Annotated in this window: 42 protein-coding genes and 1 tRNA gene (1 of these 43 cut by a window edge); 25 read left to right on the top strand and 18 right to left on the bottom strand. The window is 64.0% G+C overall.

The window, feature by feature from the left end; genetic code table 11:
- Window positions 1–321 precede the first annotated feature (321 nt).
- The 3 genes from ACZYGA_RS09960 (at window position 322) to ACZYGA_RS09970 (ending at window position 5585) form a co-directional block, all read left to right on the top strand.
- A complete protein-coding gene (locus ACZYGA_RS09960; protein WP_479399059.1) occupies window positions 322–2094 on the top strand; it encodes an NADH-ubiquinone oxidoreductase-F iron-sulfur binding region domain-containing protein in 1773 nt (590 codons plus the stop codon).
- The gene (locus ACZYGA_RS09965) at window positions 2091–5123 is read left to right on the top strand and encodes a molybdopterin-dependent oxidoreductase (protein WP_479399061.1); all 3033 of its coding nucleotides are present in this window, start codon (window positions 2091–2093) and stop codon (window positions 5121–5123) included. Before ACZYGA_RS09960 ends, ACZYGA_RS09965 begins: the two co-directional genes overlap by 4 nt.
- Before the next feature lie 222 nt (window positions 5124–5345).
- Window positions 5346–5585: a hypothetical protein gene (locus ACZYGA_RS09970; protein WP_077379069.1), complete on the top strand. Its 240-nt coding sequence runs from the start codon at window positions 5346–5348 to the stop codon at window positions 5583–5585.
- 131 nt (window positions 5586–5716) lie between these two features.
- On the opposite strand, the gene ACZYGA_RS09975 is transcribed toward ACZYGA_RS09970, so the two are convergent.
- On the bottom strand, window positions 5717–6355 hold the full coding sequence (locus tag ACZYGA_RS09975) for a flavin reductase family protein (RefSeq protein WP_271302393.1): 639 nt from the start codon (window positions 6353–6355) through the stop codon (window positions 5717–5719).
- Between the two features lie 1380 nt (window positions 6356–7735).
- Between ACZYGA_RS09975 and cyoA the strand changes: the two genes are divergently transcribed.
- Genes cyoA through cyoE form a run of 5 tightly spaced genes read left to right on the top strand, consistent with a single transcriptional unit; the run spans window position 7736 to window position 12555 of the window.
- Window positions 7736–8719, top strand: coding sequence for a ubiquinol oxidase subunit II (gene cyoA, locus ACZYGA_RS09980; protein ID WP_479399063.1), 984 nt, complete (start codon window positions 7736–7738; stop codon window positions 8717–8719).
- A gap of 3 nt (window positions 8720–8722) precedes the next feature.
- Window positions 8723–10732 carry a cytochrome o ubiquinol oxidase subunit I gene (gene cyoB, locus ACZYGA_RS09985; RefSeq protein WP_479399064.1) on the top strand — a complete coding sequence of 670 codons (2010 nt, stop codon included), beginning with the start codon at window positions 8723–8725 and terminating at the stop codon, window positions 10730–10732.
- 17 nt (window positions 10733–10749) lie between these two features.
- Window positions 10750–11361, top strand: coding sequence for a cytochrome o ubiquinol oxidase subunit III (gene cyoC, locus ACZYGA_RS09990; protein ID WP_378080002.1), 612 nt, complete (start codon window positions 10750–10752; stop codon window positions 11359–11361).
- On the top strand, window positions 11358–11687 hold the full coding sequence (gene cyoD, locus ACZYGA_RS09995; protein ID WP_043333144.1) for a cytochrome o ubiquinol oxidase subunit IV: 330 nt from the start codon (window positions 11358–11360) through the stop codon (window positions 11685–11687). The genes cyoC and cyoD overlap by 4 nt, the downstream gene beginning before the upstream one ends.
- Window positions 11688–11700: 13 nt before the next feature.
- Window positions 11701–12555 carry a heme o synthase gene (cyoE, locus tag ACZYGA_RS10000; protein WP_043333143.1) on the top strand — a complete coding sequence of 285 codons (855 nt, stop codon included), beginning with the start codon at window positions 11701–11703 and terminating at the stop codon, window positions 12553–12555.
- A 161-nt stretch (window positions 12556–12716) separates the two neighbouring features.
- Here the strand turns inward: cyoE and ACZYGA_RS10005 are convergent, their stop codons facing one another.
- Entirely contained in the window at window positions 12717–14000 is a 1284-nt protein-coding gene (locus tag ACZYGA_RS10005) for an aromatic ring-hydroxylating oxygenase subunit alpha (RefSeq protein ID WP_479399065.1), read from the bottom strand.
- Between the two features lie 640 nt (window positions 14001–14640).
- Here ACZYGA_RS10005 and ACZYGA_RS10010 point away from each other — a divergent pair.
- Both ACZYGA_RS10010 and nhaC read left to right on the top strand, forming a co-directional pair.
- Entirely contained in the window at window positions 14641–15750 is a 1110-nt protein-coding gene (locus tag ACZYGA_RS10010) for an FAD-binding oxidoreductase (RefSeq protein WP_077379384.1), read from the top strand.
- A gap of 199 nt (window positions 15751–15949) precedes the next feature.
- The gene (nhaC, locus tag ACZYGA_RS10015) at window positions 15950–17479 is read left to right on the top strand and encodes a Na+/H+ antiporter NhaC (protein ID WP_479399067.1); all 1530 of its coding nucleotides are present in this window, start codon (window positions 15950–15952) and stop codon (window positions 17477–17479) included.
- Window positions 17480–18023: 544 nt separating this feature from the next.
- Here the strand turns inward: nhaC and ACZYGA_RS10020 are convergent.
- Window positions 18024–18917 carry an AEC family transporter gene (locus tag ACZYGA_RS10020; protein ID WP_084209344.1) on the bottom strand — a complete coding sequence of 298 codons (894 nt, stop codon included), beginning with the start codon at window positions 18915–18917 and terminating at the stop codon, window positions 18024–18026.
- A gap of 280 nt (window positions 18918–19197) precedes the next feature.
- Here ACZYGA_RS10020 and glyA point away from each other — a divergent pair, with 280 nt between their 5' ends.
- From glyA to purU, 6 genes are all read left to right on the top strand, one after another.
- Window positions 19198–20508 (top strand): serine hydroxymethyltransferase, encoded by a 1311-nt coding sequence (glyA, locus tag ACZYGA_RS10025; RefSeq protein ID WP_077379135.1) that lies wholly within the window; start codon window positions 19198–19200, stop codon window positions 20506–20508.
- 141 nt (window positions 20509–20649) lie between these two features.
- The gene (locus tag ACZYGA_RS10030) at window positions 20650–21900 is read left to right on the top strand and encodes a sarcosine oxidase subunit beta family protein (protein WP_084209343.1); all 1251 of its coding nucleotides are present in this window, start codon (window positions 20650–20652) and stop codon (window positions 21898–21900) included.
- Between the two features lie 25 nt (window positions 21901–21925).
- On the top strand, window positions 21926–22252 hold the full coding sequence (locus tag ACZYGA_RS10035; protein ID WP_043333138.1) for a sarcosine oxidase subunit delta: 327 nt from the start codon (window positions 21926–21928) through the stop codon (window positions 22250–22252).
- Window positions 22249–25356, top strand: coding sequence for a sarcosine oxidase subunit alpha family protein (locus ACZYGA_RS10040; protein WP_479399068.1), 3108 nt, complete (start codon window positions 22249–22251; stop codon window positions 25354–25356). The genes ACZYGA_RS10035 and ACZYGA_RS10040 overlap by 4 nt, the downstream gene beginning before the upstream one ends.
- Window positions 25349–26050, top strand: coding sequence for a sarcosine oxidase subunit gamma (locus tag ACZYGA_RS10045; protein ID WP_479399070.1), 702 nt, complete (start codon window positions 25349–25351; stop codon window positions 26048–26050). The genes ACZYGA_RS10040 and ACZYGA_RS10045 overlap by 8 nt, the downstream gene beginning before the upstream one ends.
- Window positions 26051–26284: 234 nt before the next feature.
- Complete coding sequence (purU, locus tag ACZYGA_RS10050; protein WP_136939031.1) at window positions 26285–27160, top strand: formyltetrahydrofolate deformylase; 876 nt, start codon at window positions 26285–26287, stop codon at window positions 27158–27160.
- 100 nt (window positions 27161–27260) lie between these two features.
- Here purU and fhuB read toward each other — a convergent pair whose 3' ends face one another.
- The 9 genes from fhuB to ACZYGA_RS10095 all read right to left on the bottom strand — a co-directional run bounded on the left by fhuB (window position 27261) and on the right by ACZYGA_RS10095 (window position 41471).
- On the bottom strand, window positions 27261–29384 hold the full coding sequence (fhuB, locus tag ACZYGA_RS10055; protein WP_479399071.1) for a Fe(3+)-hydroxamate ABC transporter permease FhuB: 2124 nt from the start codon (window positions 29382–29384) through the stop codon (window positions 27261–27263).
- Entirely contained in the window at window positions 29371–30381 is a 1011-nt protein-coding gene (locus ACZYGA_RS10060; protein WP_479399072.1) for an ABC transporter substrate-binding protein, read from the bottom strand. Before ACZYGA_RS10060 ends, fhuB begins: the two co-directional genes overlap by 14 nt.
- Window positions 30378–31145, bottom strand: coding sequence for an ABC transporter ATP-binding protein (locus tag ACZYGA_RS10065; RefSeq protein WP_077379143.1), 768 nt, complete (start codon window positions 31143–31145; stop codon window positions 30378–30380). Before ACZYGA_RS10065 ends, ACZYGA_RS10060 begins: the two co-directional genes overlap by 4 nt.
- A gap of 46 nt (window positions 31146–31191) precedes the next feature.
- Window positions 31192–31791, bottom strand: a complete 600-nt coding sequence (locus ACZYGA_RS10070) for an RNA polymerase sigma factor (RefSeq protein WP_479399074.1) — start codon at window positions 31789–31791, stop codon at window positions 31192–31194.
- 317 nt (window positions 31792–32108) lie between these two features.
- Window positions 32109–34790 carry a GNAT family N-acetyltransferase gene (locus tag ACZYGA_RS10075; RefSeq protein WP_479399075.1) on the bottom strand — a complete coding sequence of 894 codons (2682 nt, stop codon included), beginning with the start codon at window positions 34788–34790 and terminating at the stop codon, window positions 32109–32111.
- Window positions 34787–36343 carry a lysine N(6)-hydroxylase/L-ornithine N(5)-oxygenase family protein gene (locus ACZYGA_RS10080; RefSeq protein WP_479399076.1) on the bottom strand — a complete coding sequence of 519 codons (1557 nt, stop codon included), beginning with the start codon at window positions 36341–36343 and terminating at the stop codon, window positions 34787–34789. The genes ACZYGA_RS10075 and ACZYGA_RS10080 overlap by 4 nt, the downstream gene beginning before the upstream one ends.
- On the bottom strand, window positions 36336–38024 hold the full coding sequence (locus tag ACZYGA_RS10085) for a pyridoxal phosphate-dependent decarboxylase family protein (RefSeq protein ID WP_077379149.1): 1689 nt from the start codon (window positions 38022–38024) through the stop codon (window positions 36336–36338). Before ACZYGA_RS10085 ends, ACZYGA_RS10080 begins: the two co-directional genes overlap by 8 nt.
- A gap of 373 nt (window positions 38025–38397) precedes the next feature.
- Complete coding sequence (locus tag ACZYGA_RS10090) at window positions 38398–40530, bottom strand: TonB-dependent siderophore receptor (RefSeq protein ID WP_136939027.1); 2133 nt, start codon at window positions 40528–40530, stop codon at window positions 38398–38400.
- A gap of 299 nt (window positions 40531–40829) precedes the next feature.
- Window positions 40830–41471 (bottom strand): hypothetical protein, encoded by a 642-nt coding sequence (locus ACZYGA_RS10095; RefSeq protein WP_136939026.1) that lies wholly within the window; start codon window positions 41469–41471, stop codon window positions 40830–40832.
- A gap of 215 nt (window positions 41472–41686) precedes the next feature.
- On the opposite strand from ACZYGA_RS10095, the gene ACZYGA_RS10100 reads away from it, so the two are divergent.
- Window positions 41687–41763, top strand: a tRNA-Ile gene (locus tag ACZYGA_RS10100).
- Window positions 41764–42103: 340 nt separating this feature from the next.
- Here the strand turns inward: ACZYGA_RS10100 and ACZYGA_RS10105 are convergent.
- Window positions 42104–42661: a PRC-barrel domain-containing protein gene (locus ACZYGA_RS10105; protein WP_084209333.1), complete on the bottom strand. Its 558-nt coding sequence runs from the start codon at window positions 42659–42661 to the stop codon at window positions 42104–42106.
- A 587-nt stretch (window positions 42662–43248) separates the two neighbouring features.
- Entirely contained in the window at window positions 43249–43383 is a 135-nt protein-coding gene (locus ACZYGA_RS10110; RefSeq protein ID WP_479399077.1) for a hypothetical protein, read from the bottom strand.
- Between ACZYGA_RS10110 and ACZYGA_RS10115 the strand changes: the two genes are divergently transcribed.
- From ACZYGA_RS10115 to ACZYGA_RS10125, 3 genes are all read left to right on the top strand, one after another.
- Window positions 43382–43654 (top strand): hypothetical protein, encoded by a 273-nt coding sequence (locus tag ACZYGA_RS10115; protein WP_139070543.1) that lies wholly within the window; start codon window positions 43382–43384, stop codon window positions 43652–43654. The two genes, ACZYGA_RS10110 and ACZYGA_RS10115, sit on opposite strands and share 2 nt — an antisense overlap.
- 601 nt (window positions 43655–44255) lie before the next feature.
- Window positions 44256–44549 (top strand): hypothetical protein, encoded by a 294-nt coding sequence (locus tag ACZYGA_RS10120; RefSeq protein WP_479399078.1) that lies wholly within the window; start codon window positions 44256–44258, stop codon window positions 44547–44549.
- Between the two features lie 285 nt (window positions 44550–44834).
- Window positions 44835–45062, top strand: a complete 228-nt coding sequence (locus ACZYGA_RS10125) for a hypothetical protein (RefSeq protein ID WP_077379159.1) — start codon at window positions 44835–44837, stop codon at window positions 45060–45062.
- A gap of 94 nt (window positions 45063–45156) precedes the next feature.
- On the opposite strand, the gene ACZYGA_RS10130 is transcribed toward ACZYGA_RS10125, so the two are convergent.
- Complete coding sequence (locus ACZYGA_RS10130) at window positions 45157–46770, bottom strand: peptidoglycan DD-metalloendopeptidase family protein (RefSeq protein ID WP_479399080.1); 1614 nt, start codon at window positions 46768–46770, stop codon at window positions 45157–45159.
- A 543-nt stretch (window positions 46771–47313) separates the two neighbouring features.
- Here ACZYGA_RS10130 and ACZYGA_RS10135 point away from each other — a divergent pair.
- On the top strand, window positions 47314–48201 hold the full coding sequence (locus ACZYGA_RS10135) for a LysR family transcriptional regulator (protein WP_077379163.1): 888 nt from the start codon (window positions 47314–47316) through the stop codon (window positions 48199–48201).
- A gap of 157 nt (window positions 48202–48358) precedes the next feature.
- Entirely contained in the window at window positions 48359–49369 is a 1011-nt protein-coding gene (locus ACZYGA_RS10140) for a glutathione S-transferase family protein (RefSeq protein WP_479399081.1), read from the top strand.
- Between the two features lie 31 nt (window positions 49370–49400).
- On the opposite strand, the gene ACZYGA_RS10145 is transcribed toward ACZYGA_RS10140, so the two are convergent.
- The gene (locus ACZYGA_RS10145) at window positions 49401–49907 is read right to left on the bottom strand and encodes a YaiI/YqxD family protein (RefSeq protein ID WP_077379167.1); all 507 of its coding nucleotides are present in this window, start codon (window positions 49905–49907) and stop codon (window positions 49401–49403) included.
- A gap of 577 nt (window positions 49908–50484) precedes the next feature.
- On the opposite strand from ACZYGA_RS10145, the gene ACZYGA_RS10150 reads away from it, so the two are divergent.
- The 3 genes from ACZYGA_RS10150 to nfi all read left to right on the top strand — a co-directional run bounded on the left by ACZYGA_RS10150 (window position 50485) and on the right by nfi (window position 53754).
- A complete protein-coding gene (locus ACZYGA_RS10150; protein ID WP_065392493.1) occupies window positions 50485–52182 on the top strand; it encodes a DEAD/DEAH box helicase in 1698 nt (565 codons plus the stop codon).
- Window positions 52183–52360: 178 nt separating this feature from the next.
- Window positions 52361–52933 (top strand): PRC-barrel domain-containing protein, encoded by a 573-nt coding sequence (locus tag ACZYGA_RS10155; RefSeq protein ID WP_479399082.1) that lies wholly within the window; start codon window positions 52361–52363, stop codon window positions 52931–52933.
- 53 nt (window positions 52934–52986) lie between these two features.
- Entirely contained in the window at window positions 52987–53754 is a 768-nt protein-coding gene (gene nfi, locus ACZYGA_RS10160; RefSeq protein WP_479399083.1) for a deoxyribonuclease V, read from the top strand.
- Between the two features lie 81 nt (window positions 53755–53835).
- Here nfi and ACZYGA_RS10165 read toward each other — a convergent pair whose 3' ends face one another.
- Window positions 53836–57366, bottom strand: a complete 3531-nt coding sequence (locus tag ACZYGA_RS10165) for an AAA family ATPase (RefSeq protein WP_479399084.1) — start codon at window positions 57364–57366, stop codon at window positions 53836–53838.
- Window positions 57363–57671 carry the 3' end of an exonuclease SbcCD subunit D C-terminal domain-containing protein gene (locus ACZYGA_RS10170; protein ID WP_479399085.1) on the bottom strand. It continues 1089 nt past the right edge of the window, so only the last 309 of its 1398 coding nucleotides appear in the window; the start codon falls outside the window, past its right edge; the stop codon is at window positions 57363–57365. The genes ACZYGA_RS10165 and ACZYGA_RS10170 overlap by 4 nt, the downstream gene beginning before the upstream one ends.

Genomic DNA, 57671 nt, shown 5'->3' on the forward strand with positions numbered 1-57671 from the left:
AATCCGGAGCGCGGTGGCGAGTCTGACTGCGGGACAGGTCGCCGCCGGGCCTCGGTGATTGTGTGAGGGCTGGGCGAGGGCGAGTTAGCTGGATACGACGCCGACATGTGCGTGACTGACATGCGAGGCGATTCGGCGGGGGAGGCGGTTGTCGCGGCTCTGCCCGCTTTGTAGATTGCGATCTACAGTGAAGGAACCTGCCCGGCGTGACGGACCTGCCGGACAGCGTCCACCTTCACGCAGACGCGTCCACGGTCCAGCCAGGCCGTTGTCTCGACCGCACGATCCGCCAGTTCATAACGATAACAATGTGGTGCCGCCATGACGCCTGAGACCCTGACCGAGCCGACCCCCGTCGCTCGTCGCCGTTCGCGCAGCCAGTTGCGCGGCCGCCCGCTGGATGCCGAAGCCTGGGCCGAGGTGCAGCGCCTGCTGGGTGATGCCCCGGCGCAGCGTGACCTTCTGCTCGAATATCTTCACGTGCTCAATGATGAGGTCGGCTACCTGACGCTGCCCCATCTGCGTGCGCTGGCCGAGTGGATGCGCCTGCCGATGGCCGAGGTCTACGAGACGGCCACCTTCTATGCCCATTTCACCGTGGTGCGCGATGGCGAGATGCCGCCTGCGGCACTGACCGTGCGCGTCTGTGATTCGCTGTCCTGTCAGCTGGCCGGCTCCGAGGCCCTGCGCGCAGGCCTCGCCTCGGGTCTGGACCCCGCACAGGTGCGCGTGCTGCGGGCACCCTGCATGGGGCGCTGCGACAGTGCGCCGGTGGCGGAGGTCGGGCATTGCCATCTCGGCCATGCCAGCGTGGAAGGCGTCACGGCGGCGATCGCCGAGGGCCATGTGCATGCCGCGCCGGCCGCGAGTCTCGACTATCCGCGGCTGGCGGAATATCGCGCCAGTGGCGGCTATGGGCTGCTCGCCGCGCTGGAGGGCGGTGAGGTCAGCATCGATGACCTGGCGCAGATGATCGAACAGGCCGGTCTGCGTGGCCTGGGCGGAGCGGGCTTCCCGACGTTTCGCAAGTGGGGCTTCGTGCGTGCCGAGGCAGGGCCGCGCTATTGCGTGATCAATGCCGATGAGGGCGAGCCCGGCACCTTCAAGGACCGTTGCTACCTGGAGCGTGAGCCGCATACCTTCCTCGAGGGCGCGCTGGCCAGTGCGCATGCCATCGAGGCCGAGGCGCTCTACCTTTACCTGCGCGACGAGTACCCGACCCTGAATGACGTGCTGCGCGAGTGCATCGCGGAGCTGGAAGCCGCAGGCCTCGTCGCGCCCGGCTTCATCCATCTGCGGCGTGGCGCCGGGGCCTATATCTGCGGCGAGGAATCGGCACTGATCGAGTCGCTGGAAGGCAAGCCCGGCAAGCCGCGCCAGCGTCCGCCCTTCGTGGCCCAGTGCGGGCTGTTCGGACGCCCGACCCTGGTCAACAACGTCGAGACGGTCTACTGGATCGCGCGGCTCCATCGCGAAGGGCACGCGCCATACGTGGCAGCCGGACGCCAGGGGCGTCAGGGGCTGCGCAGCTTCTCGCTCTCCGGGCGCGTCAGACGCCCGGGCATGTACCTGGCACCGGCCGGCATCACGCTCAATGAGCTGGTCGAGGAATACGGCGGCGGCATGGCCGAGGGCCATCGCCTGCGGGCCTATCTGCCCGGTGGGGCCTCCGGCGGCATTCTGCCGGCCAGCAAGGCGGACCTGCCGCTGGACTTCGACACCCTGCAGGCCCATGGCTGCTTCATCGGCTCGGCCGCGGTGGTGGTGCTGTCGGACCAGGATGACCTGGCGGCGGTGGCACGCAATCTGATGAGCTTCTTCATGGACGAGTCCTGCGGCCAGTGCACGCCGTGCCGCGTCGGCACGCGCCAGATGCTGGCGGCGCTGAGCGGCGATGAGTGGGATGAGACGCTGCTGACGCGCTTGTCGCAGGTGATGATGGACGCCTCGATCTGCGGGCTGGGTCAGGCCGCGCCCAATCCGGTACTCGGCCTGCTCAAGGACTTCCGGGAGACCCTCGCCAGCAGCGGGGTGCGCTTGATCGCCACGAGCCAGGCAAGCCATCCGGCTGACGCCACGGGAGGTGAGGCATGAACGCGTTGACAGGACTCGGCAACTCGGCTTCGGATGATCAGCCGCTGCGCGAGGATGGCTTCACCATCACGCTGGATGGTGCCGAGGTGACGGCCTATCCCGGCGAGACGCTATGGACGATCGCCAGGCGTGCCGGCGAGACGATTCCCCACCTCTGCTACAGCGAAGCGCCGGAGTATCGCGGCGATGGCAACTGTCGCGCCTGCATGGTCGAGATCGACGGCGAGCGCACCCTCGCTGCCAGCTGCATCCGCGAGGCGCGGGCGGGCATGGTGGTGCGCAGTGCCAGTTCTGAGCGGGCGGGTGCGGCGCGCGCGATGGTGGTGGAGCTGCTCGCCGCCGACATGCCAGCCGAGGCCCATAACCCCGATGTCAGCAGCCACTTCATGGCGATGGCCGAGCTGCTGGCGGTGGATGTCGGGCGTGCTCGCGAGACGCTGGGCGGCGCCCGCGAGACGGTCCGCGAGTGGCTGGGGGATACGGCTGAAGAGTGGCTGCCGACGCCGGCCAGCGCTCTCGATCACTCCCATGCCGCGATGGCGGTCAATCATGACGCCTGCATCAGCTGCGGCCTGTGCGTACGCGCCTGTCGCGAGGTGCAGGTCAATGACGTGATCGGGCTGGCGGGGCGTGGCAGCAATACGCGCATCGTGTTCGATCTCGAGGACCCGATGGGCGACAGCACCTGCGTCGCCTGCGGCGAGTGCGTGCAGGCCTGTCCGACCGGCGCCCTGATGCCCGCCGCCCAGGTGGATGAGCAAGGTCATGGCGACAGCGCCGCCGTCGATGCGCGCGTCGCCTCCGTCTGCCCGTACTGCGGCGTGGGCTGTCAGCTGGAGTATCAGGTCAGTCGGGGCAGCGGCGAGGCGTTGGTCGGCGAAGGCCAGCAGGCCGCAACGCTGGCGGATGTCCGACAGCTCAGTGCGCCCTCAGACGCGATCACTCGCGAAGCGACCAGCCACCGTCAGCCGGTCGCGGATGCGCGGCTCGACAACATCATCGCGGTCAGTGGTCGTGATGGCCCCTCCAATCACGGACGCCTGTGCGTGAAGGGACGCTTCGGCTTCGATTATCCGCGTCATCCGGAGCGCCTGATTCGCCCTCTGATCCGCCGTGACGGCGTGGCCAAGGGGCTGGATGCGAACTTTGACCCCGCCCACCCGCTGACCCACTTCCGTGAGGCCAGCTGGGACGAGGCCCTCGAGGTCGCGGCCGAGGGGCTCATGCGCCTCAAGCGAACGCATGGCCCCGATAGCCTGGCGGGCTTCGGCAGCGCCAAGTGCACCAACGAGGAGGCGTGGCTGTTCCAGAAGCTGGTGCGCACCGGCTTCGGCTCCAATCATGTCGATCACTGCACGCGGCTGTGTCATGCAAGTTCAGTGGCGGCGCTGATGGAAGGCGTTGGCTCGGGCGGCGTGAGCGCCTCCTTCATGCAGGCCGAGCAGTCCGACCTCATCGTGCTGACCGGCTGCAACCCGGGCGTCAATCATCCGGTGGCCGCCACCTTCTTCAAGCGCGCCGCCAGGCGAGGCACGCGCATCGTGGTGATCGACCCGCGCGCGCTGGCGCTGCGGCGTCATGCGCATCGCTCGATCCAGTTCACGCCGGGGGCGGACGTGGCGCTGTTCAATGCCATGCTCAACGTCATCATCACCGAAGGGCTGGCCAATCAGGCCTATATCGAGGCGCATACCGAGGACTTCGCCGCCCTGGCCGAGCACGTCACGGCATTGACGCCGGAGGCGATGTCGCCGCTGTGCGGCGTGACGGCCGAGGAGATTCGTGCCGTGGCCCGTGAGTACGCGACGGCCGAGCGCGCGATGATCTTCTGGGGCATGGGGATCTCGCAGCACACCCACGGCACCGACAATGCCCGCTGTCTGATCGCGCTGGCGCTGGTGTGTGGCCATGTCGGGCGGGAGGGCACCGGCCTGCACCCGCTGCGCGGGCAGAACAATGTCCAGGGCGCCTCGGATGCCGGGATGATTCCGATGGTCTTCCCGGATTATCAGCCGGTGGGTGACACGGCGGCGCGCGCGCGACTGGAAGCGCTGTGGGATACGCCGCTCTCGGCCACACCGGGCCTGACGGTGGTGGAGATCATGCACGCCATCCATGCCGATCAGATTCGCGGCATGTACATCCTCGGCGAGAATCCTGCGATGTCGGACCCGGATCTCGATCACGCGCGCAGCGCGCTGGCGCATCTGGAGCATCTGGTGGTGCAGGACATCTTCGTCACCGAGACGGCACAGTTCGCCGATGTGGTGCTGCCCTCGTACGCCTGGCCGGAGAAGGACGGCAGCGTCACCAACACCAATCGCCAGGTGCAGCGCGGACGGGCGGCACTGCGCGCCCCGGGCGAGGCCAAGCCGGACTGGTGGATCACCCAGCAGCTGGCGCGGCGCATGGGGCTTGCCTGGGATTACGCCGGGCCGCAGGAGATCTATGCCGAGATGCAGCAGGGCATGGATTCCCTCGACAACATCGACTGGGCGCGGCTGTCCGAGGAGAACTCGGTGACCTACCCGTGCCTGACGCCGGGAGGCGAGGGTGAGGATGTGGTGTTCGGCGAAGGCTTCCCGCGCGCCAGCGGTCGGGCCCGCTTCGTGCCGACCTGGCCCACGCCGCCGGATGAGACGCTGGATGACGACTATCCGACGGTACTGACCACCGGCCGTCAGCTGGAGCACTGGCATACCGGCTCGATGACGCGCCGCGCGTACGTGCTCGACAGTCTGGAACCTGCCGCCGTGGCCACGCTCAACCCCGTCGAGCTGGAGCGACTGGGGATCGCGGCGGGGGAGGCGCTCTCGATCACCACGCGGCGCGGTCAGATCACGCTGGCCACCCGCGCGGACCCGCTGACGCCGGCCGGCATGGTCTTCGTGCCATTCTGCTACGCCGAGGCCGCCGCCAACCTGCTGACCAATCCGGCGCTGGACCCGGTGGGCAAGATCCCCGAGTTCAAGTACGCCGCCTGCCGCCTGGCCAGAGCCGAATCTGCTTCGGCCAGTCTGGACACCTGAACGCGAGGGGAGGTGAGAGGAGGGAAAGGAAAGGACAGGGCACGTCTGGCGCAAATGCCTATGGCAGTGGCGCTGGCGGATACGCAGGGCGTGCCTCGGTCTGACCAGAATGTCGGAGACAGCCCGCCGCACGTTTCGGCTATCCTCAGAAGGGCCATGCTCAGAACAGAGTGGGTCAATACCAATGACAATGCCCGCCGTCAGCGAGCAAGGAGAATGACGATGATGATCGTGGAGCTGATTGATCACGAAGACTTTCGTGAGCGGCTGGTGGCACTGGGCGTGCAGATTTCCGAACATGCCTGCGCGGACACCTGTGCGCGCATGGCGTTGAGAAAGCATGTGGAAGTCGGGGTGCCCGGCTTGCAGGAGCTGGTGCGCGAGCTGGTGATGCACTCCGATATCCTGCTGCCTTCGGTGCGTCAGGCACTCGACAAGTACCTGCTGCCGGGGTTGCGCTGAAGCTTCCCCGCCACCGTCAAGCCTCTGGGGCTGCGATTGCGGGATAGGTGAGTCACCAGAGTCACGAGAGCATCTTGAGCGGGCCTGTCATCAGACAGGCCCGCTCTGCGTTTCGGCCCGCTCAAGGCTGATCAGGCAGGTCGCTCAAGGCTGAAGAGACTGTCGGTGCGCGCATAATCGCTGCCGGCCATGCGCCCGATGGCGCGCAGCACCTCGTTGTCGACATGGCGGCCATCCCAGACCTCGGGGTCTGCATGGACCACCACGACCTCGGCGAGCACCAGTGAGCCGGACAGGGGCTGGTCTCCCAGATGGATGATGTCGCGGAGTCGGCAACCGAAGGCGATCGGCGCGCCGTCCACGCGGGGGACCTGCAGCGGCGGCATGGCTAGCTTGTTCAAGCCGGCGTGGGCGAATTCATCCTCGCTGGCCGCGAGGCTGGCACTGGTGAGATTGAGTGCCTCGCTCATGGCCTCGCCCCCGATATGGATGACACATTCCGCCACCTGTCCGAGGTTGTCGAGAGTGTCCTTGGTACGCCCTTCGCCGTTGCGCAGCGGGCTGAAGGCCAGCACCGGTGGATTGACGCTTGCCACGGTGAAGAACGAGAACGGCGCCAGATTGGCATTGCCGGCGGCATCGATCGTCGAGACCCAGGCAATGGGTCGCGGCGCGATGCTGCCCGAGAACAGCCGATAGAGAATGCTGGCGGGCAGCTGGTCGGCGTCGAGCAGGGCATTGCTGGCGGAGGGGGGCTGGTCAGTCGTCATCGGGCGCTGCTCCATCGGGTAGACAGGTGCCCCTGGCAGGGGAGGGCGATGCGCAAGCGAGGTTCGACGTCGAGAAGCGGCGTCGAGAAGGCAGGGCTCGTGATCGCCCAGCGGCGCTGCATCAGGGTCTCGAATCTCGTCTCGACATGCCGCCTGCTCCCTTGCGGCAAGGGGGTGAACAGCAGGATAGCGCGTGTCCCTGCAGGAACAAACCTCCAAGTCTCGTTGCGCCGCGACATGTGTATCAATGATTCGGGAGGATAGTCTGTATGGGAAAAGGAAAGTGAAAAATCAGAAAGATCATTGGTGACATTTCTGGTGTGGTCAATTGTCGCATCCCTTGACCTGATGCTGAAACATGGTTCCTGAGATGCCATCACGGTCTTCAGGCCTGGTGGCTCCGCAGGACTTTTCAGAGACTTGGCTGGCACTTGTGTGGTGTTTTTGTATCCAATTGGTGTCTATTTGGTATTTATTTGTAAATTTTTTATGAAATGGCGCGAGGCGTCATCTGATGAAAAAAGACTGAATATGAACAAATGATGAGGACGAAGTCGCTGGATTGTGACAACGATTTCATCCATTCGTGCGGGAATGAAAAATGTCATGGTGAATCAATATAAGGAGAATTACGTCACGATTTCCAGAGCAGGATGGGAAATTATAATGGAACGAAGTGCGGCATTTTTTGCAATTGAGAGTGTGAAAAAGACGTCGGTGATCTCGGTCCGTCGGTAGACAGGCAGTCAGGCGTCTCGATGTGACGAGGTGTTTCTGCCAGGCGGCACTCCTTGCGCGGGTGTCATTGCGCGCACTTCTTTGGATGAATATTGCTGTATTTATTGTTTTGTTGAAATTTTATGCTCTTGTCGTGCTTGGGGTTGGCGTTTCCCGTGGGGGCTCGGCGGTCGCTCGTGGACCTGGGAAGGCACGTGAGTCGGGAAATGGTCATCGCGCAATGCGGGGGTGGCCAGAGCCTTGTCGGCGGGAGGAGTCAGGGCACCTCGAAGGGAGGAAATACCGGATTGGCGTCTGGTCGCCCAAGTGACGCCGTGTTGCCTGTCAACATGATTGACGCCTTCGTCAGGTTCCTCGTTCAGTGGTCAGGGCATAACCCGAACGCGTGAGGGAGGGCATCGTCCTCTCCCGATGGTGATTGGCTGCGCGCGCGAGGGGAAATTGATCGGCAGGTGCGACTACCTGCGTCAGTGTGCCCCGTAGTCAGCCCCCCTGATTTTTCTCTATCCTGTGCCCCGCCTGCGGGAAATCCTCTGATTTCGTTCGAACGATCGACGGCTTCCTGTTGGTCATTTCTTCGAACGCTGTGTTCCACATGTGGGCTCGTCATGACGTCATGGCGTGTTCCAACGAGGTCGTGAGATGAGAAAAAGCCTAATGCGGGGGGCTCTGCGGGGACTCCCCATCCTCGCGGGATTGTTGATGCTGTCCGGCTGTGATGCCGTGCTCTTCGATCCCAAGGGACCCATCGGTGAATCCGAGAAGTCGCTGATTCTGACTGCTACCTACCTGATGCTCGTGGTCGTTGTCCCGGTCATCTTCATGACGCTGTGGTTTGCTTGGCGCTATCGCGATACCAAGCAGAGCAAGGCGACCTATACGCCCAACTGGGCGCATTCCACCAAGATCGAGATCGTGGTCTGGGGCATTCCGTGCCTGATCATCCTCGCGCTGGGCATCCTGACCTGGAAGAGCACGCATGAGCTGGACCCGCGTGCCGAGATCGTCGACGGCGGTGAGCCGATCGAGGTGCAGGTCGTGTCCATGGACTGGAAGTGGTTGTTCATCTATCCGGAGCAGGGCATCGCGACGGTCAATGAACTGGCCATGCCGGTGGATCGTCAGGTTCGCTTCCACATCACATCCGACACGGTGATGAACTCGTTCTTCGTCCCGCAGCTCGGTAGCCAGATCTATGCAATGGCGGGGATGGAAAACCGTCTGCACCTGATCGGCAGTGAAGTGGGTACCTACGACGGTATCTCTGCCAGCTATAGCGGCGCCGGCTTCGCCGACATGCACTTCAAGGCGCATGTGATGAGCGAAGGCGACTTCGACGCCTGGATCGAGAAGGCACGCGGCAGCAGCAAGGTGCTGGATGACGCTGGTCTTGCCGCTCTCAAGGAGCCGAGCGAGGACGTCGCCCCGACCTTCTATGGTCAGGTCAAGCCGAACCTGTATGAGCAGATCATGGCGCCCTACATGGACGGCATGGAGCTGGGCATGAGCGATGATCAGATGCGCCACATGAAGAAGGGTGGAATGCATCACGACAGCGCCGAAGACGGCATGTCCGATCATGACGCTTCTGGTCACGCTGAATCTGCGATGGCAACCGAGGAATAAGCAATGCTTGGAAAACTCACATTAGAGGCGATTCCGTATCACGAGCCGATCATCATGATCGTGCTTGCGGCGGTAATCCTCGGTGGTGCAGCCCTTGTCGGCTTCATCACGGTAAAGAAAAAGTGGGCCTACCTGTGGAATGAGTGGTTCACCTCTGTCGATCACAAGAAGATCGGCATGATGTACATCATCGTCGCGTTGGTGATGCTGATCCGTGGTTTCTCCGATGCGATCATGATGCGTTCCCAGCAGATGCTGGCGTCCAGTGGTGGTCAGGGCTATCTGCCCCCGGATCACTACGACCAGATCTTCACTGCCCACGGCGTGATCATGATCTTCTTCGTGGCGATGCCGCTGGTCATCGGTCTGATCAACGTTGTCGTGCCGCTGCAGATCGGCGCACGTGACGTGGCCTTCCCGTTCCTGAACTCGCTCAGCTTCTGGCTGTTCGTGGTCGGCGCGCTGCTGGTCAACATCTCTCTGGGTCTGGGTGAGTTCGCCAAGACTGGCTGGCTGGCCTATCCGCCGTTGTCGGGGGCCAATTACAGCCCCGGGGTCGGGGTGGATTACTGGATCTGGTCATTGCAGATCTCCGGTGTCGGTACCCTGCTGACAGGTGTCAACTTCATCGCCACCATCCTCAAGATGCGTGCGCCGGGCATGTCCCTGATGAAGATGCCGGTCTTCACCTGGACCGCACTGTGCGCCAACGTCCTGATCGTCGCGGCCTTCCCGATTCTGACCGCTACCATCGCGATGCTGACGCTCGATCGCTACCTCGACTTCCACTTCTTCACCAATGACCTTGGTGGAAACATGATGATGTACGTCAACCTCATCTGGGCCTGGGGCCATCCTGAGGTGTACATCCTGGTGCTGCCGGTCTTCGGTGTGTTCTCCGAAGTCATCGCCACCTTCTCCAAGAAGAAGCTGTTCGGTTACACCTCGCTGGTGTGGGCGACTCTCGTCATCACCGTCCTGTCGTTCATCGTCTGGCTGCACCACTACTTCACCATGGGTGCCGGCGCTGACGTGAACGCCTTCTTCGGTATCGCGACGATGATCATCTCGATCCCGACAGGTGTGAAGATCTTCAACTGGCTGTTCACCATGTACCGCGGTCGCGTCGAAATGACCTCTCCGGTACTGTGGACCCTGGGCTTCATCGTCACCTTCACCATCGGTGGCATGACCGGCGTTCTGCTGGCCGTTCCGGGCGCCAACTACGTACTGCACAACTCGCTGTTCCTGATCGCCCACTTCCACAACGTCATCATCGGCGGCGTGGTCTTCGGTGCGATGGCCGGTATCACCTACTGGTTCCCGAAAGCGACCGGCTTCATGCTGTGCGAGAAGTGGGGCAAGCGTTCCTTCTGGTTCTGGATCACTGGCTTCTACCTCGCCTTCATGCCGCTGTACATCCTCGGCTTCATGGGCATGACCCGTCGTCTGCAGCACGTCGACAACCCGCTGTGGGTGCCGTACCTGGTCGTCGCCTTCATCGGTGCTGTCCTGATCCTGATCGGTATCGCGTGCACCGTGATCCAGATCGCGGTCAGCATCAAGGACCGCAAGCAGCTGCAGGACACCACTGGCGATATCTGGGGCGGTCGTACCCTGGAGTGGAGCACCACTTCACCGGCACCGTTCTACAACTTCGCTCACGAGCCGCAGGTTTCCGAGCTCGACGAGTTCTGGGAAATGAAGGAACGTGGCATCGAGCAGGAGGCCAAGAAGCCTTATGCGCCGATCCACATGCCGCGCAACGCCGCTGCTGGCGTCATCATCTCCGCCTTCAGCCTGGTGTTCGGTTTCGCACTGATCTGGCACATCTGGTGGATGGCCGTGGTCGGGCTGGTCGGCATGATCGCTACCTTCATCGTGCGCTCCTTCAACTACGACATCGACTACTACGTGTCCGTCGAGGAAGTGGAGCGTGTCGAGCGTGAGGGTCGCGAGCGTCGCGCCCTGCCCAGCGCCCGCACACCTAACGACACAGTGGTTCAGGGGTAATCATGGCGAATAATGCAATGACATCTCACGATGGGGCGCATGACGCCCATGACGATCACGAGCATCACGATACCAACGGCCTGAAGGTCTTCGGTTTCTGGCTCTATCTGCTGAGCGACTGCATCCTGTTCGCGATGCTGTTCGCGGTCTACGTGGTACTGAGCCAGGCGTATGCCGGTGGCCCGACGGGCGCCGAGATCTTCGAGCTGAACTTCGTGCTGGTCGAGACCGCGCTGCTGCTGGCCTCGAGCTTCACCTACGGCCTGGCGATGCTGGGCATGAACCGCGGAGACAGCTCCGCGGTGATCAAGTGGCTGATGATCACCTTCGCCTGTGGCGCAGGCTTCATCGCGATGGAAATCTATGAGTTCTACCACCTGATCGTGAACGGCCAGGGTCCGGACAAGTCCGCGTTCCTGTCTGCCTTCTTCACCCTGGTCGGCACCCACGGTCTGCACGTGACCGTCGGTCTGATCTGGATGGCGCTGCTGATCTTCCAGGTCAAGAAGAAAGGTCTGACGGAAGTGCATCGCGGTCGTCTGATGATGCTCAGCCTGTTCTGGCACTTCCTGGACGTCATCTGGATCTGCGTCTTCACCGTCGTCTATCTCACAGGAGTGATGCTATGAGCCATTCCAACAACGACCACAACGACAATCACGGCAGCGTCAAGCAGTACGTGACCGGTCTGATTCTCTCCATCATCCTGACCATCATCCCGTTCGGGATGGTGATGATGATGGATGATCCGGGTGTCGGCGTGATCTGGGCCATCTACGGTTTCGCCATCGCTCAGGTCTTCGTGCAGCTGTACTTCTTCCTGCACCTGGACGGCTCCAAGGAGCAGAGCTGGAATGTCATGGCCATGCTGTTCACCGTGGTGATCGTGGCAATCGTCGTTGGTGGTTCCATATGGATCATGATCGAGCTGAATCAGAACATGATGCCCATCTGATAGCGTGAGCCTGATGATCAAGGACTACCTGCGTACCACCAAGCCGGGCATTATCTTCGGCAACCTGATCACCGTCAGCGGCGGCTTCTTTCTCGCTTCCGGTGGTGAGGTGGATTGGGCGCTGTTCATCGCCACCCTGGTCGGGGTGGCGTTGATCGTGGCCTCAGGCTGTGTGTTCAACAACTGCATCGATCGCGATATCGACCGCCACATGGCACGTACCCAGGGCCGTGCTCTGGTGCAGGGCGACATCTCGCTGAAGGGGGCCTTCGTCTTCGGCAGCGTGCTGGGCCTTGCAGGCTTCTGGCTTCTGGCCGCGATGACCAATCTCATGGCGATGATCGCCGTGGGGCTGGGCTTCGTGATCTATGTCGGGGCCTACAGCATGTGGCTCAAGCGTGGCTCGGTGTATGGCACCCTCATCGGCTCACTGTCCGGCGCTGCGCCGCCAGTGGTCGGTTACCTGGCTGTCACCGGCCAGGCGGACATGGGGGCGCTGCTGCTGTTGATCATCTTCAGCATGTGGCAGATGCCGCATTCCTATGCGATTGCCATGTTCCGTGTCGATGACTATCGGGCCGCCAATATTCCGGTACTCCCGGTAGCGCGAGGCATGGAGCATGCCAAGCGTGTAGTGACGGGGTACATTGCCGGCTTCATCCCGGTGTCGCTGTTGCTGACACTGTGGGGATATACCGGCATCTGGTATCTGGTAGTCGCGACCGTCACGGGTGGCTGGTGGCTGTATCTGGCCGCCTGGCGCCTCAAGGATCAGCCTGATGCCTCCTGGGCACGCAAGCTGTTCGGCTTCTCCATCATCATCGTCATGGCGCTCAGCCTGATGATGAGTCTGGACACGCAGCTGTAATCCAGCCGTAGTATCTCTCGGGTGACCGCCTTTGGCGTGTTGCCCGGGTGAAAGCCAAAAAAACCCGCCACCGGCTTGCCGGTGGCGGGTTTTTTCTTGCCTGTCCTTTGGAGTCCAGGTTTCGAGGAATCTAGGACTCAAGGAATCCAGGACTCAAGCCCTCAGGCCAGCTGCAGATGCGGCTCCTGCTGTTCCTTGAGCGCTTCCTGCATGCGCTCGGCATACCAGTCGACGAAGTCGACGACACCGAACTCGAAGGTCGCCGAGTAGGGGCCGGGCTGATAGGCGCTGGAGTTGACGCCGCGCTGGTTCTCTTCCACCAGCTGACGGTCCTGATCATTGGTGGCGTCCCACACCTTGCGCAGCTTCGCCAGGTCGTAGTCGACACCTTCCACCGCGTCCTTGTGCACCAGCCACTTGGTGGTCACGCGGGTCTTGAGGGGGCCGATCGGGTCGACCTGGAAGACCACGGCGTGATCGCCCATGAAGTGGTTCCAGGAGTTGGGCAGGTTGAGGATGCGCAGCGAGCCCATGTCGGGGCTCTGCAGGCGACCCAGCAGCTTCTTGCACGCCGGCGTGCCGTCCGTGGTCATCGAGACGGTGCCTTCCAGCAGCGGCGTGCGCGTCATGCGATTGCGGCGACCGAAGCGCACCAGCTGATAGGGCACCTTCTCGGCATCCCAGTCGACCTGCTTCTTGGCGACCAGCGCCTTGTAGGCTTCGGTGGCACGCGGGTCATCGGTGTCATCGAATTCCTGCAGGGTGTTGAGCAGCTCCGGGTGGGAGCCGTCGCAGTGATAGCACTCGCGATTGTTCTCGATCACCAGCTTCCAGTTGCCTTCCTCGATGATGGAGGAGCTGGCCGCGACCTTGACGTTCTCCATGTCGTAGGGCTTGAGGTAGAACTCCAGCGTCTTGAAGAACGGCTCACAGTTCTCGGGCTGCTCGGCGAGGTTGATGAACAGCATGCCGCCGGCTGAACGTACGTGGACGGGGTGCAGGCCGTAGTCACTGGTATCGAAGGTGGTGCCCATGTCGGAACCGGCGAACAGCAGACGGCCATCCAGTTCATAGGTCCACTTGTGATAGCCGCACACCAGCTTGGCGACCTTGCCGCGCTCGGTGCTGCACAGGCGAGACCCGCGATGGCGACAGACGTTATGGAAGGCATGGATGGCCCCGTTGTCACCGCGCACGATGATGATCGGGCTGTTGCCCACGTCCATGGTCATGAAGTTGCCCTTGAGCGGGATCTCGCTGCCGAGACCGGCAAACAGCCACTCGCGCTCGAAGATCTCCTTCATGTCGAGATCGAACAGGCGCTGATCATTGTAGAAGGGCTGGGGCAGGGTATAGCCGGGACTGCGGGCCTGTAGAAGCCGCGCGGCGGCCTCGCGTACCGCCTGACGCTGCTGGTCCTGAGCGTGTTCCAATAGATCGCTCATCGCGATGTCCTCGCACGGTCGGTAGGCGCCGGGAGCAGGGTCGCCTTGGGTTGAGTGAGTGTGCTGATCATTGTTGTTGTGAAGCCGGGACAGAGGAAACGAGTGAACAGACCATTGCCGGGCAGCACCGCGGCAGACATCAGCGCACCTATGAGTCAGTGCCGATGCATCGCGCGGTGCGTCGTCCCGTCCTGGTCGGTTCGGGTGTCGAGGGCGGCGCAGGCAGAGGGGCCGCTCGCTCAACAGGATAGTCAGCGTGGAAGTTCAGGCAGCCCGCATGATATCCGGTGGCTTTGCCACGCATGGATCGCAGTGTGGCTGAGGTCAAGTCGCGACTTGTGTCTGATGGCGACGCTCAATGATGTATTTCCGACGCCGGTCGTCTGCGCAGGGCCTTCGAGGCACAGGCAGGTGCAGCGGTGAGGCGGGGGCAGGGCACTGCGGGGTCGTGATTGGAGGGATCGGGCATGTTTCTGTCGTGCACGGATAAATGCTTGCCGGACGCTGACTCGACAATCCAGAGCATATCCCACCGTTGGTCGCGCACGCAGCGCAGGGTGGCCTGACACTGTCTCTTCAAGAACTGACACTGCCCCTTCAAGAACATGTCTCCAAGAACAACATGCCCAGCGAGGCCTTCATGAGCACCACACTCAGCAACTTCAATCCGGTTACGACGCAGACCTGGACCAACGGTCGACATAGCGTGCGCTGCGTGAAGGTCATTCAGGAAACCTGGGATGTGCGCACCTTCTGTTTCATGGCCGAACAGCCGGTGATGTTCTTCTTCAAGCCGGGGCAGTTCGTGACCTTGGAGCTGGAGATCGATGCGCAGCAGATCATGCGCTCCTACACCATCTCCAGCTCGCCGTCGGTGCCCTACAGCTTCTCGATCACCGTCAAGCGCGTGCCGGGCGGACTGGTCTCCAACTGGCTGCATGACAATCTGAACGAAGGTGACGAGCTGGCCGTGCACGGCCCGGTGGGCAACTTCAACTGCATCGACTATCCGGCGGAACGCATCCTGATGCTGTCAGGCGGGGTTGGCATCACGCCGCTGATGTCGATGGCCCGCTGGTACTTCGACACCAATGCCAACGTGGACATCGCCTTCTTGCACAGCGCCCGCAGCCCGCGCGACATCATCTTCTGGCGTCAGCTCGAGTTCATGGATTCGCGGGTGCCGGAATTCAACATGCACATCATCTGCGAGCGCTTCGAGACCGGTCAGACCTGGTCGGGCTATCGCGGCTATCTGACCGACGCGATGCTCGAGATGATCGCGCCGGACTTCATGGAGCGCGAGATCTTCTGCTGCGGCCCGACCCCCTACATGAATGCGATCAAGCATCTGCTTCGCAGCCATGGCTTCGACATGAGCCGCTACCACGAGGAGTCCTTCGGGGCCACGCCGGTGGAGGTCGAGGAGGAGGCCATCGAGCAGGCCGAGCAGGCGGAAGTGCTGGCCGATGAGCTGGACCGCGCCGACCTGACGCGCGTCGAGTTCGCCACGACCGGCAAGTCGGTGCAGATCGCCCCGGGCGAGACTGTCCACGCCGCCGCCGCCAAGCTCGGCCTGCATATTCCGAAGGCCTGCGGCATGGGCATCTGCGGCACCTGCCGCGTGCAGAAGGTCTCCGGGGAGGTCGCGATGGAGCACAACGGGGGCATCACCGATGAAGACGTCGCGGATGGCTTCATCCTGTCCTGCTGCAGCGTGCCCAACGGGGATGTGGTGATCGATTACTGATCTCGCCCTCTCTCGCCGGCAAGATGACATTGGCGACAGGTTTGAGGAGAGGTGAATGAATCTCGTGCAAGTGATTGGCAGAAAGTCGTAGACGATGTCGCATTCAGGGAGGTAGATGCCGCTGTCAGCCATCTGGAGCGGCGTCAGTCGATTAGCGTGGGGGTACAACAAGTACAACTGGCTAATGGAGCAATACCTCATGACTCGTGATGTTGATGCACCGCAACGCCCCTCTCTGCCCATGGCCAGCCTGCCGATTCTGGCAACCCTGGCCGTGCTGGCCCTGCAACTCTTCGTCTTTGGCGAATTCACTCCTCACGTGCCGCTGATCTGTGGTGTCGCCATGACGGCGCTGGTCGGTTGGAAGCTGGGGCACGGCTGGTCGGCGATGGAAGAGGGCATGATGCGCATCGTGCGTGTCGGCCTGCCCTCCATCGCCATCCTCATTCTTGTCGGTATGACGGTCGGGGTGTGGATCGCCTCGGGCAGCGTGCCGATGATCATCTATTACGGGCTCAAGCTGATCTCGCCGGAATACTTCCTCGCGACGGCGATGCTGCTGTGCTCGGTGGTCTCGGTCACGCTCGGCACCAGCTGGGGCACCGTGGGCACCGTGGGGCTGGCCTTGATGGGTATCGGCGCCGGTTTCGGCATCCCACCGTGGTGGACGGCCGGTGCCGTGGTCTCCGGGGCCTTCTTCGGCGACAAGGTCTCTCCCCTGTCGGACACCACCAACCTCGCTCCCGCCGTCACCGGGGTGAATCTTTTCGCCCACATCCGCAACATGATGCCCACCACCATCCCCTCGATGCTGATCGCCCTGGTGATCTACCTGGTCGCCGGCAACCTGCTCGCCGCTGGGCAGACACTGGATCTCGAGCGCATCACCGCGATTACCCAGGGCCTGGACGGGGCCTTCGAATTCAATCTGTGGGTGCTGGTGCCACCGCTGCTGGTGATGACACTGGCCATCGCCCGCATGCCGGCGTTGCCGGCGCTGTTCGTCGGGGTGCTGGCCGGGGCGGTAGTGGCCTATGGTGTCCAGGGCGAGGCCATCAAGGCGCTGTTCGGTTACATGCAGAGCGGCTACACCCTGAATACCGGCGTCAGCGAGATCGACAGCCTGCTCAATCGTGGCGGCCTCATGTCGATGGCCTGGGTCATCCTGCTGGTGATGATCGCACTGGCCTTCGGCGGGATGCTGGAAGTGATCGGCTGTCTCGAAGCGCTGTGCGCCGCCGTGCTGGTCAAGGTGCGCGGCATCTTCGGTCTGCAGGTCGCGGCCAGTTCCACTGCCGCGCTGACCAACGTCATCGCGGGCGACCCCTACCTCTCGATCGCCTTGCCGGGGCGCATGTACGCACCGATCTTCCGTGGCGAAGGCTACTCGACCCTCAACCTGTCCCGCTCACTGGAAGAGGGTGGCACGCTGGTCTCGCCGCTGGTGCCCTGGAATGCCAGTGGCGCCGTGGTCATCAGTTCGCTGGGGCTGATCACCAGTGATGGCAGTCTCGAGGGGCTGCTCTACATTCCGCTGGCCTTCGCCTGCTGGTTATCGCCGCTGATCGGGCTGCTTTACACCCTGGCGGGACGCTTCATCGTTCGCGCCGACGATGCCGAGCGCGCCGAATGGGCGGACAAGGGCCATGCCGTGGTCTCCCTGGCGCAACTGCGGGACACGACACGGCAGACCGCACAGGCGGGACGACCGCTGCAGGCGCACGGTTGAGCGCCTCAAGCATGAGGGTTCTACGACTTCATGCTCAGGTTCATGAGCAAGTCGACTCGCGCAGGATGACGGCACAAACCATCTGGAGGAAGTGCCGGCCTCGAGACTACGCTTCAGGTGTTGCCGACAGGAAGCCTGCTGGCTGTCAGGAAGGTCGTTGCGGGGTGCCCGCAAGCGCGATCCCCGTATCGTGCACCAGAGACCGACACTTCCTCTGCCAGCTTCCAGCTGCAGATCGAGAGCGGAAGACATCCTGAACGATGCGTGATGGCCACTCCCGTCACGGGAAAATCGGAAGAAAGGGCAATGTCTCATCAAGGGAACGGTTCACTGCCCCCAGGCTGAGAGGCAGTGACGGACGACTAGAACAGCCGGCAGAACAGGAAAGTTTCGCACTGCGGGAGCACGACGCATGCCTGGGCATGTGGAGATGGGCTCCCGCGGTGCGGCCACTTTCTGCAGGAAGATACCCACGACCACGCATGCCTCGGCCTGCGTGGTTTTTTCATGCGCCGAGCAAGCGCCGGGGCGTGCCCGGCAGGCATCACTGCCCCATCTCGGCCCCCAGCACGGCGAGCAGCGCCGGCAGGTAGAGGAAGGCCGCCAGGGTCGAGCAGAAGACCAGCGTGGCCACGTATTCCGGCTCGCGGCCTGCCTTCTGGGCAAACATGTAGTTGTAGACCGCCACCGGCATGGCCATCTGCATCACCAGCACGTGCAACGCCAGCGGCGGCAGCTCCAGCAGCGTGCCGATTCCCCAGGCGCAGGCGGCGGCGAAGGGGATGCGCAGGGCGCTGAAGCCCACGCCTGCCGCCAGATTCCTGACGCGGATACTCGCCAGCGAGACGCCAAGGGTGATCAGCATCAGCGGCACGGTGAAGCCGGAGATCAGCTCCAGGCTGTTGGCCACGAAGCGCGGCATGTGGATGTCGCTGAGCAGCAGGGTGGTGGCGAGGATACTGGCCCAGATGGTCGGGGATCGCACGACGCTGCGCAGCGGGTTGCCGCTGGTGCTGGCAAGCCAGGCACCGAGCGTGAACTGCAGAAGCGACATGGTGACCATGATGGTGATGGCGTAGGCGAAGCCGGCCTGGCCGAAGGCATACAGGGACACGGGCAGGCCCATGTTGCCGACGTTGGAGAACAGCAGCGGGGCCACCGCGACCTTCCACGGCTTGCCGATCAGGCGGGAGAACGGCCAGCTCAGGGCCAGCAGCAGCGCCATCACCGTGAGGGTCGCCAGGCCTGTGCGCAGGAAGCTGGAATTGTCGATCTCGGCACTGCCCAACGCGTTGAGAATCAGTGCCGGTGTGCCGATGTAGAGCACCAGCCGGGTGACGAAGGCCATGGGGTATTCATTGCCCAGGCGCACCCAGAAGAAGCCGATGGCGGCGCCACACAGCACCGGAGCCATCACCGCCAGCAGTTCCATCAACATGCCACCTTCCTCCTTGTCTTCCCGTTTCGCCCTGAGCGCGACAGCCCTTGCTGTCTGCGTATCTTCGCATATGCCTGTCGCTAGCATACCTGCCTTGTGGCGCCAGCCCGAGTCGCAACTGCGCAGGCATGTCGCATTCGCACTGCACGGTGACGCTGACAAGCAGCCTGCCCGTCAGGGGCGGGGCTAGTATCGGAGCACATCTGCAAGGTTTGACCTGCCGGGTCCTCATGACCCCTCTGCATTTCCAACGACAACATCCGATAACCGGAGGCGCGCAATGTCTCAGCAACATGGCTACACCCGTGATGACCGACTGGCCAGACTCGATCCCGCTCTGGCCGAGGCCATCCTCGAAGAGACAGCGCGTCAGGAAGCGCATATCGAGCTGATCGCTTCCGAGAACTATGCAAGCCCGCTGGTGATGGAAGCCCAGGGCAGCCAGCTGACCAACAAGTACGCCGAAGGGTATCCGGGCAAGCGCTACTACGGTGGCTGCGAATTCGTCGACAAGGTCGAGACACTGGCCATCGAGCGTGCCTGTGCGCTGTTCGGCTGCGACTACGCCAATGTGCAGCCGCACTCCGGCGCCCAGGCCAACGCGGCCGTGTTCATGGCGCTGGTGTCACCGGGTGACACCATTCTCGGCATGAGCCTGGCGCATGGTGGTCACCTGACCCACGGCGCGGCGCCCAACTTCTCCGGCAAGCACTACAACGCCATCCAGTACGGCCTGACCGAAAGCGGCGAGCTGGACTACGAGGAAATGGAGCGTCTGGCGCGCGAGCACAAGCCGAAGATGATCATCGCCGGCTTCTCCGCCTACTCCCGCGTGGTCAACTGGCGTCGTTTCCGCGACATCGCCGACGAGATCGGTGCCTGGCTGATGGTCGACATGGCCCACGTGGCCGGTCTGGTCGCGGCGGGTCACTACCCGAGCCCGATCCCCCACGCCCATGTCGTCACCACCACCACGCACAAGACCCTGCGCGGTCCGCGTGGCGGCCTGATTCTCTCCGCCACCGGCGACGAGGCACTGTACAAGAAGCTCAATGGTGCCGTCTTCCCGGGTCAGCAGGGTGGCCCGCTGATGCACGTCATCGCTGCCAAGGCCGCGGCCTTCAAGGAGGCGATGAGCCAGGACTTCGTCAGCTATCAGGCGCGCGTGATCGCCAATGCTCGCGTGATGGCTCACGTCTTCATGGAACGCGGCTATGACGTCGTCTCCGGTGGCACCGATGACCACCTGTTCCTCGTCTCGCTGATCCGTCAGGGCGTGACCGGTAAGGACGCGGATGCCTCTCTGGGTCGCGCCCACATCACCGTCAACAAGAACAGCGTGCCGAATGATCCGCAGAGTCCCTTCGTGACCTCCGGCCTGCGCATCGGCACACCGGCCGCCACCACGCGCGGCTTCGGCGAGGCGGAATGCGAGGCGCTGGCCGGCTGGATCTGCGACCTGCTCGACGCGCTGTCCAGCGGCGAGAGCGACAAGGTCGAGGCTGAAGTGCGCGGCAAGGTCGAGGAAGTCTGTGCGCGCTTCCCGGTCTACGCCTCCGCCAGCATCACTGATACCGCCGAGATTGCCTGAACAGGGCGCTGGCGAGAGACAACGATAACCACGACACATGCCGCAAGCGCAGAGACATCACTCGGGTGACAACAACAGACATCACTCGGGCGAGAGCACCGGACAGCGCTTGCGGTGGCAAAGATGTGAGGAGGGTGGCAAATGCAGCGTTACTCGGGATTCGGGCTGGTCAAGCATGCGCTCAGCCACCATGAGAACTGGCAGAAGGTCTGGCGTAGCCCAGAACCCAAGAAGGAATACGATGTCATCATCGTCGGTGGCGGCGGGCATGGTCTGGCCACGGCCTACTACCTGGCCAAGGAGCACGGCATCACCAATGTCGCGGTGATCGAGAAGGGCTGGCTGGGCGGCGGCAACACCGCGCGCAACACCACCCTGGTGCGCTCCAACTATCTGTGGGACGAGGCCGCGGCGCTCTACGAGCACTCCATGAAGCTGTGGGAAGGCCTGTCCCAGGACCTGAACTACAACGTGATGTTCTCCCAGCGTGGCGTGCTCAACCTGGGCCACACCCTGCAGGACATGCGTGACATCCAGCGTCGCGTGAACGCCAACCGTCTGCAGGGCATCGACGGCGAGGTGCTGGACACCCGGCAGGTGCAGGAACTGGTACCGGCGATGGACTGCTCCAGCCGGGCACGCTATCCGATTCTCGGTGCCTCCTGGCAGCCGCGCGGTGGCGTGGCGCGTCACGACGCCGTGGCCTGGGGCTTCGCGCGCGGTGCCGACAGCCTCGGCGTCGACCTGATCCAGCAGACCGAGGTCACCGGGTTCCGCAAGCAGGATGGCGCCATCGTCGGGGTGGAAACCTCGCGCGGCTTCATCGGTGCCAAGCGTGTCGGCGTGGTCACCGCCGGCAACTCCGGGGTGATGGCCGAGAAGGCCGGCTTCCGTCTGCCGCTGGAATCCCACCCGCTGCAGGCGCTGGTTTCCGAGCCGCTCAAGCCGATTCTCGACACCGTGGTGATGTCCAACCACGTCCACGGCTATGTCAGCCAGTCTGACAAGGGTGACCTGGTCATCGGGGCCGGCATCGACGGCTACGTGGGCTACGGCCAGCGTGGCAGCTACCCGACCATCGAGCACACCCTGCAGGCCATCGTCGAGATGTTCCCGATCTTCTCGCGGGTGCGCATGAACCGTCAGTGGGGCGGCATCGTCGACACCTGTCCGGACGCCTGCCCGATCATTTCCAAGACGCCCGTGAAGGGGCTCTATTTCAACTGCGGTTGGGGCACCGGTGGCTTCAAGGCCACGCCGGGGTCCGGCAACGTCTTTGCCTGGACACTGGCCAAGGGGCGCACCCATCCGCTGGCAGAACCCTTCTCCTATGACCGTTTCAACACGGGCAAGCTGATCGACGAACATGGCGCCGCCGGCGTCGCGCACTGAACCTGCCGTCAGGAGACGACCGACCATGATGCATATCTTCTGTCCCTACTGCGGCGAGCTGCGCGAGGAAGAGGAATTCCACGTCAAGGGCCAGGCGCATATCGAGCGCCCGAAGGACCCCGAAGCCTGCTCCGATGCCGAGTGGGGGGATTATCTGTTCTTCCGCAACAACCCGCGTGGCGTTCATCACGAGCTGTGGATTCACGCCGTGGGCTGTCGCAAGTATTTCAACATCACCCGCCACACCGTGACCTACGAGATTCTCGAGACCTATCGCATGGGCGAGCAGCCCACCATCACCGGTGAGACGAAAGCCGATCCGACCACGCAAGCCAAGGGGGTGAGCGCATGAGCCAGCAAGACCACCAGACCGCCGCTGCCCCGCGCCGTCTCGCCTCGGGTGGACGCATCGATCGCGCCACGCCGTTGACCTTCACCTTCAATGGCAAGCGTTATCAGGGCCTGGCAGGCGATACCCTCGCCTCGGCGCTGATGGCCAACGGTCTCGACGTGCTCAACGCCAGCTTCAAGTATGCGCGTCCGCGGGGCCTGGTCGCCGCCGGTGCCGAAGAGCCCAACGCCATCCTGCAGCTGGGCAGCACCGAAGCGGGCCAGGTGCCCAACGTGCGTGCCACCCAGCAGGCGCTTTACGACGGCCTGGAAGCCCACGCCGTCAGCGGCTGGGTCAAGGCCCAGAAGGACCTGATGAGCCGTTTCCTGCCGCAGGTCGGCAAGCTGGGCGGCAAGTTCATGCCGCCGGGCTTCTACTACAAGACCTTCATGGCGCCGGCCTCGCTGTGGATGACGTATGAGAAGTACATCCGCAAGGCCGCCGGTCTCGGGCGTTCTCCGCTCGAGGAGGACCCGGACATCTATGATCACCTGCATCAGCACACCGATGTGCTGGTGATCGGCTCCGGCCCGGCGGGCCTGATGGCGGCGCTGGTCGCGGCCCGCAGTGGCGCGCGCGTCATCCTGTGTGACGAGCAGGAAGAGCTGGGTGGCTCACTGCTCTCCATGTCGGCGGACTGTCTCGATCAGACCCTGGACGGCAAGCCGGCCATCGAATGGCGTGACGCCGTGCTGGCGGAGCTTGCGGCCTGTGAGGATGTGCAGTTGCTGCCGCGCACCACCGCCAACGGCTATCACGATCACAACTTCGTGACGCTGCACGAGCGCCGCACCGAGCATCAGGCCGATCTCGCACCGCGCAATGCCCGTGGCGCCCAGCAGGCACGTTCACGCCTGCACCGCGTGCGCGCCCACCGCGTCATCATGGCCACTGGCGCCCACGAGCGGCCGCTGGTCTACAGCCACAACGATGTGCCGGGCAACCTGCTGGCCGGTGCCGTCACTACCTATCTGACCCGTTACGGCGTCGCCGCCGGTAACAAGCTGGTGCTGTCGGTCAACAACGACCATGCCTATCGCGCGGCGCTGGCATGGAAGGCGGCCGGTCGTGAGGTGGTCGCGATCGCCGATGCGCGTCCGGCCCCTGCCGGCGTGATGGTCGAGGCGGCGCGTGCCGCAGGCATCCGCATCATCGCCGGCTCCGCCGTGATCGAGGCCAAGGGCGAGCGCCGCGTGACAGGCGCGCGCATCGCGGCCATCGATATCGATGCCTTCAGCGTGACGGGGGCGGTGGAAGAGCTCGCCTGCGACACCATCGCCAGCTCCGGCGGCTACAGCCCGGTGGTTCACCTGGCGGCGCACACCGGCGCGCGTCCGGTATGGAGCGACGAGATCCACGGCTTCCTGCCGGCGCTGGGCGCACCGATGCTCAAGGGCTTCGATGCCTGCGGCGCCGCCAATGGCAGCTTCGCGCTGGAAGATGCGCTGGTCGCGGCTTATGCCAGCGGTGTCGCCGCGGTGGAAGCCTGCGAGTTCGAGATCGCCCAGGCCGAGGTGCCAGTGGTGTCCGAGCTTGCGGAATCCCCGATGCTGCCGCTCTATCAGGTGCCGCATGACAAGCCCACCGCACGCGCACCCAAGCAGTTCGTCGATCTGCAGAACGACGTCACTGCCGCCGGGATCGAGCTCGCCACCCGCGAAGGCTTCGAGTCCATCGAGCACGTCAAGCGCTACACCGCGATGGGCTTCGGCACCGACCAGGGCAAGCTGGGCAACATCAACGGCATGGCGGTCGCCGCGCGCTGTCTGGGGCAGACCATCCCCGACACCGGCACCACCGTGTTCCGCCCCAACTACACGCCGGTGACCTTCGGCGCCATCGTCGGCCGTCACTGCGGCGAGCTGTTCGACCCGATCCGCTACACCGCGATGCACGAGTGGCACGTGGCGCAAGGCGCCAAGTTCGAGGATGTCGGCCAGTGGAAGCGCCCCTGGTACTACCCGCAGGGCAGTGAGGACATGCATGCCGCCGTCGAGCGCGAGTGTCTGGCGGTGCGCGAGAAGGTCGGCGTGCTGGATGCCTCGACCCTGGGCAAGATCGACATCACCGGTCGCGATGCGCGCGAATTCCTCAACCGCATCTACACCAACGCCTGGGCCAAGCTGGGCGTCGGCAAGGCGCGCTACGGCCTGATGTGTCACGACGACGGCATGGTGATGGACGACGGTGTCACCACCTGTCTGGCCGAAGACCACTTCCTGATGACCACCACCACCGGTGGCGCGGCCTCGATCCTGGAGTGGCTGGAACTGTGGCACCAGACCGAATGGCCGGAGCTGGACGTGCAGATGACCAGCGTCACCGATCACTGGGCGACCCTGACCGTCACCGGCCCCGAGGCGCGCGCGCTGGTCGGCGAGCTGACCGATATCGACCTCGACCGTGACAGCTTCAAGTTCATGGAAGTGCGTGAAGGGCTGATCGCCGACATTCCCGGGCGCATCTTCCGCATCTCCTTCACCGGCGAGCTGTCCTACGAGCTCAACGTGCCGGCCAACTACGGGCTGCATGTCTGGAAGCGTCTGTTCGAGTGCGGCAAGAAATACGGCCTCACGCCCTACGGCACCGAGACCATGCACGTGCTGCGCGCCGAGAAGGGTTTCATCATCGTCGGTCAGGACACCGATGGCTCGATCACTCCGGAAGACCTCGGCATGCAGTGGTGTGTCGGCTATAACAAGCCGTATTCCTGGATCGGCAAGCGTGCGCTGTCACGTCCGGATACCCGCCGCGACGACCGCAAGCAGATGGTCGGCCTGATTCCGACGCGCAAGAAGGCCGGCGATGAGCGCATCGTGCTGCCGGAAGGCTCGCAGATCGTCTTCGATCCGGAGCACGCCATCCCGATGCCGATGGTCGGCCACGTGACCTCCAGCTACTACAGCCCGACGCTGGGACATGGCTTCGCGCTGGCGGTGGTCAAGGGTGGTGCCAAGCGCATCGGCGAGACGGTGTTCCTGCCGCAGGCCGATGGCACGACGCTGGAAGCCGAAATCACCTCACCGGTGTTCTACGACAAGAAAGGGGAGCGCCAGCATGTCTGATGCCACCACACTCGACCCGCAAGCGGGTGCCGCCGTCGAGGCGCAGCCGCAGGACATGACAAGTTCTCAGACGTCAGTGATCGACCAGCGCCCGACGCCTGAAGTTCACGCCCAGAGCGCCCGTTCGCCGCTGGCGCATCTGTTCACGGCCCGCGATGACGGCGATGCCGGCATCGTGCTGCAGGAGAAGGCGTTTCTCGGTCATCTGACGCTGCGCGGTGATCCCGCGCAGCCGGGCTTCGCCGAGGGTGTCGAGGCGGCGGTGGGTCTGGCGCTGCCGTTGACCCCGGCGACCCTCCACCAGAATGAGGGCGGCCGCTCGATCCAGTGGCTGTCACCGGATGAGTGGCTGATCCTGGTGCCCGGCGAGGAAGCCTTCGCTGTCGAGAAGGCGCTGCATGAGCGGCTTTCGGGGCGCTATCAGGTGGTCAACGTCAGTGGTGGCCAGACCGTCATCTCGCTGAGTGGCGACCAGGCGCGTCAGGTGCTGATGAAGTCGACGCCCACCGATGTACACCCGCGAGCCTTCCCTGTCGGGCGGGGCGTACCGGCGGTGTTCGCCAAGGCGACGCTGGTGCTGCGCCGCGTCAGCGAGAGCGAATTCGAGCTGGTGGTGCGCAGAAGCTTCGCCGATTACCTCGGCCGCTGGCTGCTGGATGCCAGCGAGGAATTCGGGGTCTGCATCAAGGCCTGAGATCTGTGTCTGTAAAGGTCTGTGTCTGGAGAGATCTGCGTCTGGAGAGAGCTCTGTCGCAGGCGCACGACACGACCTGAATCAACTGCCAGGGCCTTGCCCGGGCCAGGAGGCGGGCTTCAGAAATACTGAAGCCCGCCTCAATAATATTGGTTTGTCGCGCAGGGCCCCGGATGCAACCCTGACGTTGCAGCTTCCAACAATGAATAATCCTTACATGACAGGCACCTATGTATGCGTGATACCTGGATTCTGACCGCCCAATGTCCCAGCCGTATCGGCACGGTGGACGTCGTGACACGCTACCTGCGCGAGCAGGGCTGCTATATCACCGAGCTCAATTCCTTCGATGACCGCCTGTCGGGGCGCTTCTTCATCCGGGCCGAATTCCGGCCGCAGACCGAGGCCGGCGAACTCAGCGACAGCTTTGACGCCGCCGGTTTCGAGCAGGGGCTGGGCACGCGTGCCGCCGACTTCGAGATGGACGTCAGCCTGAGTGCGCCGGAGGAGCGCATGAAGGTGGTCATCATGGTCTCGCGCTCGGACCACTGCCTGAACGACCTGCTCTATCGGCATCGCATCGGCCAGCTGCCGATGGACATCACCGCCGTCATCTCCAACCACCCGGACATGGCGCCGCTGGCCGAGTGGCATGGTCTGCCCTATCACCACCTGCCGATCACCGCCGAGACCAAGGCCGAGCAGGAAGCGCAGGTGTGGCAGATCGTGCAGGACACCGGTGCCGAGCTGGTGATTCTGGCGCGCTACATGCAGGTGCTGTCGAGTGACATGTGCGAGAAGCTCTCGGGGCGGGCGATCAACATCCACCACTCGCTGCTGCCGGGCTTCAAGGGCGCGCGCCCCTATCACCAGGCCTACGAGAAGGGCGTCAAGCTGGTCGGTGCCACCGCGCACTACATCAACGATGATCTCGATGAAGGGCCGATCATCACCCAGGGCGTCGAGACGGTGGATCACGCCCACTATCCGGAAGACCTGATCGCCAAGGGCCGTGATATCGAGTGCCTGACCCTGTCGCGTGGCGTGCGTTATCACCTCGAGCGCCGCGTCTTCCTGCATGACAGGCGCACGGTGGTGTTCGGCAACTGAGTGCAGATTGCGAAAAGAGAAACGCTGAAACACGAAGCCCGCGATCAGGAGGTCGCGGGCTTCGTGTCTTCTGGCGGTGAGGCCTCTCATCGAGGGGGCATCAGCCCGACTTGCGCAGGCTCCACAGGAAGTAGCTGCCGCCGATCAGCGAGGCCATCAGGCCGGCGGGAATCTCGTAGGGCGAGAGCAGCTGGCGGCCCAGCCAGTCCGCCAGCACCATCAACAGCGCGCCGCACAGTACCGCGCCGAGCATGTGCTCGCGGGCGCGGCTCAGCCCCAGCAGGCGTGCCAGATGCGGGGCCAGCAGGCCGACGAAGGACAGCGGGCCGACGATCAGAGTCGCCAGCGCGGTGAGCACCGCCACCGCCCCCAGCAGCACCAGGCGGGCGCGGGTCACGCCGATGCCCAGCGCACTGGCGCTCGCCATGCCCAGCGGCAGGATGTCCAGCCAGCGCGCCAGCGGACGTACCAGCAGGACGGCGATGATCGCCAGCGCGATCACACCGACCGCCGCGGAAAGCCCCACGTAATAGGTGGAGCCGGACAGCCAGGCCAGAATCTGCTGACCGCGCGGGTCGCCATCGGCGAGGATGATGCCGCGCACCGCATCGTAGAGCGCCGTGATCGCCACCCCGCACAGCAGCACGCGTTCGGGAATGAAGCCACTGCGATGATTGAGCACCACCAGCAGCGCCAGACAGGCCAGCGCCCCGCAGATGCCTGCGCCCAGCAGGGTCAGTTGCCCCGGTGACGGGACCAGCAGCAGCGTCAGCATCAGGGCGATGGCGGTGCCGCCGCTGATGCCGAGAATTTCGGGGCTGGCCATCGGGTTGCTGGTCAGACGCTGCAACAGCGTCCCGGCGAGGGCCAGCAGCACGCCGGCGCCTGCCGCCGCCAGTACCCGTGGCAGGCGGAAGTCCAGCATGCTGGTCTGGCCGGCCAGCAACTGTTGGAGCATGTCCCCGCCAAGCGTCCAGCCACCGGCACCATTGCCGACCAGCAGGGCCAGCATCAGGGCCACGCAGACCCCGGCCAGCAGCCAGCCGAGCAGTCGGTCGGGGCGGGGATGACGATGCGTCAGTGACATGCCGTGATGACTGGCGGGGCCAGCCCCCTGCGCCATCTTCAGGCGCGGAATCAGCCACAGCAGCAGCGGCGCGCCGAGGGCCGCCGTCATCGCGCCGGTGGGAATCAGGTTGGGCAGCAGGCCATCGAGACTGGCGACCACCTGGTCTGTCACCGCCAGCAGCAGCGCCCCGAACAATGGTGCCCACAGCAGACGCTGACCCAGGCGGCGCGCGCCCATCAGACGCACGCAGGCTGGCGCGGCCAGGCCGATGAAACCGATGATGCCCAGCACGCTGACCACGCAGGCGCTCAGGAATACCGCCAGCCCCAGGCTCATCAGACGCAGCTTGCGCAGCGAGACGCCCAGGCTTCGGGCATTGGCCTCGTCGAGGTCCAGCACGGCCAGCGGACGCATCAGCACCAGCGCCAGCAACATGCCCGGCAACAGACGGGTGAGCAGCGTGATCACGCCATCCCAGCTGTTCTGGGCCAGCGAGCCTGCGCCCCACACCAGGGTGCCGTGCAGGGCCTCCTGATTGAACAGCAACAGCACCATGCCCAGCGCGCCGATGTAGAGGTTGACCACCAGACCCGCCAGCACCACCACGGTCGGCGACATGCCACGCGCCCAGGCCAGCGCGAACACCAGCCCCATGGCCGCCAGGCCACCGGCCAGCGCGACCCATTCACGGCCCAGCTGGAAGCCGTCTCCCCCTAGGCCAGTACCGGCCATCAATGCAGGAGCGAACAGCGTCGCCAGCATCATCGCCAGACTCGCACCGCTGGCAACCCCCAGCGTCGTCGGGGCAGCCAGCGGATTGCGCAGCACCTGCTGCATCAGCACGCCGGCCATGCCCAGCGCAGCCCCGGCCAGCAGCGCGCAGACCAATCGCGGCCACCAGCTGACATGGGCCACCAGCTGCGCGGAGAGCAGGGCACTGTCTGCCTGGCCGAGACTGGCGGCATTCGTGACATCGGGGGATGACCACAACGCCGTCAGGCCCTGCATCAGGCTCAGGCCGTCACGGTTGAGGGCGAGGCTGCCCAGCACCAGCAGGGCCAGCGTGAGCAGACTGCAGGCTCTGCCGGGAGTGAGCCGAAGGGGATTGGGGGCGGAAGAGGAACGCTCTCTCATGACCTGCTCAGGGGTGGCCATCGGTGATCTCTCCCTCAGGTGCCGGCTCGCCGTCGAGCGCCGTGTCCGTGTGGTCGTTGAACAGGTGCTCGTCAAGCAGATCCTCGTCAAGCAGGTGCCTGGCGAGCAGGTCGGCGAAACGATTGGCCGAGGGCAGGGCGCCAAAGCTCCATACCGGCGGCAGGAACAGTGGCGCCGAGGCAGCGCTGTTCTCGCGCACGCCGGGCATGGCCTGCCACAGACCATTGCGCGCCAGGGCCTCGCGTCCGCCGGGTGGCAGGGGTTCCACCACCACCATGCGGCCCTTGAGGGTCACCAGCTTCTCGAGACTGACGGTGGCGAAGCCCCAGGCATTGGTATCGCCTTGCCAGGCATTGTCGATGCCCATGCGCTCGATCACCGCCTGGAACAGGCTGTTGTCACCGAAGATGCGCACATGGCGGTCATCCATGAACTGCACCATCAGCAGGGGGCGCAGCGCCTGACCCTCGCGTGCGCTCTGCTGGCGCAAGGCGGCAGCGTAGCCGGCCAGTCGGGCCGTGCTCTGGCGAATCAGTTGCTCGGCCTGTGGCTCGCGCTGCGTCAGCTTGCCCAGCTGGCGGGTCGCCGCGACCAGCGTCTGCCAGGTGTCGGCATCCGGGGTATAGATGGCGACACTGGTGACCGGCGCGATGGCCGACAGGCGTGGCGTGAGGCTGGCGAGCATCGGGCTGATCAGGATGTCATCGGGGGCGAGGGCGGCCAGCTGCTCCAGATTCGGTTGGGTGCGCAGGCCGAGATCCCGCGTGCCTTGAGGCAGCGCCGGTTGAGCCACCCAGCTGGCGTAGGTCTCCACCTGGCCCACGCCCATGGCGCGCACCCCGAGTCCGGTCAGGGTCTCGGCCAGGGTCCAGTCCAGCGCCACGACGGGGCGATCGACGAAGCCCGCTGGTGCCTCATGGGCGTCACCCGTCGTGGCGGCGCTGGCGGACCCCGCGGCCAGCAGGCTCAGGCCGATCAGTGCCATCAGCCACTTCATACCGGCACCGCGATCTGCTGCTGGCCATGCGCCGGGGTGATCACCTGCATCTCGACGCCATAGATATCCTTGAGCGTGGCGGGATTCATCATCTCGTCGGGCGCGCCTTCGGCCAGCACCTTGCCACTGTGGAGCGCTACCAGACGGTCGCAATATCGCGCCGCCAGATTGATGTCGTGCAGCACGATGATGATGCCCAGTCCCAGGGTGTGGCTGAGATGCGAGACCAGCTCCATCACCTCGATCTGGTGGGCGATATCCAGCGCCGCCAGCGGTTCATCCAGCAGCAGATAGCGGCTGCCCTGGGCCAGCAGCATCGCCAGCCACACGCGCTGACGCTCGCCGCCGGAGAGCGTATCGACCTGCTGGTCGGCGAAGGCCTCGGTGTGGGTCAGCGCGATGGCGCGCTCGATGGCGGCCTCATCCTCGGCGCCGGGACGCCCCAGCAGGCCGTGCCACGGATAGCGCCCGAAGGCGACCAGCTCTCGTCCGGTCAGCGCTTCGGCGGCCGGCAGGTGCTGGGGGAGATAGGCCACGGCGCGGGCGAATTCACGGTTGCCGAATTCCGAGAGCGCACGCGCATCCAGCGACAGTCGGCCGCTGGTGGGCTGCATCTGTCGCGCCAGCAACTTGAGCAGCGTCGACTTGCCGGACCCGTTGTGACCGATCAGGCCATGCACCTTGCCCGGCGCGAAATCCAGCGCGGAGGCTTGCAGCAGACAGCGCTGACCGAGGGTGAAGCGCAGTTGGTCGAGAGTGAACATTGAGGCGTCCGTCAGCCGCATTCGAGGCGGTGCTTGAAGGTGGAAATCATGATGAAGACCCGGGGATGTCGCCAGCGCGCGTCCTGTTGTCGGCCCGCTCACCGCGAAAGCAGCCGGCGGCCGTCAGTCGATCCGCACAATGGCGTTGCGCCTGCTGGACATAGCGGCCTGCCATGCGCTCCGAGACCCCCAGACGCTCGCCGATCTCACGCTTGGTCACGCCTTCCAGTCGATACCAGAGAAGTGACTGACGAAGATGGTGGGGCTGCTCGGCGAGCGCCTGCTGGATCACCTGAAGCTTCTGGCGCCGCGCGAGACAGCGCTCGGGGTCCAGGCGTGTCGCCGAGAGACGCTCGTCGTCGTCTTCCATTTCCTCGAAGACCGGGGCGCGCGACTGGTGGCGGTGATGATCGATGATCAGATTGCGTGCGATCCGATACAGCCAGGCGCGCGGATTGCGCGGCGGCTCCCCTGTCATCCTGAGGCGCAGATAGACGTCATGACACATGTCTTCCGCCAGATCATGCGAGGCCAGCTGACGGGTCAGGAATCCGATCAGCTCCTGGTGATAGCGGGTAAACAGTGCGTCCAGCGACGCCAGCTCATCCTCGGCCACCGCGCTGGTATCCGTCCGGGGGTCAGCCACCGGGCAGGCAGCCCGTGCCGGCGAATCGCAGGGGGGCCGTTGCGTCTGCAGGTCAGCGCCCTCATCTGAGCGGGCTTCTGTCAGTGCTTGGAATGCGCAGAAGAAAGAGGACATCCACGGCTCGCAATGAGGATTGGCGTGATGGGGCGCTCAATCATATTGGTGTTGCGAATCATTATCAATGTCTGTCTGGCAGGCACGCGTCTGACCGCCTGCGAAGCATTCGGAGGCGGTCAGACGCGCAAGGCGGGACTTGCGCGGAGGGGGCCGGCCTCCCGGATCACGTTCAGCGAGATGATCCGGGAGGCGCGACGCCGTCAGTGGCGGGCGAAGGCGGCGATGGGGTTGTCCAGCTCTCCCTTGAGTTGCAAGGCACCGGAGGGGTCGGTGAGGTCGACCATCTGCTGGTTGTTGCGCAGCTGCAGTCGGTTGAGGCACGACAGCGTGAAGCGTGGCGCGAACAGGTCGTGACGCGCGAACTTGTCGGCCATCTCCGGGTGCGCATCCTGGTAGTCATGGATGCAGGCCGCGACGCGTGACCAGAAGGCGTCTTCCGTCATCACCTGCTCGCGCACCAGCAGCGGTACCGCGAAGCGGAAGATGCAGTCGAAGATATCGGTGAGCAGCGACAGGATGCGGATCGGTTCCGGCACCTCGACCACCAGACGCTCGACTCCTTCCGGCAGCTCCAGGGCGCGGGTCTCGTCGGTGGCGAACAGCGCGGCCTCTTCGGCGATGTCCTTCATCAGTGCACCACACGGCACGCCATCGCGCAGGCGCATGATCAGGTTCTCGCCGTGGGGCATGAACACCAGATCATGCTTGAAGTAGCAGTGCAGCAGCGGCGTCATGTAGGCCGTCAGCCACTTGTCGATCCACGCTTCGGCGCCGATGCCGGAGCGCTCGATCAGCGCAGGCAGCAATGCCTTCTCGTCGTTGTCGACGTGCAGCAGCGCGGCCATGGTCATCAGGCGCTCGCCCTCGCCCTTGACGTCTTCCGGGCTCTCGCGCCACAGGCTGGCCAGCATCTTGCGATAGCCGACGGCCGCCGGGTCGGCATCTTCCAGCACGTCATCGCGATAGCCGATGGCGGCGACTTCACGCAGCAGGCGGAAGCCCCATGTCTCGAAGGACGGGTCGGAGTCGATCAGCCCCTGCAGCCACTGGTTGATGGCCGGCGTGGCGCGCATGTAATAGGGCGACAGACCGCGCATGAAGCCCATGTTGAGGATCGACAGCGCGACCTTCACGTAGCGGCGGCCCGGCTGGTTGCGGTTGTAGAGCGTGCGGATCGACTGCTGGGCCTGATAGCGGTCCTCGCCAAGGCCCAGGCACACGATGCGCTGGCTTGAGATCTCGGCGGCGAAGGTGATCGCCAGCTTGTGATTCCACTGCCACGGGTGCACCGGCATCATCAGGTAATCGGCGGCATCGAGGCCCTTGGCCGTCAGCTGATGCTCCAGGCGGGCCAGTTCGGCGTGACCCAGTTCCTCTTCCAGCAGCCGGCGCGGATCGAGACCATCCACGCCGGAGTAATGCGCGTTGTCGCGATGCACGGCGATCCACACCAGCGCGAAGGGCTGTGCGGCCTCCGGCGCGTAGGCGCGATAGTCCAGCGAATCGAAGCCCATGCGGCCATTGTTGGCGACAAAGCACGGGTGGCCTTCACTCATCGCCGATTCCAGGGTCTGGAAGGAGGCACCGGCCAGCACGCGGGCGGATTGATTCTCGCGCACGGCGCGCTGCATCTTCCAGGCGCTGGAAGCGAGCGTGGCGCTGACTTCCTCGAGATAGACCGGCAGCAGGCGCGGCGGAATCTCCAGCACGTCGTTGAGTTCCAGAATCAGCTCGCGGGCATCCAGCGGCAGGGCCTCGCCATTGGCATCCAGACGCTGAAGAGAGGCCGCGTCGATCAACCAGTGATCGAGCTGGAAGCGGCGCGCCACGAAGCGATATTCCACCGCACGACGACTGACGGGGCCCTTGTCGCTCGCCGGGGCAGACAGCGACAGGCGGTAATGATGCCAGCCATCCGTGATGCGGGCGTTGGTCTCGTCGGCACACTGCGGGTGGATCAGGCGCTCATGGCTGAATTCGGCCAGTGCCTTGCGCACCAGCAGGCGATTGGCCTGCTGCCAGTCCGGCCCGGTGAGGTGCTGGCCGGCCGCCGCCGGATTGGCGGTGATGGCGGTATCCAGTCGCGGGCTGCGGCTCGCCAGAGCGGCGCGGAAGTCCTGCGGGGTGCAGAAGCACAGACGCGCGGGCTTGCCGTCGAGATCCAGCGGGCCGTGATCGACGAAGCCGACGGCGGCATTCAGCGGGTGGATGGCGGTATTGCGGCTGTCGGGTTCGACCACCACGCGAGTGACCGGGCGGACTGCCTCACCGGTATCTGCGGCGTGCTCGTCACGGAACTGGCCGGCGAAGATCATCGCCATGATCGATTCGATCACCGCCCGTGAGAAGCCGCTGATGGGGGCTTGGTCATCGCTGCGCGGCGCGATGAGGAAGTGCATGCCGAAGTCGCCTGGCTGCACGGCGTAATGCTTGCCGAGCGGGTCGTGTGCCGGGTCATAGAGCTCGACCAGGAAGGCCGGCTGGTCGTTGTAGAGACCGAGCCAGCCCTGGGCGTGGCGACTGTCTTCCAGGCCCTGATAGAAATCGTGCTTGGTGGTGAGCAGGTCTTCGCTCATGCCCCAGAAGCTGGCGCGCGCGCCACTGGTCCACTCGTCCACCAGCGCCATGTCGGCGGCGAGATCCAGCGGGCGCAGCGCGAATTCCGCTCGCTCCGGCGTGCTGTCATCCTGCGGCTTGCGCAGGCGCGCCTGGGCCTGTTCGAGTTCCACCGAGCGGCGCGTGAAACGTGTGCCGGGTACCGGGCTCAGCAGGTCGAGTGCCGGGGAGGTGTCCAGTGATGTGTCGCCGAAGATCTGCTGGGCCGGGGTCGCGGCGCTGTGGGCGTTGGCACGGGTGGTGGTGATGTCGACGGGCATGTTCATGCGGTGGTCTCCCGGTGTTGCGCTGCGCGTGAGGACTCGGTGGGGGCGGTGCTGGACGAGGCGGCCTTTTCGCTGGCTGCACTGGCATGCAGGTCGGTCTCGCCATAGGCCAGATGGGCGGCGGGCAGAGGCGTGAAGCCGTTGCCGTTGCCCTTTTCAACGCCCGGGGCGCCGAAGCTCTGGAAGGCGATGCGCCGCTCGATGGGATAGACCTCACGCCCGGTGATGGCGCGCAGGATGCAGCTGTTGCGATAGCAGGCCATGCCCAGGTCCGGGGCGGCCAGCGAGTGGGTATGCAGCTCGGCGTTCTGGACGAAGATCTCGCCGGCAAAGGGCGACTGGTCACCTTCATTGCCTTCGGCGTCTGCGGTGCTCTGCGCGTCGACGGCGTAGAAGCGCCCGACGGCGTAGCGGCCTTCGGCGTCACGACGGATGCGTGACTCGATGCTCTTCAGGAAGGGCGGGGCGACGTAGTGATACCCGGTGGCCAGTACCACGGCACTGGTCTCGTGGCGCCATGCCTGCTGCTGTTCGCGCTGATAGAGCCCCAGGCTGAAGTCGCCATCGGCGCTCTCGCGAGTCAGCGAGGTCAGCTCGGTATTGGTCATCAGGGTGGTGGGCACCACGCCCTGCAGCTGCTTGGCGTAGAGGGTGTCGTAGATCTCGTTGATCAGTTCGAGATTGATGCCCTTGTAGAGGCCCTTCTGGGTCGCCAGCAGGGTGTTGCGCTGTTCGCGCGGCAGGGCATGGAAGTAGTCGATGTAATCCGGTGACGTCATCTCCAGCGTCAGCTTGCCGTATTCCAGCGGGAAGAAGCGCGGCGAGCGCGTGATCCAGTTGAGCTGGTAGGCGTGCTGGTCGATCTCGCGCAGCAGGTCGAGATAGATCTCGGCGGCGCTCTGGCCGGAGCCGATGATGGTGATGGCCGGCTGGGACGTCAGTTCGTCCTTGCGCGCCAGGTAGTGGGCGTTGTGGCACATGCGGCTGCCCGCCACCGGCACCTCGCCGCGTACCGCATCGGCAGCGCCGGGCAGATACGGCTGGGTGCCGGTGCCCAGCACCAGCTTGCGTGTGCGATAGGTGAAGGCCTCGCCGGTGCTGGGGCGAGTGCCGCGCACCACATAGATGTCGCCGACATGCTGGATGTCCTGGACCTCGTGATCGAAACGCAGGCTGGTCAGCTCGCGCGCCGCCCACTGGCAGTACTGGTTGTACTCGCGGCGCAGCAGGAAGAAGTCTTCGCGGATGTAGAAGTTGTAGAGCTTGTCATGCAGCTTCAGGTAATTGAGGAAGCTGAAGTGGCTGGTCGGGTCGGCCAGCGAGACCATGTCCGCCATGAAGGGCGTCTGCATGCTGGCGTCTTCCAGCAGCATGCCCGGGTGCCAGTCGAATTCGGCCTTGCGCTCCAGGAAGACGCCGTTCACGTCCTCCAGCGGCTCGCTCAGACAGGCAAGGCTCAGGTTGAAGGGGCCGATGCCGATGGCGACGAAGTCGAGCACCTCATTGCGCGTTTCAGCTGTGTCGGTGACGTGAGGAGTCGAGGTGTCATGCATGACGGCTTTCCTTTGCTTCTGTGGTGTGGCTGCGACGGCTGGCGGCGGGGGCATCGGCCAGTGCTGCGGCGTGGCTTGCCTGGGCCGTGGTGCTGACGGCGAGGTGATGCGCCTTGACCAGCGCCTGACCATGCTGGCGGATCAGCTCGACCACCGCGGCGATGTCGTCGCGGGTGGTGTCCGGGTTGAGCAGCGTGAACTTCAGATACTGACGGCCGGAGACCTTGGTGGCGGCGACGATGGCTTCCCCGCTGCGCGACAGGCGCTTGCGGATCTCGCGATTCAGGGCGTCCCACTGTGCATCGCTGAGGGTGTCTTCGTTGGCGTCATGGAAGCGGAACACCAGGGTGCTGAGCTCCGGGGCCTGGACGACATCGATGTCCGGTGCCGCCGCGAGCAGCTGATGGCCCTCGCGAGTGAGGTCGATCACGCAATCGAGCATGTCGCCGAGGGCATCGGCGCCCATCAGGCGCAGCGTCAGCCACAGCTTGAGCGCATCGAAGCGGCGCGTGGTCTGCAGGCTCTTGTTGACCTGATCCGGTGTGCCCTCGCGGGCCTGCAGTTCCGGGTTGAGGTAGTCGGCGTGATAGGTGACGTGGCGCAGCTGGGTGCGATCACGCACCACGCAGGCGCTGCAGCTGACCGGCTGGAAGAAGGTCTTGTGGTAATCGATGGTGACGGAGTCCGCCATCTCGACGCCCTTGAGCCAGTGACCGTGACGACGCGAGGTGATCAGACCGCCGCCGTAGGCGCCATCGACGTGGAACCAGATGCCACGTGCATGGCATTCACGGCCGATGGCCTGCAGCGGGTCGATGCTGCCGAAGTCGGTGGTACCGGCGGTCCCGACCACGGCCATCGGAATCAGGCCTTCCGCACGCGCCTTGTCCAGCGCCTCACGCAGGGCTATCGGGTCCATGCGGCGACGCTCATCCACGGCGACGGGGATGACGGCGTTGTGGCCGAGGCCGAGCAGGGCACAGGCCTTCTGCAGGCTGAAATGGCTGATGCCGGAGGCGAAGACGCGCAGGCGCCCGGCTTCCGGCGGCAGGCCGTGGGTCTGGTTGCCGGGGTGGTTGGGCAGCTTCTCGCAGACCGCGTCACGCGCCAGCAGCAGCGCCATCAGGTTGGATTGGGTGCCGCCGCTGGTGAAGATGCCGTCCGCGGTCGGACCCAGGCCCAGTCGTTCGGTGGTCCAGTCGATCAGGCGCTGTTCGATCAAGGTGCCGCCGGCGCTCTGATCCCAGGTGTCGAGGGAGGAATTGATCGCGCCGAGCAGGCTTTCCGCCCAGACACCCGGCAGCACGACCGGGCAGTTGAGGTGTGCGATGTAGCGCGGGTGATGGAAATAGACGGCATCCTTCAGGTAGAGCGACTGGAGCTCCTCCAGGCCCGCTTCCAGATTCTCGAGGGGCGTCTCGAGATCCAGCTCGGCAAAGGCCGGGCGCAGGGCTTCCGGAGTGATGCCGCTGAAGGGTTGCTGAACGTTCTCGAGCTGTTCGGCGACCAGACTGCTGATGCGTTGCATGCCGGCCTGCCAGGCATCCATGTTGGCAGGTGAGAACAGGGCGGCGCTGGGCGAGCGGGACAGGGAGCTCGCGGCGGCAGCGGCCTGGGGGGCAGACGCGGGGGATCCTGCAGCCGCGCCATAGGTGGCGGCGGAATCATGAAGGCTGTGCATTACATAACCTTATGCGAATGTTCGCAGATAAAGACTTGGAAGAGACTCGCAGCCAGCCAGGGCAGGTGGCACAGGTGCGAGGACCAGTCAGGACATTCATCAAGTGCCGCGTGATGCGGTCGTTGTTGTTGGTGGAGTTGTTGGTGAAGCTGTTGGCAAAGCGGTTGGCGCGGTCAGTCACGCCTGCCGTGGGCATTGGCAGAGAGTGAGTCGTCACCGAGCGCCCCTGTGTCGGGCAATCTCGATGTCATGTGCGGCACACGCCAGAGGTATCAGACGATGAGTGGTTCAGGGCGATGGTGCCGGCGACATCCTTGCCGCCAGCGGGTCATGCGGGTCGATTCAGAATCGACGGACTACGGAAGTGTCGGAATCAGAAATCATAGGTCAGTGTCGCGGTCACGCTGCGCTCGGCACCGTAGTAGCAGAAGCTGGTGCTGTAGCAGGACGCGATGTATTCCTTGTCGAACAGGTTGCTGACGTTGAGCTGCACGCTGGTGCCGCTCCAGCCGACCTGGCTCAGGTCGTAGCCGACCAGGGCATCGACGAGTGCGTAGTTCGGGACCTTCTCAGTGTTCTCGGAATCCGCCCACATGTCGGCGTAGTAACGCACGCCGAGGCCGGCATTCAGGCCGGTCAGAGGGCCCTCGTTGAAGGCGTAGTCACCCCAGACGCTGACCTGGTGCTTCGGCACCTGATTGGCATCGTTGCCTTCGGTGCCATCTTCCGCCTTGGCATAGGTCACGTCGGTGTAGCTGTAACCGGCCTGCAGCGCGAAGTCGCGGGTCAGCTGGGTGCGGGCTTCCAGCTCCAGGCCCTGGGACTCGATCTCGCCGTAGGACGTGTAGTAGCTGTCTTCCGGGTCCTTGGAGGCGACGTTTTCCTGATTGATGCGGAACAGCGAGACGCTGTACTGATCACGCGTGCCGTTGGGCTGGTACTTCATGCCGACTTCCACCTGCTTGCCGGTGGTCGGGTCGAGCAGGTCGCCATCCTCGTCGGTGTAGGAGTTCGGCGAGAAGGACGTGGAGTAGCTGACGTAGGGCGAGATGCCGTTGTCGAAGCCGTAGATCAGGCCGATACGGCCGCTCATCTCGTTGTCGTTCAGCTCACTGCTGGTGTTGTAGTCGCGATCGGTATTCTTGATGTTGACCCAGTCCTGACGCAGGCCGGCGGCCAGGTTCCAGCGGCCCCAGCTGAGCTGATCCTGCAGGTAGACACCGGTCTGATCCAGTTCACGCTTCTGGTTCTCGGTGGCATAGATGGAGACATCGGCATCGCTGCTGCTGGTGACGTCCAGCGAGCTGGCGGTCCCGTATTCCCAGTCCACGTCGTTGGTGCGGGTCTGATAATCGGCACCGAACAGCAGGGTGTGATCGATGTCGCCGGTGGAGAAGCGGGTCTCCAGCTGGTTGTCGACCGTCCAGGCACGCAGGCTTTCCTCGCCACCGGAGTAGTAGCGGGTCAGCTCGGTATCCGAGGCCCAGCCATAGGCGTAGACCTGCTCGAGATCCACATCGGAACGCAGGTAGCGGAATTTCTGGCGCGCGGTGACATCGTCATTGAAGCGATGCTCGAAGTCATAGCCGAGCATGCGTTCGGTGCGATCGAATTCCTCGTAGTCCTCGTCGCCTTCGTAGAAGTCGTTGCCGAGCTTGATGCCGTCGTGACTCACCACCGTGCCCTCGTAGGGGAGGCCTGAGTGGTAGCCGCCTTCCGGGTCCTTCTGGAAGTAGCCCATCAGGGTGACGGTGGTGTCGTCGGTGACATCCATGGTGATCTGTGGCGAGAAGGCATAACGCTCTTCGCTGACGGAATCGACCTGGGTGTCTTCGGCGCTGGCAAGGCCGGTCAGGCGATAGGCGATGCGCTTCTCGTCATCCAGCGGGCCGGTGAGATCGAAGGCCGCGCTGCGCTCGTTGTCGTCACCGACGGTGAAACGCACCTGGCCGGAGTCCTGGAACTCGGGGCGCTTGGACTGCATCGCGACCAGACCACCCGGCGAGGAGCGGCCGTAGAGGACGGAGGACGGCCCCTTGACGACTTCGATGCTGTCGAGGAAGTAGGGGTCGATGGTCATCGAGCTGTAGGAGCCCGAGTCACCCATCAGCTTCAGACCATCCAGGAAGGTGTTGCTGACACTGCCATCGGAGAAGCCGCGCAGGACCAGATAGTCATAGCGGTTGGAAGCACCGATCTGATTGGTGAACACGCCCGGCGTATAGTCCGCGGCACGCTGCACCGTCTCGGCGGCGCGCTTGTCGATGTCATCACGGGTGATGGTGGAGACAGCCTGGGGAGTTTCCAGGTAACCGGTCTGCGTCTTGGTAGCCGCCGTGGTGGTGACCGTCATGGTATCCAGCTGCTCGTCCTGAGCATCCCGATGGTCGGCCGCCACGGCCTGCCCGGTGAAGGGTAGGCTCAGGGCAATCGCCAGTGCCAGCGGGTGCCGTGGCAGTGAAAGCAATGGGGATTGATGCGGGTGTCGCGTGGCGGAGTCTTTCATGAGTGACGATGTTCCATCCTGAATGATGTTTTTGCGAATGCTTCTTGTTTGTCGTTCTCTCCTGAGGGAAGACGTACAGGGTTGGCATTTCTGAACCATGAATGAGAATTATTTTTGTTATCTGATGTCAGTGGGCCGTGTACGTGGCCTGGCGGGGGCTTCCGGTGGCGCTCAGACATGCAAAGACCGCCCCGAAGGGCGGTCTTTGTCAGAGGGCGGTCTTTGTCAGAGGGCGGGCTTTGTCAGAGTGCGGTCCTTGGCAGAGGGGCGCCTCGACGGAGGATGGCGCCGTCGGGGGATCAGCGGTCCTGCATCTCGCCCTGCAGCGTGATGGGAATATCGCCGACCAGATTGCCATAGCCCAGCAGGCCAAGCAGGGTACTGCCGACCTGGTTCTTGGCGACTTCCGCACTGTCCAGCGCCATGGGCTCGGCGTTGGCGAAGCTCAGGCGGTCGGCACTCTCGCGGGTCACGTTCAGGGGCAGGGTATCGCGGTGAGTGCGGTTGCCATCGGTGGCCGTGAAGGGCACCTGCATGCGTGTCGTCCTGCCTGTCTCCAGCGCTGCCAGAGCCACGGGGTCCAGATTCAGTGTCAGGGTGGCGAGACGCATCTGACTGACGCCTGACAGCCACGGCGGCAGCTCGCCGACCTTGTCCAGCAGGTCGGTCTGACCGACGCTGAGCGGAATGCTCATCTTGCCGTCATCACCGACGGTGCCGCTCAACCCACGCAGGTGGTGGACGTGCTCGACATTGCCCTGCGCCTTCTGTTCGGTCAGCGTGGCGGTGGCGCCACTGGCATCCGGGATCAGCTGCCAGGCTGCCTGGCTGGGCACGCTGATGCCGATACCACTCATGGCAACGGCCAGGGCGAGGGCCTTGATAGGGGCGCGAAGGCGCTTGTGGAAGGAAGAGGTCCAGCGAAGAAAGGGAAATGACATGGTGACTCCTGATGGCTGGGCGCTACGAAGGGTGAGCTCTGTGCGGCGCATTGAGGCATTGGACACGCCAGTGGCGCAAGGGTTCGTGACAGGGTGGCAGGCGGGATGGGGCTGATCGGAGGCGGTGACGGCGGCTCGTGTCCAGCGAGGTCTATGTTGTTGAGTTTTCGGGCTTTCCTGACGCTTTGGCTTTCGCTATCATAGCGGCGCTGTCCGGGCCCATAGCTCAGTTGGTTAGAGCACTCGACTCATAATCGATTGGTCGCAGGTTCAAGTCCTGCTGGGCCCACCATCCCGAGGCGCTTTTCTGTAGCGCCTGCCAGGTCGCCATCGGCGGCTTTTTTTGTGCCTGCCCGTTTCGCCAGATCGATGGTTTTCCGCTTTCGGCTTCATCCGTGGCTCTTCGCCTTTCGCTGGCGGGGAACTAGGTCGCATGGGCTTGCATCAGCACGTCAGTCGTTCCGGCTCGCCTTCGCACCGCCAGATACCAGAACGCCCCGTGCCAGGTGGCAACGGGGCGTCGGCTCGAATGTCGTAAAGGACTGCTCTGATGTCACTGCCTTGCGGGCGGCGGCGAATCCTTCATGTCACTGCCACGAGAATGGCGCGAGACGCTTCGATATCAGTGATGGTCACTGAGTCTCGTCTGTCATCTCATCCTGGGCGTCATTGGCGGCACCGCTGATCGCGTTGCCTGCCGAGGTCAGGGCATTGGCGGTTGCCTGACGAGTGTCCTGCCAGGCGCTGGCAGCAGTGTCCTTGGTCTCATCCCAGGCAGCGGCCGCGCTCTTGCGAGTGTCCTGCCACCAGTCGGTGGTGTACTGCGGCTGTTCCTTGAGCTGAGCCTCATCCATGTTCACATGGATGCGATATTCGAGATTGTCGATGTCGTCACCCTGACGGGTTTCCAGCGTGAACTTGCCGGTCTCGACCACGTACTGCTGATCATCAAGGCCCAGCACTTCATCACTCTCGACCACCAGCGCGGCGACCTGCATGTTGTCGTCGAGCAGCACATCTTCCACTTCGCCCACGACTTGCTGGTCGTCGTTCTGCAGATAGACGTCAGCATCCATCAGTTCATCAGCGGAGTAGAGTCCCTGCGGATTGGCCATGGCCAGGCCGGAGGTGGTCAGCAGAGTGGTCGCGGTGATCGCACCCAGAATCTGTTTGCGGTTCATCTTGCTCATGCCGTACTCCTTGCGTGTCGATTCTTCATTGCCGTCTGCCCTGATGTAATCCGGCGGCGACTGCGTGGCGTGCTGCAGTGATGGACCAATCAGGACATGGACGATGTCGGGCTGCCATCTCGTGCAGCCATGCTTCCTAAGATTCAGATGACGCGATCAAGTTTCAAGGGGGGAGTGGAAAAACTTGTACGGTAGTTCATGCGCTCGTCACGAATCAGGTGCACTTTTCGGCCAGCGAGATGCCGGCGTCTGGCGGGGCTACGGCGGTCTGCCGGCAGAACAGGAGGGCAAGGCATGGAGGTGTCCATCAGTGAATATCGATGGCCAACCGCGCTGTCATCCGTGCTGGCGGAGGAGAATGCCGCACTGAACCTGCAGTTTTCATTGCACGATCACTGAATTTGTAGCGAAGTGTTACGGTCGGGGCGTGACGGTCGTCAGTGATGAGATCGACATCTGCAGGGGGATCAACGCTGCGTAATCGCAGTTCAGGATGGGAAGTTCAGGGTGTACGTTAGCTATACAGATACGTTTTGATACTCAGAAAAACTTGTACAACAGTTTTCAAGTGTCTAACTTTGAGGGTGTCAGAGCGCAGCGAGGCCAACGATGAACGCCTCGCCAAGAGAGGGAATGGAGATCCGCAGCGTGCTTTTCAAGCCCTCGTCCTTTCCTTGCTCGAGATCTGGCAGGTCACGGTCGAATCTATTGAGGAAGGCCATGAGAGTTTTCATCAAGGATCCAGCGGAGGGCATCGAGATGAACGCAGTGCGCAAGGTTCCCATGGAGTGTTCACGTTGTGGCAGCAATCGCGTCAATCTGGGTGAAAGCCCGGCAGATGACGACATCGTGAGCTGCGCCGAGTGCGACGAATTTCTCGGGGTGTGGTTCATGCTGCGCGACCGGCTTGAAGCCAGCGCTCGCAAGCGTGCCACCATCGACCCTGCCTTGATGGCCAACCAGGTGATCAAGCAGCTTGATGCACAGGCTTGAGATGTTCTACCCACTGACAGCCAGCAGGTGATACGGCATTCATCAGTCGTCCAGCATGCTGGTCAGTGAGATGTGAGAGTCAGGCTTCGGCAATAGTCATCCTTTCGGTCAATCGTCCATTGCCGGAGCCCCGAGTAAGTGCCTTGTCAGAGGCGACATGAATTCGTGATACCGCTGGCGACTGTCCAGCGTCCTGGTCGACCCCCTCGGTGAGCGTTGCCTCCCGATTCAGGTCCTGTTCTGCCTGAGAGTGTTTTCCCGGCCATTGGCCGGGATTTTTTTGTGTGTCATCCGACAAGGCAATCAGCGTGTTTCGAGACAGCCTTGATCTGCATCATCCGTGGGAGTGTTATTCGTTTGTAAGATTGTCCTGTCAGGATGAGGCGCGTCTGATGCCCTGTCGCGGATGAGACATGCTGGAGATGCCTCGAGATATCCGGGACATCAGCAAGGAATCTGATATTTCTAACATAAAGTGCAATGGAGTCTGCGGCCTCGTGTCTCCATCATGCGCACGCATGCTGAGCCATGTCTGCATGATCCCCTTATCGAGAGCCTGGTCATGACAACGTCACCTCTTGCGCCGAAAAGGAGTTCGCGCATGTTTTCTACTTCAATCCCGACCAGTAATGGACCTCGCTGCCCCGAGTGCAATGAATCATTGCATTGGCCAGCCTGTGATCTCCCCGATGAGCACCTGTTGAAATGCCCGAATGGTCATGTCCTGTGTTCCATGGGGGACTTCCGATTGGCAGCGCGTGAGATGGCACTCCAGGAAGAGTTTCGTCTGACGCGAGATGGTGCCCGCTCCCATGCGCAGCGACGCCCTCTGGAGCACTCCGCGAGAAGTCGTCAGGATGCCATCGTCAGCGGTGAACGCATCAGCGCGGCTTGAGAGTTCGCGCATCCTGAGGTCTCCAGCTCAATGCAAAGCCCCCGCCCGCGCCGGGGGCTTTGCGTTCCTGGCACACGACGCGAGCGGGAAGGGAGTCGTGTGCAGGAGACAGGCAGCCGCCTCACGGCTGCTCTTCTCGACCTTCGGTGGCAAGCACGCCATGGGGTTGCAAGCAGGATGCCTGCCCCCATGTCTTTCACAACCGCATGGATCCTGCGTACTTCCCGTTCCCCGGGCTTGCGTCGCGGATGCATGCCTTCCAGAGACTGCACAGGAGGCTGTTACATGTCCGATCTATCCGAGGAACTGCGTATCCCCAAGCCGTGCCCCGACTGTGGTAGCAAGCGGATGCGCGTCTCTCAGGTGCACAATCCGGAAGACAAGGTCTTCTGCGCCTCGTGCGGCACTTACGTCTGCCTGTATGCGGATGTGGCCAGGATGCGCGAGGAGGGGGCGTCCAGTGAAGCCGAAGAGCTGCTGGAGCAGGCCGCCAACAAGGGTATCAAGAAGTAACGACATCACCGGGGTATCCGGAGATGCCACGCCCTGAAACGCAAGAGGCCCTCACCGAAGTGAGGGCCTCTTGCGTTTCAGGGCGTGGCGCGAATCAGCTTTCGTCAGAGCCCGTCGGCGTCGATGTCTTGGCGATGGCGCCGGTGTTGTCGGCGGCTTCCAGCTTGGCCAGCATGTTCTGTGACTCACGCTTGAAGGCGGCCAGCGCCTTGCCGGACAGCGACTTGTTGTTCGGCAGCTGGACGCGCATGGCATCGACCTGACGATTGTTGACCATCACCTCATAGTGAAGGTGCGGGCCGGTGGAGCGGCCGGTATTACCGGACAGGGCGATCTTCTCACCCATCTTCACGCGCTCGCCTTTCTTGACCAGGGGTCTGGAGAGGTGCAGGTAGCGGGTCTTGTAGCCATTGTCCATGCGCAGCACGAGGTAGCGGCCCGCCAGCGGGTGGTTGCCGACCAGTTCGACCACGCCATCAGCCGTGGACAGGACCGGTGTACCGACGCGAACGGCAAAGTCGGTGCCCTTGTGCGGGCTGATGCGACCAGTGACCGGATGGCGACGGCTCAGGTTGAAGGGCGAGCTGATGCGCGCCTTGTGAGCCAGCGGGTAGCGATTGAAGGCCGGGTCGAGCCCCTTGCCGTCCGGAGTGTAGTAGCGGCCATCGGCGGCATTGCGCACCACGGTCAATGACTTGCGGGTACCCTCGTAGCGCGCGGCCAGAATGCGCGAGTCGGTGCTGGTGCCATCGATCATGTCGGACTCGACCAGCACCTGGAACTTGTCGCCCTTGCGGGTATCGCGACGGAAATCGATCTTCTTGCCCAGTACCTGGGTCAGCTGGGTGACATCCGCCACGCCAAGACCGGTGGCCTCCGCCGAGAGCGAGAAGCTGCCGCTGACGGTACCGGCGAACAGACGCTGGGTCGCTTGAGTGGCCTTCTCTATCTTGGCGACGCTGAAGGAATCCTGCTGAGGGTCACGCTTGACCATGAAGCCGCGACGCGCATCCTTCATGATGCGCAGCGCCAGCAGGTTGCCGTCCTCGTCGAGCTTATAGTCGAGGCTGTCACCGATACGCCAGTGGGTCAGCACACGCTTGTCCGGCAGCGACTTGATGATGCGGGTGGTCTCGCGATAGCCGAGCCCCAGAGAACGCTCCGCCATCACGGCAAAGGTGTCGCCCGCCTGAACGGTGTAGGTCTGCCATTCCGGGACATAGACTTCCTTGGCTGCCAGTTCGGTCTGCAGCGTCGGGCTCTCGCCCAGCTCGACCGGATCGACGGACAGATCATCGTAGGAGGTCCCGCCGGCCTGCTCATCGGTCGCGGTGGCGATCACCGCCTCGGCCGTCTTCACGGCAGAAGGTGCCAGTGCCACGATCGGGCCGGGCTCAGCTTCACCGGCAGGGTAGTTGGCGTCGGTCAACATCACCGGCATGTCGAAGTCGACATCGATGACCTCACTCGGCGTCAGCGCGGAGAGCGGCACCTCGCCAGCTGCGCTCAGTGCCTGATGCCCCGCATCAAGACTCGCCGTGGCCAGCGGAGCAGGCGTCTGTTGCGCGTGCGCGATGGCAACCGGCAATGCGTTCGTCACCTCCGAGCTGGCATTGGCCAGGTCGATGGCGAGGTGGCGAGAGGCAGGTGAGATCTCTTGAGAGTCCAGAGTTTCAAGAAGCTTGTGAGCGCCCAGCACGGTGACCATTGTGGCAACAGGTAAAAGAAGATACTTGTGCACGCGTGGGAGCGAATGAAGGATTCGCAGCATAGTTGACCGATGATGTGATGAAGTGAACAGAACAGAAGACGACAGATTCGCATCCGAACCTTAACCAAGCTTTTGCGCATTCGATAGGCTGGACACATGTCCAGTATTAGGAATTCAACCCTGTTTTGATCATCAGGGGTCGTGCTAGCGGTGTCTGTTTTATGAGGACAGTCGAAAATCCCGCCATTTTTGCTTAAGAAACGCTGTTCTCACAGTAATATCTGCTTGCTGTTAAATTTTGTAACTTCGTCGAAATATTCTGCAAGTCAGTGCGTACATCACGAGGATAGCGTCCTGTTGTCAGAGGATTGTGACGCAGAGTGGCGAACGTGTTGGCACATGATGCTCTGGCGTCGCAACATGAGATCTCTGAAGGGGGCGAAGATTGTCCAGAGGGACAGCAGGGTGGCGTCGCTCGTGTCGCCCTGTCTCGCCTTTCGTGCGCCCGCGTGGCAACAAGAAATCAGTGGAGAATGTCCGATGTCGTCTCGAGTGACTCTGGCCCAATGGCAGATGCTGGCCGCCGTGGTCGATCATGGCAGTTTTGCCCGAGCCGCCGAGGCCGTGCACAAGAGCCCCTCCACGCTCAATCATGCGGTGCATCGCCTGGAGGCGTTGCTGGGAGTGCCGTTGCTGGAGCCGGTGGGGCGCAACGTGCGCCTGACCGAGGCCGGCGAGATGCTCCTGCGTCGCGCACGCCAGTTGATCGAGAGTGCCAGCGCGCTGGAGGATGTGGCCCAGGCGCTGTCACAAGGCATGGAGAGCGAGATAAGCCTGGCCGTGGACCAGCTGTTTCCCTCGGACCTGCTGGCCCGTGCGTTGGAGGGGTTCTCCGCGGCCTATCCCCAGGTACGGATACAGCTGCACGAAACCACCTTGACGGGTGGCAGTGAGCTCTGGGATGCCGGCCAGGTCGATCTGCTGGTCAGCGCGCTGCCACAGGAAGGGCAGCTTGGTAGCCTGCTGGTGCGGGAAACCTTCGTGGCGGTAGCGGCGCCAAGGCACCCCCTGCATGCGCTGGGACGGCCGCTGGATCTGCGTGACCTCGAACAGCATCGGCAGCTGGTGGTGCGCGACAGCAGTCGCTCGACAGGCATGGATGCCGGCTGGCTGAAGGCAGAAGAGCGCTGGACGGTGAGTCATCTGGCGACGTCCGTCGATCTCGCCGAGCGTGGCCTGGGCTTTGCCTGGCTGCCGCGTTCACGAATCTCGCAGGCGCTGACCCAGGGGGCACTCGTGCCCTTGCCCTTGCTCAACGGCGGCGAGCGTGAGATCGACATTCATCTCTACCTGCCCGATGCCGACAGCGCCGGCCCTGGCGTGCGTGCGATGGTCGAGCAGCTGCATCACAGCGTTCAAGGGGGGTGAAGCACTCCTGAGCCACATGAGAAAGCGGCTGGGGATTGGAAAAGCCTCTGGGCGCTACCACCTGTCAAAGAGGCGTCATTCGTTGCGTGCGGGGACCATGGCTCCTCTGCGATCCCTTGAATGGCTATCCTCACCTTGCATGACAGGACATTTCCTCATGGGCTTACTGGTCGATGGCACCTGGCAGAACCGTGGTTACGATACCGACAGCAATGGCGGGGAATTCAAGCGCGAGAGTGCCAGCCTGCGTGACTGGGTCGTACCCCCCGGTGCGGCCGAGCAGGGCCCAGACGGCCAGTCTGCCGTGCCCGCCGAAGTCGGGCGCTATCATCTCTATGTCTCGCTGGCCTGTCCGTGGGCCCACCGTGCGCTGGTGATGCGCTCTCTCAAGGGACTGACGTCGGTCGTGGGCATGTCCTTCACCAGCCCCTACATGCTGGAACATGGCTGGAGCTATCTCGAGGAAGAGGGCTCCAGTGGCGATCCGATCAACGGCGTGCGCTACCACCATCAGCTCTACACCATGACCGACCCGCACTACACCGGCCGTGTCACCGTACCGGCGCTGTGGGATCGCAAGGCGGGGCGCATCGTCAACAACGAATCCGCTGACCTGGTGCGCATCTTCAACGACGCCTTCGATCCGCTGACCGGCAATGACCTGGATTTCTCTCCCGAGGACCTGCGCGGCGAGATCGACGCTCTCAATGCCGTGATCTACGACAAGGTCAACAATGGCGTCTACAAGACCGGTTTTGCCACCCGCCAGCAGGCCTATGAGCGTCACTTCACCGCGCTGTTCGCCTGCCTGGATTCACTGGAACGCCGTCTGGCCGACTCGCGCTATCTGGTCGGTGAGTGGTTGACCGAAGCGGACATCCGCCTCTTCACCACGCTGCTGCGCTTCGATGTCGTCTATCACGGCCACTTCAAGTGCAATCAGCGCCGCATCAGTGACTATCCCAATCTCTCGAATTACCTGCGCGAGCTGTACCAGTGGCCGGGCGTCGCCGAGACCTGCGATCTCGCGCAGATCAAGACCCACTACTACGGCAGTCAGCTGGCGGTGAATCCGACCGGTATCGTGCCCCTCGGCCCGACGCTGGATCTCGAGGCACCGCATGATCGTGAGCGCCTGACAGGGCAGGGCATTCGCCGCCACCACTGAAGCCATCGCGGCCGGGACGAGGCGTTCGGCCTCACGGCCTGGTTCGTCTGGCCTTGGCCAGCCAGCGGTCCAGCGCATTGCCGAAGTCGCGCTGCTCGCGCTGCCCATAGGCGGAGGGGCCGCCGGTGTGTTCGCCGCTGGAACGCATGCTCTCCATGAAATCGCGCATCTGAACCTTGGCGCGGATGTTGTTGGCATCCAGTGTCTCGCCGCGGCTCGTCATCACCAGGGCGCCTTTCTCGATCGCCTCCAGCGCCAGCGGCAGGTCGGACGTGATCACCATGTCGCCGGGCCGGGCGCGCTCGACGATCAACTGGTCCGCCGCATCGGCACCGGCAGGGACGGACAGCGCCTTGACATGCACCGAGCGTGGCAGCGGCACCTGATGATTGGCCACGAACCAGGTGGGGGTCGCGGTCCGCTCCGCGGCGCGGACCAGGATGTCGCGCGCCGCGCGCGGGCAGGCGTCAGCATCGACCCACAGCGTGGTGATGGGCTCGGCGGGTGAGGGGGTGGTGGGGTCTTGCACGTCAGTCATGCCGTCTCCTGTCAGAGGGAATTGGCGAGTGTGGCCTGCGCCGACAGACGCCTGGCCTGCGACCAAGGTCAAAAGAAAGGATGCAGAATGCGCGAGGGACTGCTAGAATGCCAGCTCCTCGCATGTAGTGACCCACCATCCTGAGTAGCCGAAGCCGGTGATCGCCTTTCTTGACAGGCCTTCAGACGGTAATTTCGCGCCTCCCGGACCGAGTGGCGTAGCTTGCCCCGAGCCCTCCGTGACCCCTCGATCCTTCGATGTCCGGCCGCCGCGACGCAAGACCCGTCCCAGTCCACAGTGTGCATGATGGAGCGCCCCGAGACTCTCAAGTGGAGAGCCTCTGGTTGCTGTACGGTCGCCGCAGCGTTGTGCCTGATAGCGGAAATGCGTCTGCCATCAGAGCAACCCGGGCCCGTCCATGCCAAGACGTCCAAGCACTCGTACGTTTTTTCTGATGATGCCAGCGCCTCGTGCCTGACGGCATCGCCAGACGGAGCCCTTACGCTTCGTGTCGGTTCAAGCCGACCCATTCTTCAGCTACAAGCTTCACTTGTAGCCATTTAGGTGTGAGATATACATGACCACGACTTCCGTCGTCGATCGCTTCAGCGATCTTGCCCTGCTGCCTGCCGTCCTGACCTCTCTCGAGAAGCTGGGCTACGAAACACCGTCCCCCATCCAGGCCCAGACCATCCCGAGCCTGCTCGATGGCCGTGACATGATCGGTCAGGCCCAGACCGGTACCGGCAAGACTGCGGCCTTCGCTCTGCCGCTGCTGACCCGTCTGGACCTCGACCGCCGCGAGCCGCAGGTTCTCGTGCTGGCTCCGACCCGTGAGCTGGCTCAGCAGGTCGCTGTCAACTTCACTCGTTACGGCCAGTTCATGCGTGGCCTGGAAGTTGCCACCCTGTGTGGTGGTCAGGACTACCGCGAGCAGATGCGCAGCCTGAAGAGCGGCGCCCAGATCGTCGTCGGGACTCCGGGTCGTGTCATCGACCACCTGGATCGCAAGAGCCTGAAGCTCGACGGCCTGTCCGCCCTGGTGCTGGACGAAGCCGACGAGATGCTGCGCATGGGCTTCATCGATGACGTCAAGCGCGTCGTCGCCGATACCCCGAAGGAAGCACAGCGCGTGTTCTTCTCCGCGACGCTTCCGACCGAGATCGAGCGTATCGTCAACCGCTACCTGGTTGACCCGATCAAGGTGGCCATCAAGTCCGAATCCAAGACCGCTTCCACCATCGAGCAGATGATGGTGCGTGTCGAAGGCGGCGCCAAGCTGGAAGCGCTGTCTCGCCTGCTGGAAGTCGAGACCGTCGATGCCGCCATCGTCTTCGTGCGGACTCGTGCCGCCTGTACCACCGTCGTCGAGCAGCTGATGGCTCGCGGTATCTCCGCTGCGGCACTGTCCGGTGATCTGGACCAGTCCCTGCGTGAGCGTACCGTGACGCGTCTGAAGCGTGGCAAGGTCGACGTGCTGGTCGCGACCGACGTCGCCGCTCGTGGTCTGGACGTGGCGCGTATCACCCACGTCTTCAACTACGACCTGCCGGGTGACAGCGAATCCTTCGTCCACCGTACTGGCCGTACCGGTCGTGCCGGTCGTGAAGGTCGCGCCATCACCTTCGTCAGCGGTCGCGAGATGCGCAAGGTTCGCTGGATGGAGCAGGCCCTGGGCCAGCGCATCACCGAACGCCAGCTGCCGAGCGAAGAAGAGATCCGTGCTCACCGTGACGCGGCCTTCCGTGCTCGCGTCGTCGAAGCCCTGGGCAGCAGCTCCAATGGCCACCGCGCCCTGGTGCAGAGCCTGATCGAGGAAGGTCATGATCCGGTCGAGCTGGCCGCGGTCTTCGTCAAGATGGCTCGCGCCGAAGAGACGCCGATCCAGTCCCTGCCGAAGCCGGGTGCGCGTCGCAACGAGCGTCCTGAGCGCGGCGAGCGTCCGGAACGTGGTGAGCGTCGCAGCTCTGCGCCGGTCGCACGTGAAGGCATGAAGCTCTACCGTGTGGCCGTCGGCCATCGTGACGGCGTCAAGCCGGGTCAGCTGGTTGGCGCTCTCGCCAACGAAGGTGGCATCGAAGGTTCGCGCATCGGTCGCATCGACATCCGCAACACGCACAGTGTCGTGGAACTGCCGAGCGGTCTGCCGACCAGCATCGTGTCCAAGATGGCGCGTGCTCGCGTCGCTGGCCGTCCGCTGGAATTGGCAGAAGACGGTGCGGGCGCTCGTCCGCAGCGCCGTGAAGGTGGCAACGACGACCGTCGTCGCGCCTGATCAGGCCTGAGTCTGGCCGGCGCTGAACACAGTGCTGGCCACGGCTTCTGAAAAGACCGGTACCTCTCACGAGGTGCCGGTTTTTTTGTGCCTGGACGAAAGGCGTCACAGGGGCTGGTATCCTGTTCTGGCATAGCGGTGGAGCGTCCACCGTCCATCATTTCCCGAGGATGCCCACATGATCTCTTCACTCGATGCCCTGCACCGTGGCCTGAAGGCCGCGCCCGCCCGCCAGCTGATGCTGTGCGCTCTGCTGGCGACACCCTGGTTGTCGCTCAGCGCGGCCCACGCCGAGTCCGGCACGCCCGCCAGCAGCGCCACGCCGGAGATTCGCGTCCCGCTGGTCTCGCTGGAGGCCCTGCGGCTGTCACCGGTGGTCACGCCGCAGGGCGAGGTGCTGGGTCGGGTCGAGGATGTGCTCAGTGATACGCGTGGCCAGATCCATCGTCTGTTGATCCGTCCGGAAGGCGGTGACAAGGCGGCCAGCATCGACTTCGCGCGCTTCACTCGTGAAGCCGTCAGTGATCCGCTCGCCGCCACGGCCCCCGGCGACATCCGCTACCGTCTGGTGCTCGACATGACGCTAGAGCAGCTGGCGGCACGCGCGGATCAACCGCTTTCCAATCGGCTCTCGCGTCAGCTGGAACGCAGCATGGGAGAGGTCGGCAACGGGCTGGACAGCTTCCGCAACCAGGCGGCGGAGGTGCTGCGTTCATTGGGCAAGCAACTTGAAGGTGAGGGCGATCGATAGCATCTGAGAGGGAGAGACCCGCAACCGCCGTGAGGGAATGCATGAGTAAGTGCATGAGTGAGTGGACGACAGCACTGCACGATTGGAATCTCGACCCTGCCGACGCCGTTGCCATGCAACGCGAAATGGCGACGCGACTGACGCTGACGCCGCCCTGGGGAGCAAGCCCCGAGGACTGGCCGGCGACCATCACGGGGGTCGATATCGGCTTCGAGGATGCAGGCGAGGTGACACGTGCGGCGGTGGTGACGCTGGATCTGGCGACCCTGGAACCCCTTGAGCAACAGCTGATCCGTCAGCCGACCCGCATGCCCTACATTCCGGGCCTGCTGTCATTTCGGGAGCTGCCCGCTGCCATCGCCGCCATTGAGGCACTCGAGCAGCCGCCCGAATGCCTGATGGTGGACGGTCACGGCATCGCCCATCCGCGCCGCCTGGGCGTGGCGGCGCATCTTGGCCTGTGGTGTGACCTGCCGTCCTTCGGAGTGGCCAAGAAGCGTCTGTGCGGCAAGCATGGCGAGCCGGGCGATGCGCGTGGTGACTGGGTCGCGTTGACGGATCGCGTACGCGAAGCGGATGCCGAGCTCGGCATCATCGAGGACACCGAGCTGCCCAGACGCGAACAGCGCAGCCAGCTGGGCGCCGTGCTGCGCTCACGGGCGAAGGTCAAGCCGGTGTTCGTCTCGCCGGGCCAGCGCATGAATCTGGAGACGGCGCTTTCGATGACCCTGCACTGTCTGGGCAAGACCAAGCTGCCCGAGCCGACCCGACTGGCGGATCAGCTTGCCAGCCGGCGTCTCAAGCGGCTCCGTGATGCCTAGCTTCGCATTACCTGTCTTCGCATTACCTGTCTTCGCGTTATCTGTCTCTGCGTTATCTGTCTTTGCGAGGCCTGGCGACGCTTAGCCTTCGATCTCCAGACGGCTCTGACCGTTGCCCGAGGGGCGCACCGCGATACGCACCGGAATGCGTTCATGCATCTCGGCCACATGCGATATGACCCCGACGCGACGGCCGCTGGCCTGCAGGCCATCCAATGCCTCCATCGCCAGCGCCAGCGAATCCGGGTCGAGACTGCCGAAGCCCTCATCGATGAACAGCGATTCGATGCGCAGCTCGCCGGAAGCCATGCCCGCCAGGCCCAGCGCCAGTGCCAGCGAGACAAGGAAGGTCTCGCCGCCGGACAGCGAGTGAACGCTGCGCAGTTCATCACCCATCTCGGTATCCACCACCACCAGCCCCAGCGGGCTGGCGCCGCGGGCCAGACGATAGCGACGTGCCAGATTGGTCAGGTGCAGATTGGCATGCTCGATCAGGCGCTCGAGATTGAAGGCCTGGGCGATGGTGCGGAACCTGGCGCCGCTGGCGCTGCCGATCAGCTCCGACAGCGCCCCCCAGCGCTGATGTTCGGCACGCGCGGCTGCGAGACGCTCGGCAAGCGCGGCGCTGCCACTGCGGCGCTGATCATCATTGAGTATCGCCGCCTGTGCCGTCTGATGGGCCTCGCGCACGGCATCGAGCGGTGCCTTGAGTGCCGTGATCAGACTGGCCAGCGCCTCGCCAAGCTCGCGGGTGTCGTCCTCGGGCCCTGGCGGCGCATCCGTCAGTGTGCCAGCGGCTCCTTCTTCCGGGGCCTCCTGCAAGCGGGCCTGCAGACCAGCATGCACCGCCAATGCCTGCTCGGCCTGGCCGCGAATGACGCCGAGCTCTTCAGCCCCTGATGCACCGTCTGCCTGCGTATCGTCTCCAGTCGTGTCCTCGGCGGGCGCTGCCAGCTGTTCGAGCGCTGCCTGCCAGTCGGAGGTCCGAGCGGCCTGCCAGTGTTTGAGCTGACGCGCATTGCGCTCCTCACACAGGGCATCCGCGCGTGCGACTCGCTCGTGGGCGCTACGCAGTTGCTGGCGCAGTGCCTGCAGGTCGTGATCCTCGACGGCCAGCAACTCCTCGATACGCGCGTCATCCAGGCCAGGGTTCGCGGCCTGCCAATGCGCGCGTTCGCTGTCGAGCGCGCGCTGCTCCTCTTGCAGCTCCGTCTGGCGTTGCTGCAGGTTGGCCTGCTGCTGCGTCAGCTGCTGTTGCTGGTCGCTCAGCGCCTGCAGCGCCTGACGCGCATCTTCCTGCTCATTGCGCATGCGGGTGGTCAGCGATTCGACCCAGTCGGACCAGTCGCTCACGCTGGCATGCTGTCGCCTGGGGTCTGCGCTCAGCTGCTGGGCAAGCGTGCCGCTCAGCTGCTCGATCTCGCTCGCCAGCGCCGCGATGCGTGCCTCACACTGCTGAAGCTGCGCTTCGCCATGCTGGCATTGCGTCGTCAGCGTGGCGTGGCGTGTCGCCAGTGCCTGGCGTTGCTCCCGCAGCGGCGTCAGCTGACGCAGCGTCGTCACCAGCGCGTTCTGACGGGCGTCCAGTTCGCCAAGGCGCTGCTCGATCAGTTCCAGTGCTCGTGCGGCAGGCAGCTGGGGCAGGGACTCAAGCAGCGGCTGCTCTGACAGCGAATGCCGAGCCAGAATGTCGGTCAGGTTCGACTGACAGGTCTGCGCCTGCTGCTGCAGACGTTGCCGCTCCGTGTGCAGCTGCGCCTGTTCCTGCTGCAGGTAGCCGAGCTGCTGCTCGAGACGTGCGTGCTCGTGACTGGCCGCCTCCATGGCGTGCTGCGCGGTGGCCGTGACCTGTCGGCGCTGTTCAAGACGCTCGCGGGCCTGCTGTTCCAGCTGAGCGATCAGCGCCTCGGCCGGCGCGGCCTGGCCGGCGGCGGGGTGCTCATGGCTGCCACATACCGGACATTCCTCGCCATGGACCAGCCCACGGCGCAGCGCCATCACGTTGTCGCTGCGTGCCAGACGCTCCTGCTCCTGCTGGCGGCGCTCGGCGTCTTCCTCGTGGCGCGCCTGATCACGGGCCTGCAATGCCTGGGCCTGCCGGGCAGCCACATCGCGCAACGCCTCTTGCTGCCGAGGCAGCAGCTGCTCCAGCTCGACAAGGCGCTGCTGGACCTCATCACGGCGGGCCAGGCCATTGATCTGCTCACTGAGCACAGGTTTCAGCTGCAGCAATGCATCGCGCTGACGTTGCAGCTGGTCCCGATGGTCTTCGGCATCGCTCAGCGGCTGGCCAGACTCGTCGACCAGCGTCGCCTGCAGCTGCTGGAGTTGCTGATCCAGCTGCTGGCGCTGTCGATCCTGTGTCTCCAGCTCCTGCTGATGGTGGCCGAGCGTGTCGCGCAGGCGTTGCTGTTCACTCTGCTGGCTGACATGTGTCTCGCGTTGTTGTGCCTGACGCGAGGCCACCTGACGGGCCTCTTCCAGCTTCGGCAGTTGCTCGCCACGCCAGGTCTCGCAGCGTTGCATGCGTTCATCGGCGGCCTGCTTGTCGGCCCGGGCCTGCTCGGTACGTGGTGACAGAGTGCCGAGCTGTTGCTGTACCCGGGTGAGCTGCGTGGCCAGCTGGGCATGCTGCGGCGAGATCGCCTTGAGGCGCAGCAGGGCAGGGCGAATCGGCGCGAGGGCTTCCAGGGCGCTGAGTTGCTCGCGCTGACGGGATAGCGCAGCACTTGCGGCGTGAGCCTCCTTCTGTTCGAGCTGCGCCTGACCCAGGGCCTGTTCGAGCTCGCCCGCCGTGGTGGTCCACTGGTGATAGGCCGTCAGCGCATCATGCTGTTCGCTGAGGCGGGTCATGGCCGTCTGGCGTAGACGGACCTCATCCTCGAGTGCCTGGCGCTCGTCCGGGCTTGCCGGCAGCTGGCCATCCAGCTGGCGTTCGAGCTCGTTGACGGCCTCGCGGGCGCTGCGCTCACGCTCGTGGGCGGCGATCGAGATATCGGAGTAGTGGCCGGTGTCGGTCAGTTTCTCCAGCAGCTCCGAGCGCTCGTTGTCGTTGGCGCGCAGGAAAGCGCTGAACTCGCTCTGGGCCAGCAGCACGGCGCGGGTGAACTGCTCGAAGTTCAGTCCCAGTCTGTCGATGATCAACGCCTTGGCGTCATTGCTGGTGGTATTGAGGGTCTGAGCTGACTGGGTGTCATCGGCCGTGGGCAGCAGCTGGAGATGTTGCTTGGCGTTCTGCAGGCGTCCGCCGGGCTTGCCGCGCGCGCGGCTGACCGTCCAGCCGGCGCGATAGCGCAGGCCATCGCGGCCGATGAAGTCCACCTCGGCCTTGCCTTCGCCGCAGCCGCGCCGGAGCAGGCTGCGCGGGTCCTTGAGCGTCAGCTGATGCTCGCCGACATCCTCCAGCTGACCGCCGCTCGGGGTCTGGCGCAGGCGTGGCGTGGTGCCGTATAGCGCCAGACACAGGGCATCGAGCAACGTGCTCTTGCCGGCCCCGGTGGGGCCGGTGATGGCGAACAGGCCCGCATCGGACAGCGGCGCCTTCTCGAAGTCGACTTCATGCGCGCCGGCCAGTGAGGCCAGGTTGTCGAGGCGCAGGGCGAGGATCTTCATGCCTGACCTCCCTTGGCCTTGTCTGCCGAGGCTGTCTTGTCGTCCTGGCGACCGGGCTTGGTGGCCTTGCTCGGTTCCCCTGCCAGGCGTGCCTCACGCGCGATCTCGACCTCCTCGAGCAGCTGGGCGAAATCCTCGATCAGTGACGGGGCCGGCTCGCTGTCATAGGTGGCGCGATAGTGGCGCTCGAACAGCCCCATCGGCCCCAGTTCATCGAGTTTCACGCCCTTGGGCGCGCGATTCTCGGCGCTGGGCGCCGGATAGCGGGTGACCAGCTTGATCAGCCGCAGCGGCGCGCCTTCCAG

It is taken from the genome of Cobetia sp. BL01, from assembly GCF_056493605.1.

Excerpts from the sequence above, each read along its gene's own strand:
- ACZYGA_RS09960 (WP_479399059.1), top strand. The coding sequence starts at position 322 with ATGACGCCTGAGACCCTGACCGAGCCGACCCCCGTCGCTCGTCGCCGT.
- ACZYGA_RS09965 (WP_479399061.1), top strand. The coding sequence starts at position 2,091 with ATGAACGCGTTGACAGGACTCGGCAACTCGGCTTCGGATGATCAGCCG.
- ACZYGA_RS09970 (WP_077379069.1), top strand. The coding sequence starts at position 5,346 with ATGATGATCGTGGAGCTGATTGATCACGAAGACTTTCGTGAGCGGCTG.
- ACZYGA_RS09975 (WP_271302393.1), bottom strand. The coding sequence starts at position 6,355 with ATGACGACTGACCAGCCCCCCTCCGCCAGCAATGCCCTGCTCGACGCC.
- cyoA (WP_479399063.1), top strand. The coding sequence starts at position 7,736 with ATGAGAAAAAGCCTAATGCGGGGGGCTCTGCGGGGACTCCCCATCCTC.
- cyoB (WP_479399064.1), top strand. The coding sequence starts at position 8,723 with ATGCTTGGAAAACTCACATTAGAGGCGATTCCGTATCACGAGCCGATC.
- cyoC (WP_378080002.1), top strand. The coding sequence starts at position 10,750 with ATGACATCTCACGATGGGGCGCATGACGCCCATGACGATCACGAGCAT.
- cyoD (WP_043333144.1), top strand. The coding sequence starts at position 11,358 with ATGAGCCATTCCAACAACGACCACAACGACAATCACGGCAGCGTCAAG.
- cyoE (WP_043333143.1), top strand. The coding sequence starts at position 11,701 with ATGATCAAGGACTACCTGCGTACCACCAAGCCGGGCATTATCTTCGGC.
- ACZYGA_RS10005 (WP_479399065.1), bottom strand. The coding sequence starts at position 14,000 with ATGAGCGATCTATTGGAACACGCTCAGGACCAGCAGCGTCAGGCGGTA.
- ACZYGA_RS10010 (WP_077379384.1), top strand. The coding sequence starts at position 14,641 with ATGAGCACCACACTCAGCAACTTCAATCCGGTTACGACGCAGACCTGG.
- nhaC (WP_479399067.1), top strand. The coding sequence starts at position 15,950 with ATGACTCGTGATGTTGATGCACCGCAACGCCCCTCTCTGCCCATGGCC.
- ACZYGA_RS10020 (WP_084209344.1), bottom strand. The coding sequence starts at position 18,917 with ATGTTGATGGAACTGCTGGCGGTGATGGCTCCGGTGCTGTGTGGCGCC.
- glyA (WP_077379135.1), top strand. The coding sequence starts at position 19,198 with ATGTCTCAGCAACATGGCTACACCCGTGATGACCGACTGGCCAGACTC.
- ACZYGA_RS10030 (WP_084209343.1), top strand. The coding sequence starts at position 20,650 with ATGCAGCGTTACTCGGGATTCGGGCTGGTCAAGCATGCGCTCAGCCAC.
- ACZYGA_RS10035 (WP_043333138.1), top strand. The coding sequence starts at position 21,926 with ATGATGCATATCTTCTGTCCCTACTGCGGCGAGCTGCGCGAGGAAGAG.
- ACZYGA_RS10040 (WP_479399068.1), top strand. The coding sequence starts at position 22,249 with ATGAGCCAGCAAGACCACCAGACCGCCGCTGCCCCGCGCCGTCTCGCC.
- ACZYGA_RS10045 (WP_479399070.1), top strand. The coding sequence starts at position 25,349 with ATGTCTGATGCCACCACACTCGACCCGCAAGCGGGTGCCGCCGTCGAG.
- purU (WP_136939031.1), top strand. The coding sequence starts at position 26,285 with ATGCGTGATACCTGGATTCTGACCGCCCAATGTCCCAGCCGTATCGGC.
- fhuB (WP_479399071.1), bottom strand. The coding sequence starts at position 29,384 with ATGGCCACCCCTGAGCAGGTCATGAGAGAGCGTTCCTCTTCCGCCCCC.
- ACZYGA_RS10060 (WP_479399072.1), bottom strand. The coding sequence starts at position 30,381 with ATGAAGTGGCTGATGGCACTGATCGGCCTGAGCCTGCTGGCCGCGGGG.
- ACZYGA_RS10065 (WP_077379143.1), bottom strand. The coding sequence starts at position 31,145 with ATGTTCACTCTCGACCAACTGCGCTTCACCCTCGGTCAGCGCTGTCTG.
- ACZYGA_RS10075 (WP_479399075.1), bottom strand. The coding sequence starts at position 34,790 with ATGAACATGCCCGTCGACATCACCACCACCCGTGCCAACGCCCACAGC.
- ACZYGA_RS10080 (WP_479399076.1), bottom strand. The coding sequence starts at position 36,343 with ATGCATGACACCTCGACTCCTCACGTCACCGACACAGCTGAAACGCGC.
- ACZYGA_RS10085 (WP_077379149.1), bottom strand. The coding sequence starts at position 38,024 with ATGCACAGCCTTCATGATTCCGCCGCCACCTATGGCGCGGCTGCAGGA.
- ACZYGA_RS10090 (WP_136939027.1), bottom strand. The coding sequence starts at position 40,530 with ATGAAAGACTCCGCCACGCGACACCCGCATCAATCCCCATTGCTTTCA.
- ACZYGA_RS10095 (WP_136939026.1), bottom strand. The coding sequence starts at position 41,471 with ATGTCATTTCCCTTTCTTCGCTGGACCTCTTCCTTCCACAAGCGCCTT.
- ACZYGA_RS10105 (WP_084209333.1), bottom strand. The coding sequence starts at position 42,661 with ATGAGCAAGATGAACCGCAAACAGATTCTGGGTGCGATCACCGCGACC.
- ACZYGA_RS10115 (WP_139070543.1), top strand. The coding sequence starts at position 43,382 with ATGAGAGTTTTCATCAAGGATCCAGCGGAGGGCATCGAGATGAACGCA.
- ACZYGA_RS10110 (WP_479399077.1), bottom strand. The coding sequence starts at position 43,383 with ATGGCCTTCCTCAATAGATTCGACCGTGACCTGCCAGATCTCGAGCAA.
- ACZYGA_RS10120 (WP_479399078.1), top strand. The coding sequence starts at position 44,256 with ATGTTTTCTACTTCAATCCCGACCAGTAATGGACCTCGCTGCCCCGAG.
- ACZYGA_RS10125 (WP_077379159.1), top strand. The coding sequence starts at position 44,835 with ATGTCCGATCTATCCGAGGAACTGCGTATCCCCAAGCCGTGCCCCGAC.
- ACZYGA_RS10130 (WP_479399080.1), bottom strand. The coding sequence starts at position 46,770 with ATGGTCACCGTGCTGGGCGCTCACAAGCTTCTTGAAACTCTGGACTCT.
- ACZYGA_RS10135 (WP_077379163.1), top strand. The coding sequence starts at position 47,314 with ATGTCGTCTCGAGTGACTCTGGCCCAATGGCAGATGCTGGCCGCCGTG.
- ACZYGA_RS10140 (WP_479399081.1), top strand. The coding sequence starts at position 48,359 with ATGGGCTTACTGGTCGATGGCACCTGGCAGAACCGTGGTTACGATACC.
- ACZYGA_RS10145 (WP_077379167.1), bottom strand. The coding sequence starts at position 49,907 with ATGACTGACGTGCAAGACCCCACCACCCCCTCACCCGCCGAGCCCATC.
- ACZYGA_RS10150 (WP_065392493.1), top strand. The coding sequence starts at position 50,485 with ATGACCACGACTTCCGTCGTCGATCGCTTCAGCGATCTTGCCCTGCTG.
- ACZYGA_RS10155 (WP_479399082.1), top strand. The coding sequence starts at position 52,361 with ATGATCTCTTCACTCGATGCCCTGCACCGTGGCCTGAAGGCCGCGCCC.
- nfi (WP_479399083.1), top strand. The coding sequence starts at position 52,987 with ATGAGTGAGTGGACGACAGCACTGCACGATTGGAATCTCGACCCTGCC.
- ACZYGA_RS10165 (WP_479399084.1), bottom strand. The coding sequence starts at position 57,366 with ATGAAGATCCTCGCCCTGCGCCTCGACAACCTGGCCTCACTGGCCGGC.